This is a genomic window from Haliea sp., assembly GCF_040221975.1.
Lineage (GTDB): Bacteria > Pseudomonadota > Gammaproteobacteria > Pseudomonadales > Halieaceae > Haliea.
In genome coordinates this window covers 115,344-171,370 of sequence record NZ_JAVJWR010000033.1, presented here as the reverse complement: position 1 = coordinate 171,370, position 56,027 = coordinate 115,344, and the positions used below count along the sequence as shown (strand labels likewise).

Annotated in this window: 52 protein-coding genes and 1 tRNA gene (2 of these 53 cut by a window edge); 18 read left to right on the top strand and 35 right to left on the bottom strand. The window is 64.1% G+C overall.

Annotated features, from left to right (window positions below):
* On the bottom strand, positions 1-889 hold the 5' portion of the coding sequence (locus tag RLO07_RS15855) for an MFS transporter (RefSeq protein WP_462293117.1). Its footprint begins 326 nt before the window's first position; only the first 889 of its 1,215 coding nucleotides appear in the window; it begins with the start codon at positions 887-889; its stop codon lies beyond the left edge, outside the window.
* 48 nt (positions 890-937) lie between these two features.
* On the bottom strand, positions 938-1,627 hold the full coding sequence (locus tag RLO07_RS15850; protein WP_462293116.1) for a murein L,D-transpeptidase catalytic domain family protein: 690 nt from the start codon (positions 1,625-1,627) through the stop codon (positions 938-940).
* A 26-nt stretch (positions 1,628-1,653) separates the two neighbouring features.
* Here RLO07_RS15850 and RLO07_RS15845 point away from each other — a divergent pair, with 26 nt between their 5' ends.
* On the top strand, positions 1,654-3,318 hold the full coding sequence (locus RLO07_RS15845) for a L,D-transpeptidase family protein (protein ID WP_462293115.1): 1,665 nt from the start codon (positions 1,654-1,656) through the stop codon (positions 3,316-3,318).
* 10 nt (positions 3,319-3,328) lie between these two features.
* On the opposite strand, the gene RLO07_RS15840 is transcribed toward RLO07_RS15845, so the two are convergent.
* A complete protein-coding gene (locus tag RLO07_RS15840; RefSeq protein ID WP_462293114.1) occupies positions 3,329-3,820 on the bottom strand; it encodes a L,D-transpeptidase family protein in 492 nt (163 codons plus the stop codon).
* A gap of 140 nt (positions 3,821-3,960) precedes the next feature.
* Here RLO07_RS15840 and RLO07_RS15835 point away from each other — a divergent pair, with 140 nt between their 5' ends.
* Positions 3,961-4,221, top strand: coding sequence for an Lpp/OprI family alanine-zipper lipoprotein (locus RLO07_RS15835; protein ID WP_462293113.1), 261 nt, complete (start codon positions 3,961-3,963; stop codon positions 4,219-4,221).
* A gap of 63 nt (positions 4,222-4,284) precedes the next feature.
* Here RLO07_RS15835 and RLO07_RS15830 read toward each other — a convergent pair whose 3' ends face one another.
* The 3 genes from RLO07_RS15830 to RLO07_RS15820 form a co-directional block, all read right to left on the bottom strand.
* On the bottom strand, positions 4,285-5,307 hold the full coding sequence (locus RLO07_RS15830; protein WP_462293112.1) for a L,D-transpeptidase family protein: 1,023 nt from the start codon (positions 5,305-5,307) through the stop codon (positions 4,285-4,287).
* 79 nt (positions 5,308-5,386) lie between these two features.
* The gene (locus RLO07_RS15825; protein WP_462293111.1) at positions 5,387-7,534 is read right to left on the bottom strand and encodes a 3-hydroxyacyl-CoA dehydrogenase NAD-binding domain-containing protein; all 2,148 of its coding nucleotides are present in this window, start codon (positions 7,532-7,534) and stop codon (positions 5,387-5,389) included.
* Positions 7,535-7,549: 15 nt separating this feature from the next.
* Positions 7,550-8,758 (bottom strand): acetyl-CoA C-acetyltransferase, encoded by a 1,209-nt coding sequence (locus RLO07_RS15820; protein WP_462293110.1) that lies wholly within the window; start codon positions 8,756-8,758, stop codon positions 7,550-7,552.
* A 125-nt stretch (positions 8,759-8,883) separates the two neighbouring features.
* On the opposite strand from RLO07_RS15820, the gene ltaE reads away from it, so the two are divergent.
* Positions 8,884-9,906, top strand: coding sequence for a low-specificity L-threonine aldolase (gene ltaE, locus RLO07_RS15815; protein WP_462293109.1), 1,023 nt, complete (start codon positions 8,884-8,886; stop codon positions 9,904-9,906).
* Here ltaE and RLO07_RS15810 read toward each other — a convergent pair.
* The 10 genes from RLO07_RS15810 to RLO07_RS15765 form a co-directional block, all read right to left on the bottom strand.
* Positions 9,890-11,161, bottom strand: a complete 1,272-nt coding sequence (locus RLO07_RS15810; protein WP_462293108.1) for an acyl-CoA dehydrogenase family protein — start codon at positions 11,159-11,161, stop codon at positions 9,890-9,892. The two genes, ltaE and RLO07_RS15810, sit on opposite strands and share 17 nt — an antisense overlap.
* Positions 11,158-11,571, bottom strand: coding sequence for a DUF6285 domain-containing protein (locus RLO07_RS15805; RefSeq protein ID WP_462293107.1), 414 nt, complete (start codon positions 11,569-11,571; stop codon positions 11,158-11,160). Before RLO07_RS15805 ends, RLO07_RS15810 begins: the two co-directional genes overlap by 4 nt.
* A gap of 3 nt (positions 11,572-11,574) precedes the next feature.
* Positions 11,575-12,606, bottom strand: a complete 1,032-nt coding sequence (locus RLO07_RS15800; protein ID WP_462293106.1) for a phosphotransferase family protein — start codon at positions 12,604-12,606, stop codon at positions 11,575-11,577.
* Positions 12,596-14,107 carry an acetyl-CoA acetyltransferase gene (locus RLO07_RS15795; protein ID WP_462293105.1) on the bottom strand — a complete coding sequence of 504 codons (1,512 nt, stop codon included), beginning with the start codon at positions 14,105-14,107 and terminating at the stop codon, positions 12,596-12,598. The genes RLO07_RS15800 and RLO07_RS15795 overlap by 11 nt, the downstream gene beginning before the upstream one ends.
* A gap of 35 nt (positions 14,108-14,142) precedes the next feature.
* Positions 14,143-14,775: a maleylacetoacetate isomerase gene (gene maiA / locus RLO07_RS15790; RefSeq protein ID WP_462293104.1), complete on the bottom strand. Its 633-nt coding sequence runs from the start codon at positions 14,773-14,775 to the stop codon at positions 14,143-14,145.
* Positions 14,775-15,494, bottom strand: coding sequence for a dienelactone hydrolase family protein (locus RLO07_RS15785; RefSeq protein ID WP_462293103.1), 720 nt, complete (start codon positions 15,492-15,494; stop codon positions 14,775-14,777). Before RLO07_RS15785 ends, maiA begins: the two co-directional genes overlap by 1 nt.
* Before the next feature lie 33 nt (positions 15,495-15,527).
* Positions 15,528-16,712 (bottom strand): acetyl-CoA C-acetyltransferase, encoded by a 1,185-nt coding sequence (locus RLO07_RS15780; protein ID WP_462293102.1) that lies wholly within the window; start codon positions 16,710-16,712, stop codon positions 15,528-15,530.
* A 78-nt stretch (positions 16,713-16,790) separates the two neighbouring features.
* Positions 16,791-18,707 carry an aminotransferase class I/II-fold pyridoxal phosphate-dependent enzyme gene (locus tag RLO07_RS15775; protein WP_462293101.1) on the bottom strand — a complete coding sequence of 639 codons (1,917 nt, stop codon included), beginning with the start codon at positions 18,705-18,707 and terminating at the stop codon, positions 16,791-16,793.
* Positions 18,700-19,443, bottom strand: a complete 744-nt coding sequence (locus RLO07_RS15770; RefSeq protein ID WP_462293100.1) for a lysophospholipid acyltransferase family protein — start codon at positions 19,441-19,443, stop codon at positions 18,700-18,702. The genes RLO07_RS15775 and RLO07_RS15770 overlap by 8 nt, the downstream gene beginning before the upstream one ends.
* The gene (locus tag RLO07_RS15765; protein WP_462293099.1) at positions 19,440-20,513 is read right to left on the bottom strand and encodes an alpha/beta hydrolase; all 1,074 of its coding nucleotides are present in this window, start codon (positions 20,511-20,513) and stop codon (positions 19,440-19,442) included. The genes RLO07_RS15770 and RLO07_RS15765 overlap by 4 nt, the downstream gene beginning before the upstream one ends.
* A gap of 173 nt (positions 20,514-20,686) precedes the next feature.
* Here RLO07_RS15765 and RLO07_RS15760 point away from each other — a divergent pair, with 173 nt between their 5' ends.
* Positions 20,687-21,022, top strand: a complete 336-nt coding sequence (locus tag RLO07_RS15760) for a hypothetical protein (protein ID WP_462293098.1) — start codon at positions 20,687-20,689, stop codon at positions 21,020-21,022.
* Positions 21,023-21,024: 2 nt separating this feature from the next.
* Here the strand turns inward: RLO07_RS15760 and RLO07_RS15755 are convergent, their stop codons facing one another.
* Positions 21,025-21,510: a hypothetical protein gene (locus tag RLO07_RS15755; protein ID WP_462293097.1), complete on the bottom strand. Its 486-nt coding sequence runs from the start codon at positions 21,508-21,510 to the stop codon at positions 21,025-21,027.
* A 197-nt stretch (positions 21,511-21,707) separates the two neighbouring features.
* On the opposite strand from RLO07_RS15755, the gene RLO07_RS15750 reads away from it, so the two are divergent.
* The 3 genes from RLO07_RS15750 to RLO07_RS15740 all read left to right on the top strand — a co-directional run bounded on the left by RLO07_RS15750 (position 21,708) and on the right by RLO07_RS15740 (position 25,117).
* Positions 21,708-23,177, top strand: coding sequence for an SDR family NAD(P)-dependent oxidoreductase (locus tag RLO07_RS15750; protein ID WP_462293096.1), 1,470 nt, complete (start codon positions 21,708-21,710; stop codon positions 23,175-23,177).
* Between the two features lie 84 nt (positions 23,178-23,261).
* Positions 23,262-24,413, top strand: coding sequence for an epoxide hydrolase family protein (locus RLO07_RS15745; protein WP_462293095.1), 1,152 nt, complete (start codon positions 23,262-23,264; stop codon positions 24,411-24,413).
* Between the two features lie 26 nt (positions 24,414-24,439).
* Complete coding sequence (locus RLO07_RS15740) at positions 24,440-25,117, top strand: PaaI family thioesterase (protein WP_462293094.1); 678 nt, start codon at positions 24,440-24,442, stop codon at positions 25,115-25,117.
* Between the two features lie 24 nt (positions 25,118-25,141).
* On the opposite strand, the gene RLO07_RS15735 is transcribed toward RLO07_RS15740, so the two are convergent.
* The 5 genes from RLO07_RS15735 to RLO07_RS15715 form a co-directional block, all read right to left on the bottom strand.
* Positions 25,142-26,332 carry a hypothetical protein gene (locus RLO07_RS15735; protein WP_462293093.1) on the bottom strand — a complete coding sequence of 397 codons (1,191 nt, stop codon included), beginning with the start codon at positions 26,330-26,332 and terminating at the stop codon, positions 25,142-25,144.
* Between the two features lie 103 nt (positions 26,333-26,435).
* Positions 26,436-28,145: an amidohydrolase gene (locus tag RLO07_RS15730; protein WP_462293092.1), complete on the bottom strand. Its 1,710-nt coding sequence runs from the start codon at positions 28,143-28,145 to the stop codon at positions 26,436-26,438.
* Complete coding sequence (locus RLO07_RS15725) at positions 28,142-29,269, bottom strand: acyl-CoA dehydrogenase family protein (RefSeq protein ID WP_462293091.1); 1,128 nt, start codon at positions 29,267-29,269, stop codon at positions 28,142-28,144. The genes RLO07_RS15730 and RLO07_RS15725 overlap by 4 nt, the downstream gene beginning before the upstream one ends.
* Positions 29,270-29,298: 29 nt before the next feature.
* Positions 29,299-30,537 carry an acyl-CoA dehydrogenase family protein gene (locus RLO07_RS15720; RefSeq protein WP_462293090.1) on the bottom strand — a complete coding sequence of 413 codons (1,239 nt, stop codon included), beginning with the start codon at positions 30,535-30,537 and terminating at the stop codon, positions 29,299-29,301.
* Between the two features lie 10 nt (positions 30,538-30,547).
* Positions 30,548-30,772 carry a SlyX family protein gene (locus RLO07_RS15715; RefSeq protein WP_462293089.1) on the bottom strand — a complete coding sequence of 75 codons (225 nt, stop codon included), beginning with the start codon at positions 30,770-30,772 and terminating at the stop codon, positions 30,548-30,550.
* Between the two features lie 84 nt (positions 30,773-30,856).
* On the opposite strand from RLO07_RS15715, the gene RLO07_RS15710 reads away from it, so the two are divergent.
* Both RLO07_RS15710 and RLO07_RS15705 read left to right on the top strand, forming a co-directional pair.
* On the top strand, positions 30,857-31,222 hold the full coding sequence (locus RLO07_RS15710) for a translation initiation factor Sui1 (RefSeq protein ID WP_462293088.1): 366 nt from the start codon (positions 30,857-30,859) through the stop codon (positions 31,220-31,222).
* Between the two features lie 277 nt (positions 31,223-31,499).
* Entirely contained in the window at positions 31,500-31,895 is a 396-nt protein-coding gene (locus tag RLO07_RS15705; RefSeq protein WP_462293087.1) for a hypothetical protein, read from the top strand.
* On the opposite strand, the gene RLO07_RS15700 is transcribed toward RLO07_RS15705, so the two are convergent.
* The 4 genes from RLO07_RS15700 to RLO07_RS15685 all read right to left on the bottom strand — a co-directional run bounded on the left by RLO07_RS15700 (position 31,885) and on the right by RLO07_RS15685 (position 36,602).
* The gene (locus tag RLO07_RS15700; RefSeq protein ID WP_462293086.1) at positions 31,885-32,523 is read right to left on the bottom strand and encodes a TIGR04282 family arsenosugar biosynthesis glycosyltransferase; all 639 of its coding nucleotides are present in this window, start codon (positions 32,521-32,523) and stop codon (positions 31,885-31,887) included. The two genes, RLO07_RS15705 and RLO07_RS15700, sit on opposite strands and share 11 nt — an antisense overlap.
* Entirely contained in the window at positions 32,507-33,193 is a 687-nt protein-coding gene (locus tag RLO07_RS15695) for a TIGR04283 family arsenosugar biosynthesis glycosyltransferase (protein ID WP_462293085.1), read from the bottom strand. Before RLO07_RS15695 ends, RLO07_RS15700 begins: the two co-directional genes overlap by 17 nt.
* Before the next feature lie 7 nt (positions 33,194-33,200).
* On the bottom strand, positions 33,201-35,075 hold the full coding sequence (locus tag RLO07_RS15690; RefSeq protein WP_462293084.1) for a transglycosylase SLT domain-containing protein: 1,875 nt from the start codon (positions 35,073-35,075) through the stop codon (positions 33,201-33,203).
* A 168-nt stretch (positions 35,076-35,243) separates the two neighbouring features.
* The gene (locus RLO07_RS15685; protein WP_462293083.1) at positions 35,244-36,602 is read right to left on the bottom strand and encodes a cytochrome P450; all 1,359 of its coding nucleotides are present in this window, start codon (positions 36,600-36,602) and stop codon (positions 35,244-35,246) included.
* Positions 36,603-36,729: 127 nt separating this feature from the next.
* Between RLO07_RS15685 and RLO07_RS15680 the strand changes: the two genes are divergently transcribed.
* The gene (locus RLO07_RS15680; RefSeq protein WP_462293082.1) at positions 36,730-37,692 is read left to right on the top strand and encodes a ChaN family lipoprotein; all 963 of its coding nucleotides are present in this window, start codon (positions 36,730-36,732) and stop codon (positions 37,690-37,692) included.
* A 43-nt stretch (positions 37,693-37,735) separates the two neighbouring features.
* On the opposite strand, the gene RLO07_RS15675 is transcribed toward RLO07_RS15680, so the two are convergent.
* Entirely contained in the window at positions 37,736-38,161 is a 426-nt protein-coding gene (locus RLO07_RS15675; protein WP_462293081.1) for an Hsp20/alpha crystallin family protein, read from the bottom strand.
* Between the two features lie 197 nt (positions 38,162-38,358).
* Here RLO07_RS15675 and RLO07_RS15670 point away from each other — a divergent pair, with 197 nt between their 5' ends.
* The 3 genes from RLO07_RS15670 to RLO07_RS15660 are packed head-to-tail and all read left to right on the top strand — an operon-like array spanning position 38,359 to position 41,686.
* Positions 38,359-39,609 carry a hypothetical protein gene (locus RLO07_RS15670; RefSeq protein ID WP_462293080.1) on the top strand — a complete coding sequence of 417 codons (1,251 nt, stop codon included), beginning with the start codon at positions 38,359-38,361 and terminating at the stop codon, positions 39,607-39,609.
* Positions 39,606-40,064: a hypothetical protein gene (locus RLO07_RS15665; protein WP_462293079.1), complete on the top strand. Its 459-nt coding sequence runs from the start codon at positions 39,606-39,608 to the stop codon at positions 40,062-40,064. The genes RLO07_RS15670 and RLO07_RS15665 overlap by 4 nt, the downstream gene beginning before the upstream one ends.
* The gene (locus RLO07_RS15660; RefSeq protein WP_462293078.1) at positions 40,061-41,686 is read left to right on the top strand and encodes a diguanylate cyclase domain-containing protein; all 1,626 of its coding nucleotides are present in this window, start codon (positions 40,061-40,063) and stop codon (positions 41,684-41,686) included. Before RLO07_RS15665 ends, RLO07_RS15660 begins: the two co-directional genes overlap by 4 nt.
* Before the next feature lie 29 nt (positions 41,687-41,715).
* Here RLO07_RS15660 and RLO07_RS15655 read toward each other — a convergent pair.
* The 5 genes from RLO07_RS15655 to RLO07_RS15635 all read right to left on the bottom strand — a co-directional run bounded on the left by RLO07_RS15655 (position 41,716) and on the right by RLO07_RS15635 (position 44,267).
* Positions 41,716-41,792, bottom strand: a tRNA-Arg gene (locus tag RLO07_RS15655).
* 18 nt (positions 41,793-41,810) lie between these two features.
* The gene (locus RLO07_RS15650; RefSeq protein WP_462293077.1) at positions 41,811-42,821 is read right to left on the bottom strand and encodes a zinc-dependent alcohol dehydrogenase family protein; all 1,011 of its coding nucleotides are present in this window, start codon (positions 42,819-42,821) and stop codon (positions 41,811-41,813) included.
* A gap of 39 nt (positions 42,822-42,860) precedes the next feature.
* On the bottom strand, positions 42,861-43,298 hold the full coding sequence (locus tag RLO07_RS15645) for a DUF3429 domain-containing protein (protein WP_462293076.1): 438 nt from the start codon (positions 43,296-43,298) through the stop codon (positions 42,861-42,863).
* A gap of 10 nt (positions 43,299-43,308) precedes the next feature.
* Positions 43,309-43,848 carry a DUF3833 domain-containing protein gene (locus tag RLO07_RS15640; RefSeq protein WP_462293075.1) on the bottom strand — a complete coding sequence of 180 codons (540 nt, stop codon included), beginning with the start codon at positions 43,846-43,848 and terminating at the stop codon, positions 43,309-43,311.
* Between the two features lie 74 nt (positions 43,849-43,922).
* A complete protein-coding gene (locus tag RLO07_RS15635) occupies positions 43,923-44,267 on the bottom strand; it encodes a hypothetical protein (RefSeq protein WP_462293074.1) in 345 nt (114 codons plus the stop codon).
* A gap of 106 nt (positions 44,268-44,373) precedes the next feature.
* Here RLO07_RS15635 and RLO07_RS15630 point away from each other — a divergent pair, with 106 nt between their 5' ends.
* Entirely contained in the window at positions 44,374-45,456 is a 1,083-nt protein-coding gene (locus RLO07_RS15630) for an NAD(P)H-dependent amine dehydrogenase family protein (protein WP_462293073.1), read from the top strand.
* A gap of 69 nt (positions 45,457-45,525) precedes the next feature.
* Here the strand turns inward: RLO07_RS15630 and RLO07_RS15625 are convergent, their stop codons facing one another.
* On the bottom strand, positions 45,526-46,953 hold the full coding sequence (locus tag RLO07_RS15625) for a hypothetical protein (RefSeq protein ID WP_462293072.1): 1,428 nt from the start codon (positions 46,951-46,953) through the stop codon (positions 45,526-45,528).
* Between the two features lie 61 nt (positions 46,954-47,014).
* A complete protein-coding gene (locus tag RLO07_RS15620) occupies positions 47,015-50,008 on the bottom strand; it encodes a TonB-dependent receptor (protein ID WP_462293071.1) in 2,994 nt (997 codons plus the stop codon).
* Between the two features lie 320 nt (positions 50,009-50,328).
* Between RLO07_RS15620 and RLO07_RS15615 the strand changes: the two genes are divergently transcribed.
* A complete protein-coding gene (locus RLO07_RS15615; protein WP_462293070.1) occupies positions 50,329-50,520 on the top strand; it encodes a hypothetical protein in 192 nt (63 codons plus the stop codon).
* Positions 50,521-50,547: 27 nt separating this feature from the next.
* The gene (olsF, locus tag RLO07_RS15610) at positions 50,548-52,296 is read left to right on the top strand and encodes a bifunctional ornithine lipid synthase OlsF (RefSeq protein WP_462293069.1); all 1,749 of its coding nucleotides are present in this window, start codon (positions 50,548-50,550) and stop codon (positions 52,294-52,296) included.
* On the opposite strand, the gene RLO07_RS15605 is transcribed toward olsF, so the two are convergent.
* The gene (locus RLO07_RS15605) at positions 52,245-53,663 is read right to left on the bottom strand and encodes a DsbA family protein (protein WP_462293068.1); all 1,419 of its coding nucleotides are present in this window, start codon (positions 53,661-53,663) and stop codon (positions 52,245-52,247) included. The two genes, olsF and RLO07_RS15605, sit on opposite strands and share 52 nt — an antisense overlap.
* A 62-nt stretch (positions 53,664-53,725) precedes the next feature.
* Here RLO07_RS15605 and RLO07_RS15600 point away from each other — a divergent pair, with 62 nt between their 5' ends.
* Both RLO07_RS15600 and glcE read left to right on the top strand, forming a co-directional pair.
* A complete protein-coding gene (locus tag RLO07_RS15600; RefSeq protein WP_462293067.1) occupies positions 53,726-55,201 on the top strand; it encodes an FAD-linked oxidase C-terminal domain-containing protein in 1,476 nt (491 codons plus the stop codon).
* Positions 55,194-56,027: the 5' portion of a glycolate oxidase subunit GlcE gene (gene glcE, locus RLO07_RS15595; RefSeq protein WP_462293066.1), read on the top strand. Its footprint extends 228 nt past the window's final position; the window shows 834 of its 1,062 coding nt (coding positions 1-834); it begins with the start codon at positions 55,194-55,196; its stop codon lies off the right edge, out of view. Before RLO07_RS15600 ends, glcE begins: the two co-directional genes overlap by 8 nt.

The following is a 56,027-nucleotide window of genomic DNA, read 5'->3' as shown; positions in this document are numbered from 1 at the left end:
CCATCGCCAACGCCAGGCGCACGTCCATGCGATCCGCCAGCCAGCCAAACACCAGGGTACCCGGGATTGCCATCAAGGCAATATTGGAAATCAGCAGTGCACCGAGGTCAGCGCTGACGCCTGCATCCAGGGCGAAAGGCACCAGGTTGCCGAGGGTGGCCGTAAAGGCGCCAAAGAGCACGCTGACGATAGCCGCGACAACCCAGAAGCTGCGGTTGCGAACAATGGCGTGGGTGGAGCTGAACACGAGATCTCCGGCCTCGCCCGCAGCTGCCGGCGGTATCCGCGCACCATCGGGATACAGGCCCCTGTCGCCGGGGCGGTCCACCGTCAGCAGCCACACCGGGAGCACCAGCGCAGCGATGACCAGGGCCAGCAGGCGGAATGCCAGGCGCCACTCCATGGCGTCGACCAGCCACTGGATCAGAGGGGGAAACAGGAATCCGCCAAAGGAGGTGCCCATGGCCGCTATCCCCAGCGCCAGCCCGCGGCGGCGCAGAAACCAGCGCGACACCAGAGTGGACGCCGCCAGTGGCCCCAGCAACACCAGGCCGAAGGACATGCACAGCAGGTAAATTGCCGGCATCTGCCAGATTGCGGTAGTCAGCGAGAGCAGCAGGAAACCGCTGGCAACCGCGAGAATCGCGCCCCCGAGCAACAGGCGCAGGGGCTTGCGGTCTATCGCCACGCCTAGCCAGGGTGACAGCAGGCCGCTGCCCAGGATCATGAAGGTCATACCCAGCATCAATGTCATGCGACTGGGCGCGAAGGTTTCGGCGAACGGCACCACAACCACGCTGTAGGCGTACATCAGGCTGCCGGAGCCGATGCCCTGGATCAGGAAGGCGACAAGCACCTGGGTCCAGCCCCAGACGAAACGATCACTCATGCTTGCGCTCCCGGGCACGGGCTGGGATCAGCGTCCAAGGGCCTGCGGCTACTGCAAGCTGGCGATGGAACGGGACTGGCAGTTCAGATAACTGGAACTGGCCAGCCACTCGGGATCGGGATACCAGGAAAACAGGAACTGGCCGTTCTTGAGCGTATCGACCACTTGCCCGGCGACTTCCTGGCGCACCGCCGGACAGCCCAGGCTGCGGCCGATGCGGCCCTGGCGGTCGATCCAGGCCGGGTCAACGTAATCCGCGCCGTGGATCACGATAGCGCGGTCGCGAGCGAGATCATTGACGCCTGGCTCCAGTCCGTCCATGCGCAGGGAATAGCCGTGGCGCCCGTAGTAACTCTCGCTGGTGCGAAACAGGCCGATGCTGGACTGGTGACTGCCGGAGACGTTGGAAAACTCCGATGCCAGGTTCTGGCCCGACCCCTGGCCGTGAGCAACCAGCTCATGCAGCAGCAAGGCCCTGCTCTCAAGGTCGAAAATCCACAGTCGCTGCTCGCTTGAAGGCAGCGAAAAGTCGATGATCGCCAGGCGCTCGGCATCATCCGCACCCTGATCCAGCGCGCACTCCATGGCCGCAACGGCACGCTGCAGGACCTTGCGATCAAGCGTCGGGGCCAGCTCGAGGAGTTCTCTTGCCAAGTTGGTGCTGGATGATGCAGTCGCAGGCAATGGCAGGGCGATTACTGCAATGGAGCAGAAAAGGGTCAGAAACAGGCGTGTCATGCTCCCGCGCATGTTATGCTTTCCGTATGGAAAACAACAGGTTAACCCATCGCCGCAAAAATGGCCAGCAGATCATTGCGGCCTGGGGGCTGTTGCTCTGGCTCGCCGCAGGCGTCAGTGGCGCAGCGTTCGCGGTCGCGTCACCCGCAGCAGACACGCTGCAGGCGCTACTGACCCCGGCGCTCCCGGCCAGCCAAGATGATCTCGCCAGCGGGCCGCTGACCCTGGCGGAGCTCGCTCGGTTTTATGCCGCCCGGGACTACCGTCCCCTCTGGTCCAGTACCAGTGCCGAACGGGCCTGGGAAGCAGCGCTTGCCAGCCTGGTCGACGACGGTCTCGACCCCGCCTGGTACCTGGAACAGGTGCCGGCTGCGGCGACGGCTGGCGATCCATGCCGCGAGCTGGCTCGCACTGCGGTCTGGCTGCAGGCGCAGCTGGACCTGCGCTTTGGCGCCCTGGACCGTGAGACGGTCGAGCCGCTGTGGCGCCTGCGTCCGGCGACCACAGCGGAACAGCGACAGACGCTGCTCGGCAGCGCCAATGCGTTGGCCGCCAATCCCGCAGCCGCCCTGGCAGCGGCGCGTCCTGACCTGCCGGTATACCGTGCCCTGAGAGAGGCACTCCGGGAACTGCTTGCCGAATTGACCGCAGAGCCCTGGCCAGAGGTGCCCCGAGGGGCGCTGCTCCGACCGGGCCAGAGCGACCCGCGGGTTCCCCTGCTCAGGGCGCGCCTGCAGGCCGGGTACTATCTGCCGGATGCCGCAACATCTGCGGTATCCCTCAACTACGACCCTCTGCTGGTGCAGGCCGTGGAATCCTTTCAGCGCCGGCATGCTCTGGCCGTGGACGGACTGGTCGGACCGGCCACGCTGGCGGCACTCAATGAGACCCGCGAACGGCGCAGCGCCCGGCTGCGCGCCAATCTGGAGCGCTGGCGCTGGCTGGGTCAGGAACAGCTGCCGCACCAGATCGTCGTCGATATCGCCGCCGCGGAAATCCGCTACTACCGTGACGACGAGCTGCGATGGGGCGCCCGCAGCACCGTGGGCCGGAGCCTGCGCCAGACCCCATCCCTGCGCTCCGCGGTCAGCCACTTCACCCTGAACCCGCACTGGACGGTGCCACCGACCATCCTGCGTCAGGACAAGCTGCCTGCGATCCGGGCCAATCCGGAATACCTTGCCCAGCAGAAGCTGCAAGTGCTGGACGCGCAGGGGCAAGAACTGGACCCGGCGACGGTGGACTGGCGTCGTCCCGGCGCCATCGTCCTGCGCCAGCAACCGGGCACCGACAATGCCCTGGGACAGGTCGCAATCCGCTTTCCCAACCCGTTCAGTGTTTATCTGCACGATACCCCCAGCAAACAACTGTTCGCCCGCGCCCAGCGTACCGACAGCTCGGGATGCGTGCGCGTGGAAGATGTGCTGACGTTGGTGGAACAACTGCTGCGCAGCAACAACCAGTTTGACCAGACCGCGTTCGCCGAGCGACTCGCGAGCGGCGCAACCAGCGACCTGGCGCTGCTGGCGCCGGTGCCCTTGCTGATGGATTACTGGACTGCGGACCTGGACAGCAGCGGGACACTGGTCTTGCGCCCCGACAGCTATGCCAGGGATGAGGTCCTGGCGGCCGCAATCAGTGCTCGCCCGCACCCCCCTTTGGCACTACCGCCAAACTGCCCCACTTTCTGAGCGGGACCTTTCAGGGCAAAATTTCGATCGGTGTTCCAACCGTCACCAGCTGCCAGATTTCATCCATGTGTTCGTTGCTCACGGCAATGCAGCCATCAGTCCAGTTGAACAGCTGGGCACCCTCCTCCGCGCCCTCGGGTTGGCCGTGGATCATGATATTGCCCCCGGGATCGACACCCAGCTGCTCGGCCCGCAGGCGGTCGCGAAGATTGGGGTAGGAGACGCGGATGGACTTGTAGAACCGGCTTTCCGAATTCTTGTAGTCCAGGATATAACGGCCCTCCGGTGTGCGCTCATCGCCCTCCTGCAGCTTGTGCCCCCACGGCACCGGACCCAGTGCCACCGGATAGCGGCGCAAGATCTCGCCGTTGGACTTGAGGTACAGCATCCGTTCGGACTTCACAACCAGCACCGTGTCGACCCGGGAGAAGGCCCAGGCCGCCTCTGGCACCGAAAAAATCAGGAAAAATGCACAAATCCATAAAATCGATGCTCTACTCACTGGTTTGCAATGCTCCGGCAATGGTAATTTAGACAGGTTCGACTCACAGGACCTGAGGTCGGGAGTTCGAAGTTTGCACGTGACCCGCCACTTTGTGGCTTCTTAGACTGACAGGCCAACCCTGCTCAAGGAGTAATACCATGAAATCCACGCTCATCAAGGCTGTAGCCATCACCGCATTCGCCGCTCTGGCAACCGGTTGTGCCAGCACTTCACAAATCGACGAAGTTCGCAGCATCGCCGAAGCAGCGCAGCGCTCTGCCGACGAAGCCAAGCAGACCGCGGCCAGTGCCGAACGCACCGCCAATGATGCCAAGCGCACCGCAGAGGAAGCCAAGCGCAGCGCCGAAGAAGCCAACAGCAAGATCGATCGCGCGTTCAAAACTTCAATGCAGAAGTAAGCCCAGTGGGTTGTCCGGCGGGCGGCCAGCCCCCCGCCGGGCTTCCCTCTCCCCAACCGGCTCTCAGCCTGCCGGGGTTGCAGTATCATCTACCTGCCCCAGCGCTTCATCCACCAGCCAGATCGGTCCTACCGGCACCGGCACACCGGTCGACTCCAGCACCGCTTCCCGTACTCTGTCCCAGTCCACGGTAAAGTCCGCCCGATCGCTCACTGTACGGGCAATGGCCGCGCGCAGCTGCTGCAGCCGGTCTTCCGGCGTCAGCTCCAACCCTTCAAGTGGGTCGTGCGACTCGACGTAGAGCACATCACCTGACCACCCGGCCTTGACCGGCTGGTGGACAATCTCGACCTTGCTGCCCACCGGAACCCGATCGTAGAGATATTCTATGTCTTCCGGATACATGCGCACACAGCCCGCGGTCACCGGCATGCCGATACCGAGCTCGCGATTGGTGCCGTGGATCAGGTAGGCCGGGAGGTTGAGGTACAGGGCGCGGGTTCCCAGGGGGTTGGCGGGACCGGGCGGCACCACCGCCGGTACCGGCTCGCCGCGCTCGGCGCGCTCCCTGCGGATGCTCTCGGTGGGATACCAGGTAGGATTTTCCGCCTTGCGGGTAACCCGGGCCGCACTGAGCGGTGTTTCGCGGCCATCGCGACCGATACTGATGGCATAGACTCCCACCCGCGCCGGTCGCTCCCCCTTGGCCCCCTCGAAATGGTACAGGCGCATTTCTGCCGTATTGATCACGATCCCTTCCCTGGGCGCTTCCGGCAGAATGTGCCAGGTCGGCAGCAAGACTTCTGTACCCTCGCGGGGCATCCAGGAATCCACCAGCGGATTGGCCGCGCGAATCGCGCCGTAGCCGGTCCGGAAACGGCGACCAATCAGAACCAGGGTATCCTCGTCCGAGGCTACCGTGGTTCGGGGCCGGCCAACCACATGCTCATCGGGATCCGGCAGCGGGTAAAAGCCGCTGGCAGCGCTCTCGGCAGGTGTCGTTTCTGCCTGCAGGGACATGGACCAGAGCAAAAGGCAGAACGCGGCCAGCAGGCCGCGCAGAGTGAACAAACGAAAATCGGGCATTGGGGGCAACAGTCTCGGAAATCCAGCGAGCATGATACCCGCTGCCGTGTTTCTCGGAAACAGTTGCCCCTGCGGGGAGCTATTCGAACAGTTCGCCAGCCGCCAGCTTCTGCCTGGCGATTGCCGGGGGCTCGAAACGTTCGCCGTAGCGGCTGGCCAGTTCCTCGCAGCGAGCGACGAAGCGGTCGACGCCGTAGGTATTGACGAACTGGATAAAACCACCGGTCCAGGGCGGTGCACCGATACCCATGACGGAACCGATGTTGCCGTCGTCGACCGTGCGCAGGACACCGGACTCCAGGCAACGCAGGGATTCGATCACCTGGCGGAACAGCAGGCGGTCACGAAGATCCTGTTCCGGCGCCGAAATGTCCGGCTGGTAGTACAGGTCCAGCAGGCCAGGCCAGATGGACTTGCCGCCATCAGCGGCGTACTCGTAAAAGCCGCCACCGTGGTGGCGACCACCGCGCCCGTGCTCATTGACCAGGGTATTGATCACGCCCCGCGTGACGCTGCCGTCGCTGAATTTGTCCAGCACGCCCATCTCTTCCCAAGTGGCCTGGGCCTTGATGGTCAACTCCAGGCTCACCTCATCGTAGACTGCCAGCGGACCTACGGGCATGCCCACGGCCTTGCCCATGTTTTCCACCAGCACCGGGTGCAGACCCTCTTTCACCATGCGCACCCCTTCGTCCAGATAGGTGCCGAACGTGCGGGAGGTGAAGAAACCGAGCGAGTCGTTGACCACGATCGGCGTCTTCCTGATCTGGCGCGCGTAGTCATAGGCCTTGGCCAGGGTCTCGTCGCTGGTCTTCTCGCCGCAGATGATTTCCACCAGCGGCATCTTGTCGACCGGGGAAAAGAAGTGAATGCCGATGAAGTTCGCCGGCGTGCTGCTGGCGTTGGCCAGTTCGGTGATCGGCAGGCTTGAGGTATTGGAGCCCCACACGCCCCCCGCGGCCAGCTGCCCTTCCAGTTCGCGGGTAATCTTGTGCTTGAGCGCCATGTTTTCGAACACGGCCTCGACGATAAGGTCACAACCGGCGAGATCGTCGTTGCTGGCAGTCGCCAGGATCAGGTCCAGCACCTGCTGCATTTTTTCCTCGCTCATCTTGCCGCGCTGCACCCGCTTGGCCAGCAGGCCCTCGCTGTAGGCCTTGCCCTTTTCCGCGGCCTCCACCGAGATATCCTTGAGCACCACCTGGATGCCGGCCATGGCGGAGACATAGGCAATTCCCTGGCCCATCATGCCGGCACCCAGTATGCCCACTTTGGTCACGCTCCGGGGCGGCACACCCTGGGGCCGGCTGCCACCGCGATTGATGCGGTTCATGGCGAAGAAAAAGGTGGAGATCATGTTCTTGGCGACCGGCGTCATGGCCAGCCAGGTCAGGCCGCGGGACTCAATCTTCAACGCGGTATCGAAGTCCAGCCGCGCCGCTTCCACCGCGCAGTCGAGAATGACTTCCGGCGCCGGCATCAGGCCTCGGGTCTTCTTCCGCAGCATGGCTGGCGCAACGGTAATGAGCTGGGCCACCTGCGGGCTGGAGGCATTGCCGCCGGGAAGTCGAAAACCCTTGCGGTCCCAGGGCTGGACTGCCGCATCGGCATTGCCCTGCTGCGCCTTGATCCAGGCCTTCGCGGCAGGTACCAGCGCGTCCTGCGACTCCACCAGCTCGTGCACCATGCCCGCCTCCAGAGCGGCCCCGGGCTCCAGCCGGGTGCCTTCGAGCAGATAGGGCAGCGCCTTTTCCAGGCCCAACAGGTTGACCATGCGCACCACGCCACCACCACCGGGCAACAGGCCCAGGCTCACTTCCGGCAAACCCAGTTGCACGCTGCGGTCGTTGTACGCGACCCGGTAATTACAGGCCAGGGCGATCTCGAAGCCGCCCCCCAGAGCGGCGCCGTTGATGGCAGCAACCACCGGCACCGGCAGTTTCTCCAGTCGCCGCAGGCCGGACTTTACCCGCTCGCCTGCGGCCATGAAGGCGGCCTCGTCACCGGGTTTGGCCGCGAGCAGATCGTTCAGGTCGCCACCGGCGAAGAACACTTTCTTGGCCGAAGCAAGGACGACACCGGCAAGGCCCTGCTCCGCTTCCAGACGGGCCAGGGTCTCGTCCATGGCCAGTCGGTATTCTTCATTCATGGCGTTGACCGGTCCGGTCATGTCCATGGTGACGGTCACGATACCGTCGGCGTCTTGCTCGTACTTGAATACACTCATTGTCACTTGATTCCTTTAAACGCGCTCGATGATTGTGGAGATGCCCATGCCGCCACCCACACACAGGGACAACATGGCGCGCTTGAGGCTGCGGCGCTCGAGTTCGTCCAGCATGATGCTGACCAGCATGCCGCCGGTGGCGCCCAGCGGATGCCCCATGGCGATAGCGCCGCCGTTGACGTTGGTTACGGCGTGCTCGATACCGAGATCCTTCATGTAGCGCAGCGCAACCGAGGCAAAGGCCTCATTGATTTCCCACAGGTCGATGTCGGAGGCCTGCAAACCGGCTTTCTGCAGGCATTTCTTCGCCGCCGGTCCGGGGCCGGTCAGCATGATGATGGGGTCGGTGGACAACACCGCGGTGGCAACGATACGGCCGCGCGGCGTCAGCCCCAGATCCTTGCCGGCCTTCTCGCTGCCGATCAGCACCGCGCTGCTGCCATCGACAATCCCCGAGGAGTTGCCAGGTGTATGCACGTGGTTGATCTTCTCCAGGGTGGTGTACTTGGCCAGGATCACGTCGTCGAAACCCATCTGTCCCGGCAGGACAAAAGAGGGCTTGAGGCCGGCCAGGCCCTCCAGGGTGGTATCGGGCTTGATGAAGTCATCGCGCTCGAGGATGGTCAGGCCGTTCCGATCCAGCACCGGAATGACCGAGCGGTCGAAGTAGCCACTGTCCCGGGCGTGGGCGGCGCGACGCTGGGATTCCAGGGCAAAGGCGTCCACATCTTCGCGGCTCCAGCCTTCGAGGGTGGCGATGGTATCGGCACCGATACCCTGGGGCACAAAGCCGCTCTTCAGGCTGAAAGCCGGGTCCCCGCCCATGGGTCCACCGTTGCTGCCCATGGGCACCCGCGACATGCATTCCACCCCGCCGGCGACCACCAGGTCTTCCCAGCCCGACGCCACCTTCTGGGCGGCAATGTTGACCGCCTCGAGGCCGGAGGCACAGAACCGGTCCAGCTGCACGCCGGCCACGGATTCGTCCCAGTCGGCGTTCTGTACAATCATCTTGGCGATGTCGGAGCCCTGCTCACCCACCGGGGTGACACAGCCCATGACCACGTCGTCGACATAGGATGTATCCAGGTCGTGCCGCGCCTGCAGTGCGCGCAGCAGGCCGGCGCCAAGGTCCACCGGCTTCACCTCGTAAAGGCTGCCGCCAGCCTTGCCCTTGCTGCGCGGGGTGCGTACAGCATCGTAAATATAGGCACTGTGTGTCATAGGGGTCCTCGTTACTGAGCGTGCTAAAAAAGGAGCCCGCATAGTGTAAGCTGCCATCGCCGAAGGCAATGATGCCAGCCGGCAAAAAAATTGACCGAAAGTGACAACCGAGCAAGGGAAACCCCATGGACAACCGCATAGACCTGCGCAGCGATACCGTGACCCGACCGACACAGGCCATGCGCGCGGTGATGGCGGCAGCGCCCGTGGGCGACGATGTCTTCGGCGATGACCCCAGTGTCAATGCCCTGGAGGCACGGATGGCTGCCCTGACCGGCAAGGAAGCGGCCCTGCTGTTGCCCACCGGCACCCAGAGCAACCTGGTGGCCCTGATGAGTCACTGTCAGCGCGGCGACGAGTACATTGTCGGCCAGCACTACCATACCTATTTCTACGAGGCCGGCGGCGCCGCGGTACTCGGCAGTATCCAGCCCCAGCCGCTGCCGGTACAGGCGGATGGCATCCTCGCGCTCAGTGACATCGAGGCTGCGATCAAGGCGGATGATGTCCACTTTGCGCGTTCCCGGCTGATAGCGCTGGAGAACACGCACGGCGGCCGCATGATGCCCGACGGTTACACCGGGCAGGTCCGTGCCCTGGCTGACCGCCACGGTCTGCGAGTGCATCTCGACGGTGCCCGCCTGTTCAATGCCGCCGTCGCCAGCGGCAGGACCCTGGCGGAGCTGGCCGCCGATGCCGACAGTGTCAGCCTGTGCTGCTCCAAGGGCCTGGGAGCGCCGATGGGCTCGGTACTGGTGGGGTCAGATGCCTTTATCCGCGATGCCAGGCGCTGGCGCAAGATGGTCGGTGGCGGCATGCGCCAGGCCGGCATTGTCGCCGCGGCCATTGACCACGCCCTGGACCACCACGTCGAGCGGCTGGCGGAAGACCACACCAACGCGGCGCGACTGTACGAAGGATTGCGTGAACTGCCGGGCATTACCAGCTGCGTGGTAAACACCAACATGGTACACATTGAACTGAGCTCGGCGCAGCAGGGGCTGGATTTGCAGTCGCAGTTGAACGCTGCCGGGATTCTTGTACCCGGGGGCCGGAAAATCCGCCTGGTCACGCACCTGGATGTATCCGCTGCTGCGATTGACCGCGTCATCGCGGCCATGGCGCGGGCACTTAACGCGGGCCGATAAACCCGAACAGATGACCGGCGATCTTGCGCAGCTGGATTTCGTCGGAGCCCTCGGTGATGCGGTAGCGTCGATGGTGGCGGTAATGGTGCTCGAACTGCTTGTAGCGTGAATAGCCCATGGCGCCGTGCACCTGGATAGCGGCGTCGGCGGCCTCGCAGGCCAGTTTGTTGGCCCGGTAGTTGCAGATCGCCACCTTGTCCGACAGCCGCTCCGCCACTTCCCGTTTCGACATCTGGTCCATTTCCCCCGCCACCTGAAAGGTCAGGGCCTTGACCAGTTCGTAGTCCGCATGCAGCTCGGCCAGGCTAAACTGTATCGCCTGGTTGCCGGCCAGCGGCTTGCCGAAGGTATGCCGTTCGCGGGCATAGGCGACGGACTCCGCAATGCAGTAGCGCGCCGTGCCCAGACTGGACGCCGCCTGGCGGATGCGGTTCTCGTGCACAAAGTGCTGCGCCACTGCCAGGCCGAGGCCGGGCTCGCCGAGAATGGCCGACTCCGGCACCCAGACGTTGTCCACCGCCACCCGGGGATGGTCGGTGGGCATGTTGAAGGTCCACAGCCACTCCTCGATACGCAGGCCGTCACTGGGATTGGGCACCACAAAACAGGTAATGCCACGGGCACTGCCCTGCTTGCCGTCGCTGCGGGCAAACACCAGCACATGGGTCGCATGGTGTATGCCGGTGGTCCACATCTTGGTGCCATTCAGGCACCAGCCGGCCACGCCGTCGCGGGATTCCGCAACCGCAGTGGTTTCCAGCCAGGTGGCATCGGAGCCGTGCTCGGGCTCGGTCAGGCCGAAGGCGACACCAATCGTGCCCTCGATACTGCCGGGAATAAACGCGTCGCGCTGCTGCTGGCTGCCAAAGTCGCGAAACGCCAGGGTGGTGGGAAAGTTGCCGACGATGCTGTGCTCGTTCTGCAGGTCGCAGTGCAGGCCGATACCCTTGGCCGCCAGGTGCTCCCGCACCACTGCCATGTCGAGGTTGCTGGCGTCGCCGCCGCCGTACTCAGCCGGCAGCGCGAAGCCGAGGAACCCCGCCTCCCGGGCGAGGACCCGGGCCTGCGCCAGCAGGGCCTCCCAATCGGCGTGGGGCAGGCCTTCCCGATCCCAGTCCGTGCGTGCATATTCGCGGCGGTGATCAAAGAAGCGCTGGTTGTCGCCGGCCGCTTCCAGGGGTTTCAACTCGGCCTCGATGAAGGCATCAAGGCGGGCGAGAAATTCGCGAATACGAGCGGGGACAAGGCTGCTCACTGATGCGGCTCCTGGCCGGCAATACCGGCGGCAGCCGCCAGCGCGGGCCAGCGCTCGCAGCCGAGACGAAAGCCGGAATAGCGCGGATTGTCGATCGCCATCTGTCGCAGGGTGCGTGTACGCAGATACGCCTGCAGGTCGGCGTCCGGCGCCAGGCTGCGCGCGCGCAGTGCCAGGCTGATATCCCGTGCCGGGTTGTCGCTGCTGTCGCCGCCGAGCCAGCGTGCGCCGGCGGCCGCGTCCAGTGCCGTGATCGCGTCGCGCCCGCGCAGCTCGCGGCTGACAATGGACAGGCTGTTGGCGGCCACGCGCGTGGTGTAGGCATCGAAGCCCTGCAGTTGCGGCAGTACCTGCTGGCGCAGGAATGCCTGCACTGCCGCCAGCAATTCAGTCGGGTCGGTCTGACTCACGGTTTACTCCTCCAGTAGCAGCAGCAGGTCCATTTCCGACTCCGAAACCCGGCGGCCAACTGCGGCGCGCTCCAGGGTCGGATCGGCACCGCTGCGATAAAGATCGATCATCGTCAGGCACACGAGGCCCCAGCCCAGGGCGCAGAACACCTCCCAGTAGCGCAGGGTTGCCATGTCCGGCGCCCAGCCCGCCACCGAGCGATAACCTTCCAGCAGATCCTCGTAATCGCCAAAACCGCCCACCGGCTTTTCGGAACGGCCGAAGCGCCAGACATTGCCGCACAGATAGCCCAGGTCCTCCGCCGGATCACCGCAGTGAGCCAGCTCCCAGTCCAGCACGGCCACCAGTCCCTGTTCGTCCACCAGCAGGTTGCCGTTGCGAAAGTCGCCGTGCAAGAGACAGTGGCGGCTGGGCTCTGGCGCATGGTCAGCAAGCCAGTTCAGCGCCAGCTGGTGTACCGGCGAACTGTTGCCGTAGCGATCCAGCAGGGCCTGCTGCAGTGCCAGTCGTTCCTGCAGGGTCTGGTTGGGAACTTCGGGCGGCAGCTGGGCCGGGCTGACCTGGTGAATCCGCGCCAGGGCTTCCCCGCACTGTCCGGCGAGGTGGCGGCGGGCGCTGCTGTAGCGGTCATCCGCGAGGATACGCCCCGGCAGGGCCTCGCCCCGCTCACGGCTCATGATGTATCCAGGCCCCAGTGGCTCCTCCGGCCCCAGCACCCGCAGCACCGTGGGTACCGGTACACCCTGCGCCGACACCAGCGGCAGCAGCGCGGCCTCTGCGGTCAGGGGCAGCTGCGACAGGGGAGAATCGGATTCCACGGCGGTGGATCCGAGCGGCGAGCGCCGCAGTATTAGCGGCCTGTCGGCACCGTCGGTCTCGAGATTGAAAGCCCAGGTTTCCATGTTGGCACCGCCGGAAAGACGCTTGAGTCCGGCGATACACTCGGCACCGCGGGCACCATTGACGCTGAGCGCCGCGGCCAGGCTGGCCGCGTTGACCACAGCTGCACTGCTATTCACTGGTTCAGAATTCAAAACTGTTCACCTTGTCACCTGGTGTTACCCGCCCCTGTTCGCCGACAGGGTCTGAAGCCAGCAGACGCTCAAGGGTGCCGACGTCGCCCTTGGGAGTGTTGGCGATGAAGCGGCGACCGTCGCCCATGCGGCCGAGGATAATCCCCCTGCTTGGCCCTTCCCTGTCGAAAGCGACAGCACAGGCATCAATTCTGCCCGCTCCGCTGGCAGCGGCATCAACCTGCAGCCGCGGCGCCGCGTCCAGCGTGGTTTGCAGCTCCGGGCGCGCCAACGGCCAGGGGCTGGCGCCCGCATCGCGGGAATAAATGCCTACCGCGTGCTTGGTCAGATAGTTGCCATTGGCGGTCACCATGCCGTGACGCCCCTTGTCCGCCTGCAGCTGCGCCACCATTTCCGCAATGGCGTGCAGCGAATAATTGTTACCGGGGCCGCCAAACAGGGTCAGGCCGCCGGTGACCGTGACACCGCGCGGATCATCGACGGCCAGCCCGATGGCGTCGCAGGCGACCTGAACCGCGGAGGGAAAGCAGCTGTAGAGGTCAAACCGGTCCAGCGCCTCCAGCGACAGGCCGGCCATCTCCAGGGCCGCTCCGGCACAGGCCGCCAGTGCCGGCGACTGATGCAGGACCGGTCGTTCACTGACATTCCAGATGTCGTTGGCTTCCGCACCACCGCGCAGATAGACCCAGCGCGCCGGGTCTATGCCCAGCCGCCGCGCCTCGCCGACGGTGGTCATGATCACCGCCGCCGCCATGTCCACTGCCAGAATCGCATTCATGACTTTGGTATAGGGCCAGGTAATCATGCGGTTGCCGGACGCCGTATCCAGGGCCTGTTCCGGGGTGACAAATTCGCCGCGCCAGGCGTGGGGATTCTGCGCCGCCACCGCACTCATGTCGCTTATCAGGCGCCCCAGACGCTGCAGGTGTGTAGCGCGGTCCCAGCCCCGGGCGTGTCGCAGGGCACTTTCAAACAGCGGGTAGGTATTGATCGGCTCGAACAGACCGTGGGCACGCTCCATCGCGCTACAGGGCTCCTTGGGCGAGCCCAGCTGGATGGCGGGCTCTTCGCCGCCCTGCTGCCAGTGGCTGATATCGTGACCGGAGGACAGCGCCGCAAACAGCGTTGCGAACAGCTCACCGCCGGTCAACAGCACCGTGCGCGAAGTACCGGCCACCAGCCGGTCGGCAAAAAAATTCACCAGCAGCTGCGGGGTATTGCCGCCGACATCGGTACTGAAGGTCTGCGCCTGCAATCCCAGGCGCTGGCACAGGGCAGCACCGGGATGGGGCGGCATCAGACCGGCGAGATCCGGCACCTGGGTTGCGAGGAACGGAATGGTGGCAACCGTGTCGATGCACTGCGCCAGGCCGGCACAGCCGGCATTGTCCACAGCAGTGCGTGACACTGCCTCCAGTGCATCCAGAGGACTGCGGGCGGCGTCGCGGTCGCGCCACGTATGCTGGGCATGGGCGATGAAAATGGGCTGGCTGTCTATCATTGAGCCTCACTTGCTGCAGGGAATCGGGTCGGTGTTCAGGCCGGGGCGACCGCCTCCGGGCTGGCGGCGGCAAAGGCCGGGAGCTGCTCCAGATGGGCAGTAATGGCACACAGACGCGGGAAGGGCTGCAAATCCTGCTCAAAGCGCCGGGCATTGAACATCTGCGGCAGCAGGCAGATATCAGCCAGGGTGGGACTGTCGCCATAACAGTAGCGATCACCGGCCACCTGCTGCTCCAGGGCGGCAAACCCCAGCGCGATCCAGTGGTGGTACCAGTCAAGCTTGGCCTCTTCGGATACACCCAGCTGGTCCACCAGGTAACGCTGTACCCGCAGGTTGTTCAATGGGTGAATATCACAGGCGACAGTCTGCACCATGGCCCGGACCCGCGCACGCCCCAGCGCGTCCGCGGGCAGCAGTGCCGGCTCTGGATACTCCTCCTCCAGCCATTCGAGAATGGCAACTGACTGGGTCAGCAGCTCGCCCTCTGAGGTGGCCAGTGCCGGCACCAGGCCGAGTGGATTGACCGCCAGGTAGTCGGCGTCGCGCTGCTCGTTGGCAACCAGGTTGACCGGCAAGGACGCGTACTCCAGCCCCTTGAGGTTAAGTGCAATCCGCAGCCGATAGGCCGCGGAAGAGCGGAAGTAGTCGTACAGCTGCACCGCCATCAGGCCAGTACTTCTTCGAGAAAGTTGTACAACGCCTGGCTGGAGCGGCGGTCTGCAGCGGCGCTGTAAACCGCACCAAAGCCCGGATCATTGGCGTCGGGATTGGTGAACGCATGCAGGGTATTGCCGTAGGCGTGCACCTGCCAGTCGGCGCCGGCGGTGGTCAGCTCCTGCGCCAGTGCCACCAGGTCGTCCGGCGTAGCCATCGGATCATCATAGCCATGCAGGCACAGAACGCTGGCCGTGATCTGCGTGCCGGCGGTATTGTCGGGCGCGTTGAACAGTCCATGGAAGCTGACCACGCCGCGCACTTCAGCGCCGGTGCGTGCCAGGTCCAGCACGGTCAGGCCGCCAAAGCAGTAGCCCATGGCGGCAACCCGTCCTGCATCCACCTCAGCCTGCTCGCTCATGACGCCCATGCCCAGCGTCACCAGATCCTGCAGCAGGACACGGTCCTCCAGCAGCGGTGCTATCAGGCCCTGGCACTGCTCGGTACCTTCGCCGCGCACGCCCTTGCCAAACATGTCCAGGGCGAAGCCGACATAGCCATGCTCGGCCAGCTCCACGGCCTTGCCCTCTTCGAACTCGGTGCGCCCGGCCCAGGTATGGGCCACCGCGACCCCCGGGCGCGGACCACTGGCGGCGTCATCCCAGGCCAGCAGGCCCTCATAGGTCAGTCCGGCGTGCTGGTAGGCAATCGTTCGTGTCTGAATAGCCATGGTATCTCCTTGTCACTAAGGGTAAACAACGTGTCAGGCGAGCCCGTTCACGCGCTCGATAATGGTGCCGTTGGCGGTGCCACCCCCCTCACAGATCGCCAGCAGGCCATAGCGCTTGCCGCTGCGGTGGAGTTCGTGCACCAGCGTGGTCATCAGCTTGGCGCCGGTGCCACCGAGGGGATGACCCAGTGCCTGGGCACCGCCGTTGACGTTGAGCTTGTCCATATCCGCGTCCAGAGCCCTGGCCCAGGCCAGGGGCACCGAACCGAAGGCCTCATTGACTTCGAACAGGTCGATGTCCGCCAGGCTCATGCCCGCCCGTTCCAGCACCTTGCGGGTAGCGGGGATCGGCCCTTCCAGCATGATCACCGGGTCCGAGCCAATGACGCTCATGGCCACGATCCGGGCCAGCGGCGTGAGACCCAGGCGCTCGCAGGCCTCACGGCTGGCGACCATGACCGCGGCGGCGCCGTCACAGATCTGGGAGGCGTTGGCGGCGGTCAGGGTGCCACCTTCGCGCAGGGGCTGCAGTCCGGCGATCGCATCCAGGGTGGCGTCCATGCGAATGCCTTCATCCTGGGTGTGCATTGCCCGGCTGCCGTCTTCCAGCTCCACCTCGATTGGCACGATTTCGCGCTGGAAACGTCCCTCCTCCACCGCCTGCCGGGCCTTCTGGTGACTGGCGAGGGCAAAACGGTTGAGCTCGTCACTGCTGATGCCGTATTTCCGTACCAGCATCTCGGCGCCATCAAACTGGTTGAACTGCACGCCCGGATAGCGCTCGCTGATACGGGCACCGTAGGGCGTACCATGGCCGGCCTTGGCGCCATCGACGATGCTGGCGCCAATCGGCACCTGACTCATGCTCTCCACGCCGCCCGCAATCACCAGGCCCTGGGTACCGGACATGACGCCCTGGGCGGCAAAATGGATCGCCTGCTGGCCGGAGCCACACTGGCGATCCACGGTGGTCCCGGGCACCACTTCACCGAGTACGGAGGAGAGGCAGACATTGCGACCAAGGTTGCTGGACTGGGCTCCGGTCTGGGACACGCAGCCAAAAACGAGATCGTCGATTTCGTCGACTGCGACCCCGACCCGCTCTACCAGGGCATCCACCACGGCCGCACCAAGATCAATCGGGTGCACTCTCGACAAGCGACCGTTCTTGCGACCGCCAGCGCTGCGTACAGCGCCGACAATATAGGCTTCAGGCATTGCATGATTCCTTCTCGGGATGCGCCGTACAGTCCTCTGGTGGCGCGAAAAGTGCATAGCCTAGACCATGCGCCGTTGTCAGGCCAGCCCCTCAACGATCCGCAGACAGGGCTCCTCTCCCTCCTCCAGCAGGCCGTGAATCTCAATCCCGGTATTGCCGTGGTACAGATCGTAGAGGAAGCGGGCGATAGCGCCGGTTATCACCTGGCCGGGCACCAGCACGGGTATCCCCGGTGGATAGGGTACGATCTGGTCGGCGCTGACCGCCCCCAGCAGGGCTTCATTGACTCCCCTATCGCTGGCATTCAGCGGCACCAGCCGGGAGGGGCCAAAATAGGCATCGCGAGGCAAACAGGCAAAGTCGCTCAGGGCCGGCAGCGGCGTCACGGTGCGGCGAGCCGTGACGGCACCCTTGCTGGCGGGCGCCTTCCGGGCCAGCTTGTCGAGGGCGTTGAGCAGGCGCAACACCTTGCTGTCAGTCGCCCCCAGGGTCACCAGAATACTGAGTGTATTGTGCGTGACCTTCTCGATCTGGATGCCGTGGTCCTCGAACAACGCCAGTTGCAGCTGCCGGGCGGAGTAGCCGGAAGCGGACACATCCACGCTGAGCTTGCAGGGGTCCAGGCGGATGCCGTCGTCCACCAGCTCTTCCGGCAGCATGTCCGCCAACTCCAGCACCCGAAACACGCCGCTGCGGTTGATCCCTGCCCGCAGCTGCGCGGCGATATCGAAGCAGGCCTCAAGGCGAGCAAAGCCCTCCATGCTCATTTGCTTGCGCGCCACATCGAGGCTGGCAATCATCGCGTACTGGGGGCTGGTCGAGGTGTGCATGTTAAGGTTTTCGCGAAACCGGTGTTCGTCAAAATCCGGGTCGGAGACGTGGATCATGCTGGCCTGGGAAAACGCCGACAGCATTTTGTGGGTACTCTGGGTGACATAGTCCGCGCCGCATTCCAGTGCGCAGGGTCGCAGCTGCGGGTGGAAGCGGCCGTGGGCGTACCAGGCCTCGTCCACCAGGACCTTGATGCCGGCGGCGTGGGCGCGGGCGATGATGGGTGCCAGATCGTAGCGGAAACCGTCGTAGGTACAGCTGGTAAGCACCAGCAGGCGGGCATCGGGATGGGCATCGATCGCCGCCAGCACACGCTGCCGGGGCACCGGGCCGTAGAAGCCGAAACGCGGGTTCAGCGATGCCGCCAGGTATACCGGTTCGGCACCAAACAACACCACCGCGTGATGTACCGACTTGTGGCAGGCCTGGTCGAGGATGACCTTGCCGCCAGCACCCAGCAGCTGCTGCATGATCACCTTGTTGGCGGTAGAGGTGCCATTGGTGACAAAAAAGGTATGCCGGGCGCCGAACGCCTGCGCGGCCAGCTCCTGTGCCTCCTGGATCACGCTGTGCGGCTCCAGCAGGGAATCCAGCGACTGCACTGAAACCGAAAGATCGGTATTGAAGATGTGTTCGCCCATCATCTGGTAGAAGTCGCTGACCCAGGGGCTGTCGCGCAAGCTGTCGCCGCCGGAGTGCCCGGGCGTGTGCCAGGCATCCTTGGCGCTGTAAACATAGTCGCGCAGCGTGTCCGCAAAGGGTGTCCGGGCACGGCGCTGGATCGCAGTGCGCAGCTGCCGGTAGAGATGTGCCGGCTTGCTGTCGAGCCGGTCCAGCAGCTCGACCTGCAATTGGCCGTAGTCGCTCCCCGCTTCCGGCATCAGGTACAGATCCAGTTCCGGGCGCAGCTGGGCCACGGCGGCAATGGCCTGCGCCGGTCCGCTCAGGGTTGACGCATCAAACACCAGCGCCTGCAGCAGTCCGTCCTCGCTCGCAAGTCGCAGCGCCTCCGCGCTGTCGCGGGCATGGACAAACTGCAGCTCACACTGCTGCTGGGGCACGCGCTGCTCGTCCGCAGCACAGCGATTGAGGTCGGCCACCAGGCCCGCGGCAAAGCCTGCGTCCGCGCTGACGATGGCGACGCGGGCGTAACGTTCACGCATGATAGGCATCGGGGTCCAGGCGGCGCATTTCGGCCTCTATCCAGCGTTCCACTTCGTCCATCAGCTCACCGGGTTGCCGGTCCACTGCCGACACCGGCGTGCCTATGGAAACATCTATCACCCCGGGCCGCAGGGCAAAGGAGCGCCGCGGCCAGCAACGTCCGGAAGTCACGGCTATCGGGATCACGCTGGCGCCGGTGGCAACCGCCAGCCGGGTCGCGCCGGATTTGTAGGTGCCCCGGGTGCCGCGCTCGGTGCGGGTCCCTTCGGGGAACATGATGATCCACTTGCCCCGATCCATCAGCACCCTGCCCTGGGCCGCCACCTTGCTCCAGGCTTCAGAGCGCTTGCTGCGGTCGATGTGGACCATCTTCAGGCGCGCCAGACACCAGCCAAAAATCGGGATATGCAGCAGTTCCTGCTTGAACACATAGGCCAGTGGGTGCGGGGTCATGCTGGGAAAGAAAAACGTCTCCCAGGTTGACTGGTGTTTGGGGCAGAGCACGATCCGGCGCATGTCCTCGGCCCTGGGCAGGTTTTCCGCGCCGTGAACCCGGTACTGCACCCCGCCCACAATTCTGGCAACAGCAATGACCCCGCGCAGCCAGGGCACGGCAAATATCCACCACAGACGGGTGTCCCGGACAAACAACGAGCAGATGATGAGACCAAAACCCATGGGGATGACACTCACCACCATCCACAGGAACACCAGAGCCGAGCGCAACCCGTTCACAGGTCACCGCCCTCGACCACGGGCACGCCGGCACTCTCGAGGAACTCGGCGATATTCGCGTAGGCCTCTTCGGCCTCGGGCAGGTCGGGGGTGAACATCTGCCAGACATGCACCATGTGCGGCCAGGTTTGCAACTCCACCGGCGAACCCGCCGCCTGGGCCCTGGCGACATAGCGGCGGGCGTCATCCAGCAGCATTTCCTGCTCACTGGCCTGGATCAGGACCGGCGGCAGGCCGGCAAGATCACCGCGCAGCGGCGACACATCCGGGTGCGAGGGCGAGATACGGTTGTTGAACCAGGTCAACCACAGCAACAGTATGGTTGGAACGCGCGCCAGCTTGCCGAACAGCGGGCCCAACATGTGGTCCGTCGCCAGATTGCTGCGCATGCTGGGGCCGCTCATGGTGACATCGGTGGACGGCGAGAAAGCGATAGCAGCGTCCGGCGCCCTCAGTCCCTCGTCGCGAATCCAGGCCAGCAGGCCCAGGGTCAGGCTGCCGCCGGCGGAATCCCCCGCAACCATGCCGTGGTCAAGCACTTCCGGGCCCTCGGGGCCATTTACCAGCAGCCAGCGCCAGGCATTGCGACAGTCCTCGATCCCGTCGCGGCGGCGGTGCTCCGGGATCAGCCGGTAATCGAGCGCAAATACCGCAGCGCCGGTGAGCCGTGCCAGACGATCGGTGATGGCACGGTGACTGCGCGGACTGCCGGCAAACCAGGCGCCGCCGTGAATGTAGAGCAGGCGCCGGCGTGGGTCATGACCCGGCGCCAGTACCCACTCGCCACGCAGCTGACCATCATTGACCGTTTCGAAGCGACAACCGAATTCGACCCCGTCGCTGAGAGAGTCCATCAACTCGCGGATTGCCCGCAGCCGACCCCGGCCCCGATGCGATTGTCCCGTTGCCGCGAATTCACCCAGGCGCGCGAGTACCGCGCTGTGCTCGGGGCTGGGCTTGCCCAGGGGAGCAGGCGGTGGCGGTGCATCGTAGCGGGACAGGTCTTCGCCGCGCAGGTACAACAGGCTGAAGGCGAAAAACACCAGAACCGCCAGGATAAACCAGACCATGGAAACACTCCGGAATGAAAGAGGCCTGCATTAAACCAGAATGCCGCCGCGCTGCACAACGCAGGCAGACGGCTTGATGCCGACGCCGACAACCACCCTATGATTCTGCGCGGGGGGCGCTATACTGAATCATTTTGGGCGGTTGGCAGGACTATCTGCAGGCACTCGATACGGTGAAGAAACTCCCGAGCAAGGAAGAACTGCGTGCAGCGCTGGAAAACGAGACCCAGCGCTTCCTGCAGAAGGGCGGAGAAGTGGAATCCGTGCCCCAGGGTATCAGCGGCAAGGACCCGCTGGCCGCACCGCTGTATCTGACCCGGCGCCTGTTCCTGGAACCGCGCGCTGAACGCACCCTGGTACCTGAAGTCGTGGCAGCCATCGAGCAGCGCCGCAAGGCCATGCTCAAGCGCACTGCCGGCCCCAAGCGCAGCCGCCGGCCGCAGCCCCGGCGCAAGACGCTGTACGACGACTTTGGCGAGCCCCTGCGCCGGGTGTGGGTAGAGGACTAGCCTCAGTCGTCGGTGGCGTTGGCGTTGGCGTCGCCCTGACTGGCATCGTGTTCAGCCAGGCCGGGGGCACCGTCCAGGGCCAGGGCAAACCGATCCTCTGGAATATAAACGGTCAAGCGCTGCCCGCCGACCAGTTCTCCGACCCGGTAATCCCTGCCGTCTATCCGCGCCCGCCAGTTCGGCCCCACCCGCACACTGGTCTGGTGTCCGCGACTGCCGTCGGTGTGCAGCGTACGCAGGGTCAGCCGGTTGCCGCTGACGCGCAACACCTCTACCTCGGCCCGGGCGTAGAGCACCCCGTCCTTCTGGTAGACACCCTGGCAGATTTCGTCGATGTCCGGATAGCTGCGATGCACCGCCCGGGACCAGTTCAGGGTGTCGCAGGTCGGCAGTCGGGTCTCAATGTCGTACTGGGCCATCGTCGCGGGCGCCACCAGCACCGCCACCAACAGCCCCGACTGCAGAATTTGCCTACCATACCTGAACATCGCGCGCTCCACTGGTTTGTCTCCCGGGGGACTGGCCCCCCGCTACGCCCCGATTCTATACCCTGAATGACTGCGACGCGAAGCCGCACAGGCAGCGCCGCGAATACAGCGTCTATACTGGTTGCAGCCCGTGTGGAAATCTGTAGCCGAGCCCCTCGCGTATACAGAGCCAACGCAGACTATGAGGCCAGAAGCACATGATCGTGCTGCATGAAAAAATAGATGTCCCGCGCCCGCTGCGAGAGGTCTTTGACTACATCAGGGATTTCCGCACCACTACCGAGTGGGATGCCACCGCCATCGCGGCACAGAAATTGAGCACCGGACCGATTGCGGTCGGCACCCGGTTCAACGTGACCTGCGAAATGCCCGTGGGGTCCGTCGACCTGCTCTACACCGTAACGCACCTGGAGCAGGACAAGGCGATTGAACTGCATGGCAGCTGCCGGCTGTTCGAGGTCAACGATGTGATTCACCTGTCCGAGACGGCCACGGGTACGCATATCGACTATCGCGCCAGCTTCGATGTCAAGATTCCGCTGGGTCCGGCCGCAGGCACCGTGCGCAGGGGCATGGAGACAATGGGCTACGCCTCGGTGCAGGGGATGAAGCGGGCGCTGGAGGACAACTATCCCGCTCCGAGCATTTCCAGCAGCAACGCTCGCGCCGATCGCTGGGTGCTCCCCGGGATGGCCCGTTTCAGCCGGCGCGGGTACCGTTTGGGGCGGCGACACTGGCACCCGATGTCCGCGTGGATGGGCGACAAGCACGTGGTCATCACCGGCGCCAGCTCCGGGCTGGGTCTGGCGACCGCCCGCGCCCTGGCCGAGCGCGGCGCCTCGCTGACCCTGGTGATTCGCAACGAAGCCAAGGCCACGGCGCTGGTCAATGAACTGCAACGTGAAACCGGCAACAGCTCAATTTTTGTCGAGATAGCAGATCTCAGCCTGATGACGGAAGTACAGCGTCTGGTCGAACGACTGCAGCGCAAGGGCAAGCCGGTTGATGTTCTGGTCAACAATGCCGGGGCGCTGTTCAACCCCCGCGGCGAGACTGCGGAGGGCTTGGAACAGAGCTTTGCTCTCTTGCTGCTGAGTCCCTACCGGCTTACCGAGGGGCTGCGACCGCTGCTGGCTGCGGCACCGCAGGGGCGAGTGATCAATGTGGTGTCCGGGGGCATGTATTCGCAGCCCCTGGCGGTGCGCAAGCTGGTCGCGCGCGAGCAAGGCTATTCCGGCAGCACCGCCTACGCCCGCTGCAAGCGGGCACTGATGGTACTGACCGAACAGTGGGCGCAGGAATGGGCTGGCGACGGCATCGTGGTCAATGCCATGCATCCGGGCTGGGCTGACACACCCGGGGTCGAGACCGCGCTCCCCGGCTTTCACAAAATCACCCGCCGCATCCTGCGCAGCCCCGAGGAAGGCGCTGATACCATCATCTGGCTGGCGGTCGCCACCGAGGCGGGAAAAGCCTCGGGCAAACTGTTCCTCGATCGCGAGCCTCGAACCACCCATCTGCTCGAGAAGACCAGGGACGACCCCGCCGAACGGAGAGCCCTGCAACCGTTTTTGCGCGAGTTCGAGATGCCAGCGGAGCAGTCCGGAAAGCGCGGCAGCCGAGGAAGAAAGGCAACGACAACTCCCGCGCCCGGACTGAGCAGCTGAACCGCCGCCGCTGATGGCGCTACACTCGCTTGCATCGGGAGGCGGCTGTGGCTACGGTTAGCGTCCAGAACGGGGACGCCAGCCATGACTGATAACATCTCACCGTATACCGTTGCCATACCGGACGCAGTCCTCGACGACCTGCGCCAACGCCTGGCACTGACCCGCTGGCCAGACCAGGAGACCTGTGATGACTGGAGCCAGGGCATGCCCCTGGCCTACGCCAGGGAACTGGCGGAGTACTGGGCCCGGGACTATGACTGGCGTCGCTGCGAGGCAGAATTGAACGCCCGCCCCCAGTTCAGCACCCGCATCCAGGGGCTCGATATTCACTTTCTTCACTGTCGCTCGCCGCACCCGGATGCGCTGCCACTGATCATCTCCCATGGCTGGCCGGGTTCCATTCTCGAATTCCGTCACATCATCGACGCCCTGGTGGACCCTGTGGCCCACGGTGGTGACCCGGTCGATGCGTTCCACCTGGTGATCCCCTCCCTGCCCGGCTACGGCTTTTCGGGCAAGCCCACCACCACCGGCACGTCGGTGGAGGTCATCGGCCGCATGTGGGGCGAGTTAATGGCGCGGCTGGGCTACGACCGCTACGTTGCCCAGGGTGGGGACTGGGGCAGCATGATCACCCAGAGCATGGGCCAGACCGAAACCACCCACTGTGCCGGCATCCACGTCAACATGCCGATTGTCGCCCCCGACCCGGACACCATGGACAAGCTCACCCCCCAGGAGCAGGGGGCGCTCGAGTCCATGGGCTACTATGCCGACTGGGACTCGGGGTACTCCAAGCAGCAGTCGACCCGGCCACAGACCCTGGGCTATGGACTCGCCGATTCACCGGTCGGGCAGATGGCCTGGATCATGGAGAAGTTTTACGCCTGGACTGACTGTGAGCGCGACGGCAGCAAGCACCCGGAGCATGTGATCGATCGCGATGAGTTGCTGGACAACGTCATGATCTATTGGCTCAACAATGCCGCTGCCAGCTCCGCCCGATTATACTGGGAAAGCTTTGGCAGCCCCAATTTCGATCCGATCACCATGCCCGTGGGCTGTTCCATTTTTCCCAGGGAGATTTTCCGCAGCAGCCGCCGCTGGGCGGAGAAGCGTTTCACTCAGCTCATCCACTGGAATGAACTTCCCGCAGGCGGCCATTTTGCCGCGCTGGAGCAGCCAGCATTGATGATTGGCGAGTTGCGGGACTGTTTCCGCAAGTTGCGCTGAACCCCAACACGAAACAGGATAACCCGATGTTTCCAGACGCCGACGGCAATGCTTCCGTCTTCAGCCCTTTTGCCTCCGAGGAAATCTCGCCGCCGTTCTCCCCGCACTGGAAGGCCAAGCGCCGCGCTGCGCAAGCGCTGCGCGAACTGATCGAGGCTCTGATCACCAGCGACGCCAGCACGGCTGAAATTGATGCCCTGGCCGACCTTGTCGAGACACAGGCCGCGACACTCGCGACGGGTCCCAGGCTACATGGCCTGCTGGCCTTTCTGCGCGATGGCAAGCACGGCGGTCACGGCGAAGTGAACCACGAGCTGAACGCGCTGGGAGGCTGGAGCAACCCGCTGTCGCCACAGCTGAACATGTGGCTGCAGGGAAACCGGGCTTTCGGTACCGTACGCTGTGGCTACGCCTACGAGGGCCCGCCCGGCTTCATTCACGGTGGCTTTATCGCCGCCATCTTTGACCAATTCCTGGGAATGGCGCAGCTGGCAGGCAGGAACCCGGGCATGACCGGCACCCTGACCGTGCGCTATCACCGCCCCACGCCACTGAACACGGATCTGGACCTGAGCGCGCAGGTACAGGAAAGCGTTGGTCGCAAAACCGTGGTGAGCGGGGAATTGCATGCGGGCGACGTCCTCACCGCCAGCTGTGAGTGCCTGTTTGTACGCCCGAAACAACCCCTGCTGCAGGCGACCTGACCGCGCTGCCGCAGTTCGGCGCGATCAATCGTCCAGGGCATCCCGGGTATTGAGGCTGGCGGAAAATGGCACCGCGGTAAAGCGGTCAGCGCTGTCATCATCACGGTCCACGGCCGTGCCGGCCACGCCCGGAGAAGACCGCGTCGGTGCCTGGGGCTCGACCGCAGCCGGGGCGCGAGAACCAAAGCTGAAGCCCGGCGGATTCAGGGGGTGCGAGTCGCCGGACCGGGAATTCCGCCCTGCCGCGGGTTCAGGATCACCGAGTGCGGGAGGCGGCGGCCTGCGCCTGCGGCGCTCCACCGCCGGCTCCGGGGCAGCCCGGTGTGAAGCGCTGCCAATAAAGGACAGGTCCTCCAGCGCCACACCGGCAGAGGTTTGTGCCCGGTCCAGATCATAGGCCGCAGCACCGGCGCCGGCGCGCACCGATGTTGCCAACGCCTGCAGCGGCTGCGTTTGCGGGAGCTCTGCCGGCTCCGGAGCCGGCTGGCTTACCGCCTCCGGTACTGGCTCAGCGGCGGTGTCTGGATGCAGAGCGCGCTGTTTCAACACCTCGTTGGCACAGTCGGACCAGCGCCCGAAGTGTGCCGAGAGGGAGGGATCGGGCATCTTGTGCTTGCGAAAATTGCGCTGCGCTTCCATGAACCGCTGCTTCACCGCCCGGTAGTGGTAGATATGGTCCTCTGTCTGCAGCGGCAGCAAATCCGCCCCACCGCGAATAATCAGCATGCGTGGCGGCAGCACTCCCTGCAGACTGTGCAGCAGGTCGGCCAGGAAGCAAAGACGGAAGGCCGAGTGCAGGTTGGTCTTGCCCTGGGTATCACAGGGCACGTACAGAAAGTCCCCGAGTTCCGAATAACCGCTGGTTTTCATCAGCAGATTACTGGAGCCCGCCAGGGGCCCAACCGCCAGCCGACCATTGACAATGAAATCGGCACCTTCGCGCATCGCCGACAGGGTCGCACTACGGCGCAGGGGTTCGGATTCCTCCCAGTCCACCAGCACCACCTTGCGTCCTTCCGAGCGCAACATGGCGGCGACATCGTCCTGGCGCAGCATGTTGTTGCCCGGTGGCGTGCTGCCCGCGTCCGGCAGAATGCCGTGGCCCGGATTCTCCAGGGTCAGGCGCTCCATCCAGGCGGCAAACGGGGACTCCTTGAACAGAACCAGATCTTCGGAGGTATAGGTCATCGTGCTGTCGACACTGTAGCGATACATGCGGCGCGGCTTTCCTCCTGTGCGCTGCCCGGAGCGGGAAAACGCCCTGGCTACGCCTTTATAGCGGATCGGAACCGCGCTGTCCACGCGGTCCCGGGGTTGCTCAGCGCCGCCGGTAAATCCGCGCACCGCTGACCCAGGTGCCATCCACCGCCAGGTCGCGCATGGCGTGGGAATCGCGCAGCGGACTGCCGTTCAACAGCACCAGGTCGGCATACTTGCCCGGCTCCAGGGAACCGCGGTTGTCCTCCTGGAAGATCTGCCACGCGGCATCGATGGTCACCGCTCGCAGGGCAGTCATGACATCCACCCGCTGCTCCGGGCCCAAAACATCGCCGCCCACGGTTTCCCGGTAAACCATGCTCCAGGCCGCCTGCAGCGGTCGCATGGGCGTGACCGGCGTATCCATGTGGGAGCTGAAGCGCAAGCCCGCTTGCTGTGCCCAGGCAGCGGGGCTGATCTGTGCCGCCCGCTCAGGGCCAATGAAGATATCCCGGTGGCGATCCCCCCAGTACCAGGTGTGCGCGGAGAAAAAACTGGGGGTAACCCCCAGTTCCGCCATGCGTTCGATCTGGTCCCTGCGGGCCATCTGCGAGTGAATCAGGATAAAGCGCGGATCCGCCACCGGATGCTCGGCCTGGGCGGCAGCGAAAGCGTCGAGGATGTCGTCGATGGAGGCATCACCATTGCCATGCACCGCCAGCTGGTAACCATTGCGATGCAGCTCCAGCACCTGCGCGAACAGGTGCTCGCGCAGCACTGCGGGATAGCCGCGGTAGTCCGCGTTACCGTGGTAGGGCGTGTGATAGGGCCGGGTCAGGTAACCGGTGAAGCCCTGGATGCTGCCGTCGGCGATGATCTTGACCGCCCCCATCTGCAGCCGCTCCCGCTCATAAGCTGCGGGGTCGTAGTCACCGGTGGCAATCAGGTCGCGAAAATCCTCTTCCATGGGGAACAATTGCAGGCGCAGGGGAATCACCCCGAGCCGACTGGCGAGCGAGAGGCCTCGGGCCATGTCAGGGGGGACACCGCCCGCCTGGGCAGTGGTCACGCCATACCGGGCGTATTCCCGTACTGCAGCCCGGATCATGCCGAGAAAATCCAGGGCACCGAGATCCAGCATCTTGGCCGCTACCGGCAAACGCGCGGTCTCTTCCAGCAGGCCGTTGGGCTCCCTGGAGCCGGCCCGGCGGGCGATGATCCCGCCTTCGGGATCCGCCGTGTCGGCGCCGATATCCACTGCCGCCAGCGCGGCGCTGTTGGCGACCACCATGTGCCCGGAGATGTGCAGGATCGCCACCGGATGCTCCGTAGAGACCGTGTCCAGCTCCGCACGGGTGGGGTGCCGTCCCTCCGCCAGCAGGGTGTCATCGTAGCCGAACCCGGTGACCCACTCGCCCTCTGGTACTACTGCCGCCCGCTCACGCAGTGCCGCCAGCAAGCCCTCGATATCGGTGATCACGCCCAGTGGCGGGCTGTTCAGGTCCGCGGCAACCGTGTCCAGCGCGGAAGCCGGAAAGTGGCCGTGAGCGTCAATGAATCCTGGCAGCAGGGTGCGTCCGCCGAGATCGATGATCTCGGTGCGATCGGTGACCAGCGCCATGATCTCCTCGTTGCTGCCCAGCGCCTCAATGCGATCGGAGCGCACGGACAGGGCCTGCACCACCCGGTTGTCCGCGTCCATCGTCAACACCTCGCCGTTGACGAACACCTGGTGCTCCGGCGCGGCCGGCACACGCGTGGCGATCGAGAACAGCGTGGCCAGGCCGACAACCAGCGCCACCGTCACCGCGAGCCAGGTTTTCCAGCTCATGCCGCAACGCCAATGACAATATCCGCCAGTCTTGCGCGGTGCCAGCCGGCGTCACCCCACAACATCTGCGAGTGCTTCTGGCGCTTGAAGTACAGGTGCACGTAGCACTCCCAGGTAAAGCCGATACCGCCGTGGCTCTGCACCGACCGGCTGCTGGCATAGGCCGCCATGTCGCTGGCTGCCGCCTTTGCCATGTGGGCAAACTGGGCGGCCTTTTCTGCTTCGGTATCGCAGGCACAGGCCGCGTTGTAGACCAGGGACTTGGCGGCATCAATTTGCACCATGACCTCTACCAGCGGATGCTTGATCGCCTGGAAGAATCCCAGCGGCCGATCGAACTGTTTGCGGGTGCCGACGTACTCCACGGTGGTTTGCAGCTGCCACTCGGCCGCGCCCACCATGTCTGCTGCCAGCAGGGTCCAGATTGCGGGGAGGGCTGTATTCAGTGCCGCCAGGGCGTTGCCGCTGACCTGCGTAGCCGCCGCCCCGTCAAAGCATACGTGGGCCTGGTCCCGGGTCAGATCGACAATGGCATCACCTTCCAGGGTCACACCCTGGGCGTCGCTGGGCAGCCAGAACAGGCCCAGGCCACTCGCGGTGCTGGCACAGACCAGGAGCTTGTCGCACTTGGCGGCATCCTGCACGAACCAGGCAGTGCCGTGCAGCGCGCCGTCACGATACGCCACCTCGGTTGCGGCCGGGTTCCAATCCCCGTGGCGGTTGGTCAGGGCCAGGGTGGCAGCCTCACCGGCGGCAATATCGGCCAGGGCCGCGGTGCCCTCAGCGCCACAGGCCACCAGCACATAGGTTGCGTTCAAAGTTCCCAGCAGCGGGCAGGGAAAGGCCGCGCGGCCCAGCTCTTCCACCAGGCCCGCCACGGCGGCGACCGGCATGCCGACGCCCCCGGCGGACTCCGGCACCGCCAGCATGGTCCAGCCAAGGTCCACCAGCTGTTGCCAGAGTTCGCGATCCCACTGACAGACCGGCGGACGATCGGGGTTATGATCAGCAGCGACCAGGGCGTGCAGTTTGTCGGTAGGGAAATGTTCCCGGAAAAACTTGGCTGCGGACTCCTTGAGCAGGGCCGCCTCTTCGCCGAAGCCGTAATTGTTGGGTTGTGCCATGATTTTTCTCCTGTTGCGCGGGCGTCAGCTTATTTGGATTTCGGCAGGCCGAGCACACGCTCGCCGAGGATATTACGCTGCACTTCGCTGGTGCCGGCGGCAATCGTCATGCCATAGGAATTCATGTAGGCCATTGGCCACTGGCCACGGGCGGGCGCATTCGGGTCCGCCAGGTACAGCGAAGAGCTCATGCCCTCCACTTCCAGCGCCAGCGAACCCAGGGACTGGGCGATCTCGCTGGCCAGCAGCTTGTTCTGCAGCAGCAAGCGCATGGGGTGATCCAACAGAGCCTGTACCCGGGAACGGCGCTGGTTCTGTTTCAGGCCCTCCTCCCGGATCAACTGCTGCATCATTTTGTCGCGCAGGATCGGGTCGTCCGCCGCGGTGCCTTCGCCGCGGCGGGTATTTTTCGCCAGTTCGATGACCGCACTCGAGGAGATGGTATGACTGGACTTGTTCTTCATGCCACCGGCCCGGGGGGTCTGTAATTCGCCGGCACCGCGTTCGTGCAACAGCGTGGTCATGGCAACCTGCCAGCCCTTGCCCAGCTCATCGAGGCGGTAGCGGTCGTCGACTTCGAGATTGTCGAAGATCACTTCGTTGAAACCGGTTTCACCGGTAATCTTGATCAGCGGCCGCACGGTGACGCCCTTGCCCAATGCAGCGCGGATGGGAACAACGAAGTAGGACAGACCGTCGTACTTGTGGGACTTGTCCGTGCGCAGCAGGATGATCATCCACTCGGCGAAGTGCGCCAGCGACGTCCATACCTTGTGACCGTTGACCACCCACGTGTCGCCCCTGCGCTCGGCGAAGGTCTGCACGCTGGCGAGATCGGAACCGGCTCCCGGTTCGCTGAAACCCTGGCACCAGATGTCCTCACCGGAAAACAGGCGCGGCAACAGTTCGGCCTTGACCTCCTCCCTGGCATGGTAAAACACGGTCGGCGCGGCCATGCCGAGGCCGATCACATTGGGCAGGAACGGGGTGCGCGCCGCCAGCATCTCTTCATTGGCGATTTTCTGGCAGTCCTTGCGCCCCCCGCCGCCGACCTCGACCGGGTAGTCACAGCCGACCAGTCCGGCGTCGTAGGCCGATTTTTGCCAGGCCTGCAAATAGCCCAGTTGCTCGGTGGTCATGATTTCCAGCGGCGATTGTGGCAGGCGCACCGGCGGCTCGCCCGGTTTGTTGGCCTGCAGCCACTCCCGGCAGTAAGTGCGAAATTCGGCCTGTTCCGGCGTGTCCTTGCGGGCGGTGTCATCTGACATCGTAGGTTCCTCAATAATGGGGTGGTACTTCGTGGGAAGGTTCTGCCGCGCCCTCCTCCGCTTGCTGCGCCTGCTCGTCCTGCCGCTGCTTGAGCAGAGTGAGCTGGCGTCGCAGGGTCAGCAGGTCCTGCTGCTGGAGCGCCAGCGCGGACTGCAGCGCCTGCAATGCGTCTTCCTGGAATGCCGCCTGGCTTTGCAGATATTCCAGCTGTTTTTGCAGTTCTTTTTTCTTCATCCGGAATCCTGGGCTGTCAGGCGATTCAAAAGCAGGCGGGAGGCTAATATACTCCGCGGGATCGCTCAATCCTCAGGAACACTCATGGCCAAAAGTGACCGCACAAACTCTCGCCTGGTTTACTCCACTGACGGCGGTCGTCTCTGCCCCCAGTGCCAGCGCCCTGAGGCAGCCTGCGTCTGCGGCAAGGCCCGACCGGCCGCCGTGGGGGACGGTACTGTACGCTTGCACCGGGAAACCAAGGGTCGCGGCGGCAAGGCGGTGACCATCGTCCGGGGCTTGCCGCTGGCGGGCGCCGAATTGAAGGCACTGGCGACCGCATTGAAGCAAAAATGCGGGGTCGGCGGCTCGGTAAAGGGCGACGACATCGAAATCCAGGGCGATCAGCGGCAAGCTCTCCAACCTGAGCTGGAACGCCGCGGCTATCGGGTAAAAGTAGCCGGAGGCTAGATATGTCAGATTTTAACCGCATTTGACGGCACGATGCCCGCACAATAGCCGCAAATCAACAGCGAACCACCTGCTTCACGCGACTCCAAATACGCCATTTACAGCCGCCTTTCAAAATTTTTGTAAATAGTACGCTGCAAGCTATTATTTTTATTGGCTTTATTGATTTCCTGTGCTAAAAATGACGTGCGAGTGAGGAAACTGCCGGTACCGGGAGCAATAGCCGGGTGCAGACAAGAACAACCCCCGCCGCGCGGATCATCAGGAGAGACGGCCTATGTATGTCACCGCGGACCATCTGAGGGAGCAGGTCATCCGACCGACCCTCAAGTACCTGGGTGTCTGGACCCCCGCCAGTGAGGATTTCCTGCTGCAGTCAGCGGTCTCCGCACCGGAACTGGGGCTGTTCTCGGCCCGCAACACGGGCCTCGGCCTGTTTCATATCACCGCCGCACAGCATCGGGACATCTGGGACCGCTATCTGGCGTTCCGGCCAGACATGGCCAGCCGGGTGCGGGGGCTGGCCAGCCAGCGCGCTTTCCTCAGCGACCCGGACAGCGAGCTGCAGACCAACCTGAGCTACTGCACCGCGATCGCCTGGCTGCTGTATCAGCGCTCACGTGTCGACACAGACACTCCGGCACAGGAAGCAGTCGCCAGCGCTACCGCCTGACCCGGCCCTGCTGCCGCAGCGCCTGCCAGTGTGGCAGGTCCCCCGGCCGATCAATATCCTGCAGCGGCTGCAACCGGGTCACGGCAAGGCGCTCCGCCTGTGCCCGCGCCAGTGTTTCCGCCAGCACCCTTGAGCTGCCCCAGTCAACACCGTCAAAGACCGCATCCACCGGCCTTTTCGCGCCGATCAGCACATAGCCGCCATCCAGCGCGGGACCGAGCACCAGGTCTGCCGCGTCCAGGGCTGCGAGTGCCTGCTGCAAATAACGGCCACCGAGTCCCGGGCAGTCGCTGCCGACCAGCAGCACCCGGTCGGCGCGGGCGAGGCCGTCGTTAAGGGCGTGGCGCATGCGCTCACCCAAATCAGCCCCGGCTTGCTGCCGCAACACAAGCTGCCCCAGGGACGTGCAGTCCCGAAACAACGCGTGACCGGCATCGCCCGCAACCCACAGTTCTACCGCACCGAGAGCGGACTCGAACAGGGTTTCGCAGGTCCAGAGCACCAGTTCCGAGTGCAGGGCACAGGCCTCGGCGGCGGAGAGCTGTGACAGCATGCGGGTCTTCACCCGACCCGGCTCGGGAGCCTTGGCAAACTGCTGCAGGACGACGCGCTCAGCCACGGGGTCCATAGTAGATCCGCCACAGTCGTTCCGGGGTCACGCCGAGGGTGTAGGCCAGGCGCAGGCCCCACATCTGCAGCACCGTGCGCAGCACTCCCCGCTGCTCCCAGCGTCGGGCCGAGGTCTCCACCTCCAGCTCCGGCACCAGCGGCCACACCTGACGGCGCAGGCGCTTGCTGAGTTCCACGTCTTCCATCAGGGGGATGGAGGCAAAGCCCCCACAGGCCAGAAACAGGTCTCGACGCAGGAACAGCATCTGGTCACCGGTACCGATGCCACTGCAGCGTGAGCGCCGATTGATCGCCCACTCAAGCACCCGGAACACCGCCCTGTGGCCGTCCAGCCGCAGCGGGAAAAAGCCCCAGCGAGGCGCCAGCCGCAGCACTCGCCCCAGGGCATCGGCGGCAAACAGCGGCTGGCTGTCGGCATGCAGGAACAGCAGATAATCCCCACTGGCGACGCGAGCGCCCAGGTTCATCTGCGCCGCCCGGCCCGCTTCCCCCAGCAACAGCTGGGTAGCACCCGCCATGGCTGCGGTCACCGTGTCATCGCTGCTGCCACCATCGACCACGATACGCTGGGCGGCGGGAAAATCCCGTTCCAGTGCCGCCAGCAAGGGGCCGATGCGCAACACTTCGTTCAGCACCGGGATGACAAAGCTCAGGCTGGGACCGGTCATCGCATGCTCAGTAGGTCAGCCTGCGCTCCTGCTCGGTCAGGAGAGTGCCCTCCTCCCCGAGCAGATACTTGAACACCAGGTTATAGGCGAGCACGGCCTTGACATAGTTGCGGGTCTCGCGAAACGGGATGGTCTCGATCCAGACATCCACCGGCACGGTCTGCTCCGGTTTGTTGCGCCAACGGTCGACCCGGTGCGGCCCGGCGTTATAGGCCGCCATCGCCAGCACCCGGTTGCCACCGTAGCGATCCAGCAGCTGCCGGTAATAGGCACTGCCCAGCAGCACATTGTGTTCGACATCGTACAGCGCCTGGTCGCTGTGGCTGGTCTTGAGCTGGGCCGCCACCTGCTTGCCGGTAGCCGGCATGATCTGCATCAGGCCGCGGGCACCCACCGGCGAGCGAGCGCCGGCATAGAAAGCGCTCTCGCGGCGGGCGATGGCCATCAGCTCGGTAACCGGCACCTGGCGCTGGCTGGCGTGACGACTGAAGGTATCCTGGTAGGGCGTGGGAAAGCGCAGGTCCAGGGCATCCCAGGCCTGGGCCTTGTTGGCGGCGTCGATGGCCATGCGGTGCCAGCCGAGATTGGAAGCCAGCGTCGCCAGTTCCTGCTGCTCCGCCGGCGTCGTGACTTGCAGTACCTGGTACCATTCCGAGTGCGCCAGATTCTCCTCGTCGTGATGGTACAGCTCCTGTATGCGCCGCACTACCGGAAGCTGTCGCAGCGGCTCCGCCCGCTCCGGTGCCAGCACAGTGACCTGATGGTTGAACGCAGGCGGCTGCCCCAGCCGCTCCGCAGCCAGAAATCCGTAGTAATCGCGTTCCCTGGCCACATCCCGCAACAAGGCCTGCGCCAGCTCACGTTCGCCGGCGCGCTCGTGCACCACGGCCTGCCAGTAACGCCAGCCAGGATCCCCACGGGCCTCCAGCGAAAGCTTCTGCAGATTGGCCGCGAGCGCCGTCCAGTCCTGCTCCTGCAGGGCCCAGCGCAGGCGAATTTCCACCAGGCTGTCATCGCCGAGGCGAGCCAGTGCCTGCTCCACCCAGGGCAGGTTGTCCTCGGACCTGGCGAACAGGCTGCGCAGCACCAGGGCTTTCTCCGCCAGAGCCCGCTGCGGCTCGCTGAAGTGCATTTGTCCCGCGTAGTGCAGCCACTGCTGCAGGGCCGGGACCGGCTTGTAGCGGGCGAAGTAGGCACTGCCGTAGGCGACGATATCCGCGGCACGGGGGTCGTCCACCGCCGGGACCAGGCCGCGCATTCGATCGGGGCTGCTGTACACCTCCAGCAAGCGCTCTGACCAGGGACGCAGACTGTCGCTACCCTTGCGGGCAACATAGTTCATCAGCGAGCGCTGGCGCGCCTCGAAGGCCTTGAGCAGGCGCGCCCAGACAATGTCGTCACTGAGTTGCCCCGCTCTCTGCCAGGCCGCAAACAGTGGATCACAGGCCTTGGGTCGCGACTCGCCATGCACCCACAGACGCTCGGCACCCTCCCAGGCCGCCAGCGGATCGCCCTCGGCCAGGCGGGCGCGGAAATAGTAGCACTTCAGGTCAATACTGTTGGGCTCGGTGGGCATCACCGCGAGAAAATCGCGCCAGCGACCGTCCCTGCCTGCCTGCGACAGGTAGCCGTCGAGAAAGCGGTTGGGCAGCGGCGAGCCCTGGCTACGCTGCAGAAACAGATTGGCGTCACCCGGGCGCACCTGCCGGGTTTTGCGACTGAGTTCGAAGTAGTCGAGATAGATGGCCAGCGGATACTCTTCCAGCCCCGGACGCAGCTGCTGGTATTCCGTCCACTGGCCGCGATCAATGGCGCGGATCGCGCTGCTATAGCCCTCGCGGGCCAGGGGCAACTCTGCCGCCTGCAGGGACAAGGCCGGCATTACAGCGTGAGCCAACAGGAGCAAACAGACTACCCGAAACCGCACAGGGCAAACCTCACTGACTGTGACCCCAGGGCGACCGCCGCGGCACGCGGCAGCCATTCACAGAGCGCTAGGGTGATACGCTGCGGCGCAATTTGCAAGCCCGGCGGCTTGTCCTGCCGGCCTCTACAAGCGGCGCAGCCGCAGGGGCAGGTCATCCCGCAGCTTTGGCAGGGGTACCGACTGGAAGCTGGCCCGATGTCCCGGCGGCAGGCTGATTTCATAACGCTGCAGGAACAGGTGGCTGAACAACCGCGCCTGCATGTTGCCAAAGTGCATGCCGATGCACTTGTGGGCACCGCCGCCGAACGGCATGAAGGCGAAGGGATGCCCCTTCTGCTCCTGCCGCGGCGGCAGGAACCGATCGGGGTCGAAGCTGTCCGGATCGCGCCAGTACTCCTCCATACGGTTGGTGAACATGGGGAACTGGAACACGAGAGTATTGGCCAGGATGTCGACATCACCCAGCTTGCAGTCGCGGATCGTGCGCCTGGCCATCACGCCTACCGAGGGATGCAGGCGCTGCGACTCGAAGAACGCCGCCTCCAGCAGTGGCAGCGCCGGCAGATCGTCGTAGCCCAGCGGGCCGCTGGCATTGACCGCGCGGCCCTCCTCGCGAATACGCTGTTGCCACTCGGGATACCGCGCCAGGTAGTACATCATGTGGGTCAGGGTACTGGTGGTCGTATCGTGGGCCGCGAACAGGAGGAAGTTGGCGTGGTCCAGCAATTCCCGGTCCGAGAACAGTTCGCCATCGGGCCTGGTTTCCTTGGCCATGTAGGCGAGCATGTCCCGGCGCTCCTCCTGCCGGGCCGCGGGTAACAGGTCAGACAGGTAGGCCTCGATCAGGCGCTTGCCACGCTGGCCGCGACGGAAGCGGAACCCGGGCAGGTCGACATGGAACAGACCCAGCATGCCCTCGGTGATGTCGGTGAACGCCCGCGAAAGCTCCCCCGCCACCGCGCTGCCGCCGTCTACGCCGTAGAATACCTTGAGCGCCATCGCCAGCAGCAGCTCCTTGATCCGCGGAAAGAAGCGAAACTCCGGCAACTGGTCCCACTGCGCCATGCCCTGTTCCAGAATGGGGTTCATCAGCTCCACATAGCCACGCATGGCAGCCGTTTTGAACCCGGTCTGCATGATCCGGCGCTGGAACTTGTGCTCGTCGAAATCGTTCCCCAACAGATAGTGGTCGCCAAAAAAGGGCGTGAGAGACCACTGGTAGCCCATCTTGGCGGAAAAGTTCTGGTCCTTGTCCAGCAGGATGGTCTGGGCGTGATCCGGGCCCAGCGCCAGCACCCCGCGCTGGCGCGCCATCTGGATACGCGACACGGGGCCGTACTGGCGATAAAAGCGCCGCGCCAGACCCAACTGGTCGCGCAGCAGTTCCGGCGTTATTCCCAGCAGGGGCCAGCCGAACTCCCCCGGCAGGTGCGCCAGCTCCGTGCAGTCGGGGGCGAGAGTGTAAGCAGTGTCTGTGGCCATAAACTAATACTCGTTAGCTTGCAACCATTCTGCCACATCGCCGTGACTGCTGGCTACTACAGCGCGCCTGGGGGAGCCGCCCGGGATTGGTTACAATACCGACGCCGCCCTCGGGACTCGACGCCACATGACTGCATTGCTCCGCCCCGCCACCCTCTGGCTACTCCTCCTGAGCTGCCTGGTGGCTGGCTGCGTGGACCCGCAACAGAGGAGCGCAGTGGAAGCCCCCGCACACCCCTTGCTGAACCAGGTGTGGTCCACCGGGGCGCAGCGCTTTATCGGCATCGACGAGTTGCAGCAGGCGCTGGCGGAGGCTGACTTTGTGCTCCTCGGCGAGAACCACGACAACCCCTCGCATCATCAACTGCAGGCAAGAATTATCGCCTCACTGCCCTGGCAGGGCACTGCGGTGGCGGGCTTCGAACAGATAAACAGCGATCAGGCAGCGGCACTGGAAGCCTGGCTGCAGGCGGCGCCCGAGGGGACCTCGGGACTGGCTGCAGCGCTGGACTGGGAGCAGTGGGGCTGGCCGGACTGGGCACTGTACCAACCGGTGTTCGCCGCAGTGCTGGCCCGCGGCTGGCGTCCGCTGGACCTGATGTTTCCCGCCGCCACCGTGCGCGCCGTGCTCAGCGGCGGCCTGGAGGCGGCCCTCGGCGCCGACGTGATCGAACAATTGCAGGCTGACACCCCGTTCAGCCGTGAACAGCGGTTGGAGATGCAGGCACTGATGGCCGATTCGCACTGTGGCCGCATGCCCCCAGAGCACCTGGCTGCCATGGTGGACGTGCAGATTGCCCGCGATGCCTACATGGCCTGGCGACTCGCCAGCAGCGGCCGGCGTGCGGTGGTCATTACCGGCAATGGCCATGCGCGGCACGACTGGGGCGTGCCGCTGTTTCTGCGGAGACTGAAGCCAGAGGCGAAGGTCGTGTCCATCGCCATGACCGAAGTCGCCGCCGACCGGCTGCAGCCTGCGGCCTATGCCACTGCGCAGCCCGCCTGGAGTGACTACTCGATATTCACCCCCGCCCACGACCGGGGCGACCCCTGCGCCGGCATCCAGCCGGGGCCAGGTCTCGCCCCGTAACGTTTCGCGAATGTTGGCGGGCGAGACCGGCCCCCGATTACCCCTACTGGATCTCGATGCGCCGGGGCTGGGGCTCCTCCTGTTTCACCTTCGGTGCTGTCAGCGTCAACACGCCGTCCTTGAAGGCGGCATTGATATCGTCGTCGTGGACATCGCCCCCAAGGTCAAAGCTCCTCAGGTAACGGCCGTAGCGCCGCTCCTGGCGGATCACCCTGCCCTCTTTTTCCTCCTGCTGGGTCTGGCTCGATTCCGCTTCCAGGGTCAGCACGCCGTCCTTGACGTGAACGTGAATATCCTCCTTGTTCACACCGGGCAGCTCAGCGGTGATTTCATAGTGGTCGTCCTTGTCGCGGATATCCACCCGCGGGGCAAAGAACGAGCCCATTTCGTTGTTGCTGCTGGGCGGCGCGAGGAAATTATCAAAAAACCGATCCAGATCAAACGGGTTGTTGCGTTGAATCAGAGACATCCGACACCTCCTTTGCAATTGCGGTTAGTCCCAATGCATCTGTATATAGGGTATTCCCGAACAAATTCAAGCCCGGACCAGCCGCGCCATAAACGCGCTTGCAACTGGCCATATCGATTCGTTTATGCAATGCTCTCGCCACCCGCAGAAGCTCAACACAGACCAGGCCGACAGACATCCGCAAGAGGGCACTGAAAGTGATTTTGAGGACATGGTCCCCTGGAATTCACTTCCGCTCGACAGTTTTCGGACTGGTGGTAGCGGCACTGCCCTGCGCCCCGGTGGTGGGCGCAGGCGGCACACCCGGCGGCTGGCTGCCGGAGCACGTGTCGGTAGCCGCCTTTGGTACCCTGAGCCTTGCCTACAATGATAATCGTGACGTCGAGTTCGTGCGCAACCTGTCACAACCGGACGGCGCCCGCGGCGGCTTCAGCGCGTTGCCCGACACCATACTCGGTGCCCAGGTCAGTTACCGGCCCTCCTCGCGCTGGGAGCTGGTGCTGCAGGCCATCAGCAAGTACGACTATCGCGAGGAGGCCACCCCGACCATCAGCTGGGCCTACATCGGTTACGCCCCCGGCCCCCACAGCAGCCTGCGGCTCGGCCGCATCGGTGTCGACAGCTACCTGGATTCAGATACTCGCAATGTCGGCTTCACCTACCTGCCGGCGCGACGTCCCATTGAGCACTACGGGCTACTGGAGCTCACCTGGATCGAGGGCGCCGACTTCACCACCAATACCGAGGCCGCAGGAGGCATTCTGACCGCCAAGGCCTATGCGGGGTTAGCCGGGGAAAAAATAGCAGACCGCGATCAGCAGCGTTACTCACTCAAGGATTCCAGGGTAGTCGGAGGCTACCTGCAACAACAGTGGGGCGAGCTGCGCCTTCGCAGCGGGGTGTCCGCCATCCGCCTGCAGCGGGAAGCGGGCGCTCTGGAGCCGCTGCTGGCCGGTCTCTCGGGGCTGGGCATGCCGGAGGCGGACAGGCTCGCCGCAGACCTCGCACTGGAAGGTACCTGGATCCGCAACTGGAGCACCTCGCTGGCCTGGACCCAGGGGCCGCTGCAGACCGAGCTCCACTACAACCGGCGCCAGGCAGAAAGCCTGGGTCTCGCTGACGGCTATTCCGTGTACGCCCTCGCGGGCTACCGTTTCGGCGCGATCACCCCGTTTATCGGCTATGTCACTGCCGACAGTAAATCCAGCCGTCGGGACCATGGCCTGGAACTCCCTGAGCCGGTGGAGTTCCTTTTCCGCAGCGCTCTCTACGAACAGCGCAGCTGGCAGCTCGGCGCCCGCTACGACTTTGCCAACAAGGCTGCACTGACACTGCAGGTCGACCGGGTCGACGCCCCGGTCCCGGAAGGCGCCCTGCTGCGCCAGAGTCACCCAGGCTGGAATGGCGAAGCGACGGTGATCAGCCTGACCCTGGACTTCGTCCTTTGAATCGCGCTATCGGCAGTAGGCACTGGGCGGGCGCAACAAGCTTCTGGCTGTGCCTGTGTTTGTTCCTGGGCTCGGGATTGCTGGCTGCCAGCGTACGCGCCGAGCTGGTGGTGATCATGCACCCCGACAGCGCCCTGCCCAGCCTCAGCCGGCAAGCCATCGTCAACATTTTCATGGGGAGACATTTCAGGCTGCCCGGCGGCGGCGCTGTCGTACCGGTAGACAATCAGTGCTGTCGCGAGCAATTCTACCGGGATCTGGTCGACAAGACCCTGCCGGAAATCAATTCCTATTGGGCGCGCCTGGTCTTCTCTGGCCGCGGTTCGCCACCGCAGAAAATTTCCACTGACGCCGAGATGCTCGACCTGGTCAGCCAGAACCCGGGCGTTATCGGCTATGTGGAACGCTCGGTGGTCGATGCCCGGGTCACAGTGGTCTATGCTTTATCCCCGTGAACCATAACAACAAAGGAAAAATCCGGCGGCGTGTACCGCAAATTCGCCTGACCCTGCGTAGCGCGGCACTGATTCTCGCCGTTCTTGTCGGCCTCGGCCTGATGTTTCTGGGTGTCGGGATCGTGCTGCTGGCCGACAATGAACGCGATCGCCAGTCGGACTCAATCCAGGGGCTTATCAGCACGGTGGAGCGCACGGCAGAGATTGCCGTCTTTCTTCAGGACGGCGAGCTGGCACAGGAAGTGGTGGCCGGGCTGGAGCAGAATAGCAGCGTGCAAGCAGTGACCCTTCGCGATGACCAGGGCCAGGTGATCGCCCGCAGCGCGCCTGGAAACCGGGGCCAGGCCGTTTCGGCCGGGACCGTGCGGCGACCAATCGGCTCCCCCTTCACGCCGGGCCAAATAATTGGCAGCATTGAGCTGACTCCGGATCGAGACCAACTGGAACGGCAGGTCATCCTCCGTATCCGCCCGGCAATCCTGTTCTTCCTGATATTCCTTGCGGTCACAGGCGCCACTCTGCTGGTGGTGCTGTACTGGCAGATCACCCGGCCGATTCAGACCATTTCCCGGCGTCTGCACCGCATGGATGCGGCCAGCGGCGAGCGTATCGACACTCCTCGCTCCCACGAAAACAATGAAATCGGCACCCTGGTTGGCGACGTCAATCGCATTATCGACCGCATGGCGGCACTGGTGGCCACGGAGCGTAGCCTGCGCCTGCAGCGGGAACTGGAAGAAACCCGCTTCCGGGCCATTTTCGACAATGCGGGGTCACCCATATTCCTGGTGAACCCCAACGGTGTGCTCAAGTCCTTCAACCTGGCTTTCTCGCGCACTCTGGCCGCGGATGCGAGCGCTGAAGCCGGTGGACAGCAGGGCTTATCCCTGTACAGCCTGCTCGGGGACTCGGGAGAGGCGATGCGGGATCTCATTGGCGAGGCTGCCAGTAGCGGGCGGCCACAGACCGCGGAACTGGAAGTCGACCTGCCGATGGGGAAGCGCTGGTACCAGATGGTGGTGAACCCGGTCAGCGACGATGAGGTTCAGGGCATCGCCAATGACATCACCGAGCACAAGGTTGCGCAGAAAGATGCTGAGGAGCAGGCCACAACCGACAGCCTGACCGGCATCGGCAACCGCCTGGGCTTTGACCGCCATCTTGCCACGGTGTTCGAATCCTGCCGCCGCCGCAGCGACCGCCACATCGCCCTGATGATGCTGGACCTGGACCACTTCAAGGAGCTCAACGACAGCCACGGCCACCAGGCCGGAGACCAGGCCCTGGCAAAGGTCGCGGAGCGCCTGCAGCATGTATTGCGCGGCGGGGACTATCTGGCAAGGCTGGGTGGCGATGAGTTCGCGATTATTCTGGACGGCCCGCTCGACGACCAGGCCCTGGAAGTCATCGCCGACAAGATCATTGCCAGCCTGAACCAGCCGCTGCAGTTGCCCGATGGCGCCCAGGGGCACGTGGGCGTCAGTATCGGCATAGCCATTCACGATCGGCGGGAAGAGGCAGCGAACGCCCTGATAAAGCGCGCGGATACCGCCATGTACGCGGCCAAGGCCGCCGGTCGCAATACCTGGCGCCGGGCACCCGAGGAAGCCGCCGCAGGGTGATCCTCGCGGGCGAGGTCTCGCAGCGTGTATGGTACCCCCGGCAGGACTCAAACCTGCGGCCTACCCCTTAGGAGGGGGTCGCTCTATTCAACTGAGCTACGGGGGCGTTGCGGGCGGCAGTATATCAGCCGTCGATATCCACGCAAATCTTGCCGAAGTGCTGCTGCGACTCCTGGTGGCGGAAGGCGTCGGCGAGCTGGTCGAGGGGGTAGCGACTGTCGATCACCGGCCTGATGCCGCCGGCCTCGACCGCGGCGATCATGTCCAGCTGCTGGGCACGGCTGCCGACAGTGATGCCGCTGATGCGGGCGTTCTTCTGGAACAGCTCGGCGGTCGGTACCTCGCCCGAAAGACCGGTGAGGACGCCGATCATGCTGATACAGCCGTCAAACGCAACCGCCTTGACAGACTGGGCCACGGTACCGGAGCCGCCCACTTCCACCACCAGGTCGGCGCCGCGGCCGCCGGTCAGTTCCAGCACTCGCCTGCCCCACTCCGGTGTGTTGCGGTAGTTGATCAGCTGCTCTGCGCCCAGCGCGGCCAGGCGTTCCAGCTTGGCGTCAGAGGACGAGGTGGCAATTACCCGGCAGCCCATCTGGCGGGCGAACTGCAGCGCAAAGATCGAGACCCCGCCGCTGCCCTGCACCAATACCCAGTCGCCGGGCTTGAGCGTGGTCTCAACCACCAGCGCGCGCCAGGCGGTGAGGCCGGCGCAGGTCAGGGTGGCGGCTTCGTGAAAGTCCATGCCCGTCGGCATGCGGGTGAAGCCCCGGGCCGGCATGGTGACCGTTTCCGCCGCGAAGCCGTCGACGTTGTCCCCGGGGACTCCCAGCAGCTTCTCGTGGGCGGGGCGACCGTCGAGCCAGTTGGGGAAGAAGCAGCTCAGCACCCTGTCGCCCACGGCAAAATTGTCAACGCCCTCGCCCACCGCGGTGACCACGCCGGCGCCGTCGGACATGGGAATGCGACCGTCATCGGTAGGGAGCAGGCCGGTCACTACCACGTAGTCATGGAAGTTCAGTGAGCTGGCCTTGACCGCCACCTGGATTTCACCGTGGCCAGGAGCGCGGGGCTCAACCTCGATCTGTGCCAGCTGGTCCAGTCCGGCGTGCCTGGGTACCGATATTGCGCGCATGCATGCTCTCCTTTTAATGTCGGGTGTTGTACGCCCTTTTCAGGCTGTGCCGCGAGCGATGAGGCCTGCAATGTAAGCAATGTGCAGCGCAACCACAAGCAGCGTCAGCTGCAGACGCAGCGAAGCGTACCAGCCGCTGCGGCTACCACTGCTCCGTTCGTACCACAAAGTCGCCAGATAGCCCAATGCCAGCAGTCCGGCGGCGATCACCGCCTGCGCAGTCAAAACACTGAGGGCAGCGAAGATGACGATGCCGTTGCTGACCACCAGCCGCAGTAGTTTGTCGGCGCCCCGCCGCTGCATGGCAGTGCCCCACAGGCTGCCGGCGAGAAAGCAGAGAATGGCCAGCGAGTAGATGACGAATCCCTGCTGGGAAAGAGCCCGCGGATAGTCGCGCAAAAACCAGATACCCAGGACAAAAAGCAGGAAGGGCACAACGCCGCCAAAGCCCAGCCCCCTGATGGTCAGTACCACCATGGCGCCGCTGTCAGTCGCCGCGTTTCTCGATCACCAGCAGGATCTCTCCTACCCGGATCCCGAACTTCGTCATGGTCGATTCGTTGATCAAGGTGGTGGGATTGACCAGATACATGCGATCGTCGATGCGCAGGTCGAGGGTGTCATCGTTGTAGGGAATGCGCAGTACGTAATCGAGAAACATGCTGTTGCCGGCGAGGGTAATCCGGCCATCGCCGACGACGTCGCCGGCGGTACCGATATAGCTGCCATCGTCCTGCGGGGTCAGCGTCCACACCCGCCGCTCGGGCTCGCCATCGTCAAAGACAAAGTCCTCTTCCAGGGTGCCGATGCCGTCTTCCCACCAGGCCTTGATGTCGGCGTTGAAGTAGCGGATAACCTTGCCGCCGCGGTTCTTGATCACCCCGTGGGCAGTCAACTGCCCCTGGAAGAACTCCTCGGGTACCAGGCGCGGCCGGTTGTCGGCATAGTCCTGTACGGTCACGGGGCTACAGCCGGCCAGACCGAGAGTCAGGGCCAGCAACAGGGAAACAGCGGATAAAAGGCGCATGCACGTTCTCGCAGACTGTGTGGGTTAACACAGACTACGCAGCAGAGCCGGTACGGGATCACCGGCGCGGTGGACTACAGGGTAAAACTCACCCCCACGACCTGGCTGCAGGCCTGGCTGTCGACAAAACTGCGCAGGCGCGCCTGTATGCCGGACACATCCTGCTCCGGGATGCCGAACATGAGACCGTCGAAGTATCCCAGGGCCTTGGCGAAAATCACATCGCCATCGGCTGCATCGTATTCATCCAGCACATCATCGGTCAGCGCCGCGTAGTCGTCTTCATTGAGATAGCCGAGGGAGTCCTGGGCCAGCACGCAGCTGAGGCGCTTGGCAGCGGCAAATTCTTCCGGGCCCAGTGCCAGGGCATGGACCTGACCTGTGGCAATCAGCAGCAGTGCAGCAATAAGTAAACGCATGGTACTCTGTTCGTTCCTGATTCGGGGTGTCTATGGGCGGCGATATTAGTGCGCTTTTGTGACACTGATATGACAGCAACATGAATTTTCAGGGGAGCAGCCGTCTATGAGCCTGCGCGTCATTGTCTGGGGCACCGGCAACGTCGGCCGCCCCGCCATCCGGGCCGTTCTCACCCACGCCGACCTTGAGCTTGCCGGCGTTGTGGTCGCCAACCCGGACAAGGTCGGGGTCGATGTTGGCGTGCTGGCGGGTCTGGCGCCCATCGGCCTTGCGGCCACCGATGACTGGCCTGCCCTTCTGGCCACGGGCGCGGATGCGGTCGTCTATGCGGCGACCGCGGACACCCGCCCGGAGGCTGCCATGAGCGACCTGCTGGCCTGCCTCAATGCCGGCTGCGACGTGGTCGCCAGCGGCCTCTATGCGTTTCTGCACCCACAGACAACCCTGCCCGACCTGTTCGCGCCGGTCCAGGCGGCCTGCAACCGGGGCAACAGCTCCCTGTTCGTGTCCGGAATCGACCCGGGCTGGGCCATGGACATGCTGCCGGCACTGGTCAGCGGCACCAGCTCTGCCATCACCGAGATCCGCTGCCGGGAAATCTTCAACTACGCACTCTACGACCAGCCCAGGGTCGTACGCGAGGTCATCGGCTTTGGTGGCTCCATGGATACCCTGCCGATCATGCTCCACGACTTCGCCATCGAGATGGTCTGGGGACCCATGGTGAGACTGGTGGGCGACGCCCTGAGCTGTCCGGTCACCGCCCTGGAGGTTGCTGTTGAACGGCAAGCACTGCAACGGGACATCAGGATACCCACCATGGGTTTGTTTGAGGCCGGTACCCAGGGTGCCTTCCGCTTCGAAGTAGCCGGCATTACTGCCGGCGCGATACGCTTTGTGCTTGAGCATATCACCCGCATTGATGAGAGCTGCGCCCCGGACTGGCCCTACCCGCCCGAGGGCCAGGGCTGCCACCAGGTCCTCGTTCGCGGTAATCCCAATATCACCCTGAGCCTGCATGCCGAGGATGAGTACGAGGTCGGTGCCGGCGGCGGTGGCAACGCCTCGGCGGCCTGCTGGCTGGTCAATGCCATCCCGGCTGTATGCGGCGCCAGGGCCGGCATCCTGAGTGTGCTGGACCTGTCTCGGGTCGATGGCAGCCGACAACTGGGCAACCAGCTGCCCTGAACGCCACAAAAAAACGCCGGCACAGGGCCGGCGTTCAAGCGGGGGTATTACTGTTCTGTCAAAGTGCCATTACAGCGACCCGGGAATGGTCCAGCCTTCATACCACAAGCTGCTGGCGTTCGGGTCCACGGCGCCGGCGTAGTCTGTGACGTCGAAGAAGTCGGGGTCGGCAACGCTTACCGGGTAGGTTGCGTTGATGTTTTCGATATCCAGAGCGCCAACTGCAGACGACTCCGACGCCTGGGATGCGTAGTTCTCATCCAGTTGCACATCGGACACCAGTGAGGGCAGCAGGACCACGTCGCCGCTGATGTCGCAGTCCGCCACCACATTGGTGTAGACCAGCTCGGTCCCTACCTGGGCGGCGCGGGAAGCGTCAACGCAGGTGGTCTCGCCTTGGATGGCGTCGTCGAAGGTAAACACGGAGTGGTGGATAAAGCCGCCGGAGGTGGCCTTGAATACCGCTCCGGTGGTCTTGGCGCCATTACCGATAAAGGTGGCGTTGGCGATGGTCGGGATGGACAGGAAGTCCAGGGTGCCCTCGGTGTCCGCCTCAATCACGTTACCGCTGGTATCGGGGCTCTGCCGTACCAGCATGTGCTGGACGTTACCATTCCAGCCTTCGTCCCAGTCAATGGAGTCGTCCTGGTTGCCGGTGAGCACCAGGTAGCGGGTGCTGACGGTGCCGCCGTAGTACTCGATGCCGTCATCGGCGTTGTTGTGGATCTGGATATATTCCATCTCGGTGCCGGCGCCGACCCCGATCAGGGAGATCCCGTTGATCTCGTTGCCGGTGGCGAATTCGAAACCGCCCTCGGTCACCACGACATAACGCAGTACGCCGCTGCTGTCGTCCGGGGAATAGCCGCCGCCAAAGCCGGATTCACCTTCGGAGTCGACGTTACAGGCCACCGCACCCATGTCCGCCGTCAAACACTCGTTGTGTGGCGCGTAGCCGTGCAGGATCAGGCCGCCCCAGTCACCCACGCCGTCAAAGCCCGGGTCGTCGGCACTGAAGATGATCGGTGCATCGGCAGTCCCCTCGGCCATGATCTTGGAACCGCGGGTGATGATCATGTTGGCGAAGCTGCCGGTCTGACCCTTGATCTGGGTGCCGGGCTGGATGCTGATGGTGGCGTCGACCACCGTGTCACCGTTGGCAAGGATACCCTCGTCAATCGACATTTCCTGGTTGCCGTTGCCCACGGTAACCCGCGACTCCATGTACCAGACCTTGTCGCTGGTCAGGGTGCGGTCAACCAGAATAGTAGCCGGCAGTTGGCAGACGTCATTGCCGTCAGCGTCCTTGGGCCGGGCGGAAGACCAGTCCGGGCAGATGGAAGTGGTGCCGGTGTCGCCACCGCCAGTCGGCGGCGGGTTGGTCACGGTAGTAGGCGCGTCGATATTGATGTTGGCCTCGTCGCCTTCGGAGCATCCGTAAAGGCCACCGAGAGAGCTGAGCACCGCCGTAGCGATTGCCAATTTCTTCAGTTTCATAACTTCTCCTGGGTTTTCTCTGGTAGGTTTAATTTACTGCTGCCCCACGGCGAGCTTCCGATCAGAACTGCCAATCGAATCCTGCTTTCACTTCAAAGCCACGTTTGTATTTCTGGAATACATTGCCGCCCTGTGTGAACTCCACTTCCGAATCCAGAATGTTTTCCAGCTTGGCGCGGAAGGTGAAATTTTCTGAAATGCTGTAGCGGTACACCAGGTTCACATCCAGGCGCGGCTCCAGAATCACGTCAGGCTGGCCCGATACGCCGACGTCGACAATGGTGTTGCCAACCTGGTTGACCAACAGCGTCAGCTCGTGGCCGCGGGCGATATCGTCATAGCCGAATATCAGGTTGGCCGTGTACTCCGGCGCACCCTGCAATTCGCGCTTGCTGGCGTTAAGCAGGGTTACTTCCGAGTCGATATAACTGGCGTTGGTCGCCACAAAGAAACTGCGGGTGAAGGATTCATCGAGGGGAAAGTCCTTGCGACCGTCGATCTCGACGCCCAGGATCTCACCTGACTCTGCGTTCTGGAAGGTACGCGAGTTACCCGCAGTGCCCGAGGCGGGCTGCACCACGCGTTCGATGGGGTCTTTCATATCCTTGTAGAACAGCGCCACGCTGAGCGACTCCTGGTCCGACCAGTACTTTTCCCAGCGCAGGTCATAGTTCGTCACGTCCGACACGCCGAGGTTGGGGTTACCGCGGACCCGGAAATTGAACTCCTTGTCGTAGAAGGTCGCGTTGGAGGTCTCTTTGAAGTCCGGGCGTGCCACGGTCTTCGACACAGCGAAACGCAGCTGCTGGTCATCGGTAATGAACCAGTTGAAGCTGAGGGTCGGGAGCACCGAATTTTCCTCCAGCACAGACTGCTGGGGCCCCTGCGCCCCGGAGAGACCGAAGGTATCGGTAACCTGTTCGTACTCCTCATAGCGCACGCCGAGCACCACCTGATACTTCAGGTTCCACAACGCATCGTAGGAGAGGTACACACTGTTGAGGTCCAGCTCCGCTTCGTAGCTGTCGCTGGGCAGGGTCTTGTCCTGAAAGGTGAAACCCGTGCTGGGCACGCCGGTGATGGTATCGTCGTTGATGACGTCCGAGACCTCCAGATTGGGCGCGCTGTCATCCACCGCCAACAGGCCACCACCAAAACCGTAGGTATCAGAATCCGAGTCCCGCTCGCGGGTAATGCCGTTGATGCCAAACTCAAGCGTGGACTCCAGATTGCCGTTTGAGAACAGATACTCAAAATCCACTGACGCATCGAGGTTGTCATCCACCAGGTCGTCGTAGCGGCGAGTCAGCTCGGGAACCTGCAGATTGTAGATACCGTCGTTGCCCTGCAGGTCGAAGCGGACGTCGCGGCGATCGGGAGCGTAGCGCTCGGCGCGGCTGGCAGTTGCCTGCCAGTTCAGGGTCCAGGCCTCATCGGCGCCGAGAATATGCTCTCCGGCGAGCTGCTGCGACAGGAACTGGCGTTCTTCCCATTCAATGGACCAGCCGAGCGACGGATTGAGCTCGTCACCGTCAAAGCCGTCTTCTACCCGCACGGACTCGCTGGTAACGCGGGAAGCGATGGTATTGGAGGTATAGCTGCTTTGACCGAGATTGAGACCGATGGACAGCAAGCCGCTGGCGTCAATGTCATTATCGAACTGCTCAAAGGTGAAATCGTCCAGCACGCGTGAGGCGTTGACCCCGCCATAGGTCCTGCGTACACCGTCCTTTCTAACACCACGCTCGTTCTTGTAGTTGCCCGCGATGAAGTAGCCCAGTTCGGAGCCGCCAAACAGGTCCAGATCAAACACGTCACCATAACTGAGGCCCAGAGAGACGTCCGGGGCCGCGGTCTCGGTGTCATACTGCAGGTTGTCGGTCAGGGCGTTGGCGCCCAGCTTGCCCAGTTCGCGCTCAACTGCCGGGTTCAGGAAATCGGAAAACTCAAAGATCTGGGCAACAGCGTAGGCAATGGCCGGCCGCTGGCGCTCGCCATCGTCCCAGCCAATGATGTCAAAATCGCCGCTGCTGGGGTCGACGAAGGCATCATCGCCGGTAGTACCATCGACGTAGCCTATCTGGAACGTAGCCTTGCCGGAGCGCTCATTGGGGAACGTCCGGGTATTGATCTGCAGGTTACCGCCGGTGCTCTCCCCCGGCATGGACGCCAGGAAGCTCTTGCGGATGTCCAACTGCTCCACCATGCTGCTGGGAAACAGGTCCAGCGGCACGCTGCGCTTGGTCGGGTTGGTGCTGGGCAGGGTGGCGTTGTTCAGGGTGCTGCTGACGTAGCGGTCGCCGAGCCCGCGAATGAACACGAACTGGCCGTCCTGCACCGTTACGCTGGGCACGCGAATCACCGAGGCGGCAACGTCGGTATCGCCAAAGCGTGCCAGCTGCTCAACGTCCAGAGTATTGACGACGTTGGTGGAATAGCGCTCGCTCTCCTGCAGGCCACCCGTGGGCATGCTGGCGATTACCGTTACTTCCTCGAGCTGCGGCATGCTGATGCCAATGCTGCGCTGTCGCGGACTGCGCAGATTGAAATCGGACCCTTTGGCCGCGTTGGCTATCACACGGTAATCCTCAACACTCTGACTGCCGAGTTCCGGGTGAGTAATGGTCAGCGTATACAGGCCGCGGGGAGCTTCCAGCGCGTATCTGCCATCGGCACCCGTGATTACCGAGCGGGAGATCGCGCCGGAAAGCTCCACCGTGGCACCGGCAACCGCTTCGCCGGCAGAGGTGATTCGACCCTGCACGGTCCCGGTCGCTGCGCGTGCACGCTGTGCCGCCGTCTCCGAGGTAAAATAGGAGTCGACAGAGGCAACCGGCGATTGGCCCTCGTCGAGGCGGATGAATACGTCGGCGAGCTGGCCCTCGGCGACATCAAAGCGGAAACTGTGCAGGACCTGCTCGCCGTCCAGCACCTGAATACTGTGGGCACCCGAGGTCAGGTCGAAATACACTGCGCCGCTCTCGTCGATTGGCTTGCGTACGCTGCCATCGAGGACAATGGTCAGGCCCGGCGCAACAACGCCGTCCCTGCTCACCTGGACAACCAATTCATCCGCAGCCTGGACTGACAGGGCCGAACAAAGCAGAACTGCTGTGGCGCTCAAGCGAGAAAACAGTGGTTTCATTCTGGGGTCCCAATAGTCCGGTTGAAAACGGTCGCGGCGCTGTGGCTTGTGCTTGTGCCCTCGGCTCGCGGTTGGGACAATCCTAGTGACACTTGATGACACTAATGTGATCGCAATGTGACGTTTTTGTTGCAGGCGGGCAGTCAAGAAAACTTCATCCAGATGTCGCTTTGCTGCAACATCTGCGTTTCAGAATGCGCCCTGTTCCCTTGATGGACAGGAGCACTACCATGCAGCGCACCAGCCACAGCAACGAACTGAACCAGAAGGAACGGACCCGGCGGGAAATCGAGCGCCAGGTCGAGGACTTTCTCAACAAGGGCGGCCGGATCTCAGTGGTTGACACCCGGCGTCAGCAATTCGTGGCTCTGCTGGGCACTGCCTGGCGCGACTACGATGAGGCTGTCGAACTGCTCAACTAGCCCCCAACGCGCCGGAGCACGACGATCATGCTTGACATTCGCCAGGTTCTGGAAACCCGCTATCCCAGCCTGTTCCAGCGCCATCGGCGCATCGCCACCACCCTGGTGCGATTTCTGGGCTATCTCTTCTACCAGTCGCGGTTTCGTCAGTTCGCCCAGGACTATCCGCATCTGCGGGGCTTTGATTTTGTCGAAGAAACCCTGCGCTACTTCGACTTCACCCTGCGTCTCCGCGACAACGAGCGGTCCCGGATTCCTGCCAGCGGTCGCGTGGTGATCGCCGCCAATCACCCGCTAGGATCCCTCGATGGCCTGGCGCTGCTGAGTCTGGTACGTCAGGTCCGGCCCGATGTAAAGGTGGTTGCCAATGACCTGCTGACCGCGGTGGGTCCACTCGAGCCCGTCCTGCTGCCGGTGACCAACATGGGGGGCAGCACACCGCGGAAGAACCTCCGGCGTATTCGCGATCATCTGGAGCAGGACGGCGCCCTGATCATCTTTCCCGCCGGGGAAGTCTCCCGTTTCGGGGTCAAGGGCGTGAAGGATGGCGAATGGCAAGCGGGCTTCGTCAGGATTGCCGCTGCGACAAAGTCGCCGATCCTGCCGATTTATATGGCCGGGCGCAATTCGCTGTTCTTCTACAGCCTCTCGTTCCTGGCCAGGCCACTGTCTACCATCTGGCTGGTACGGGAGATGTTCAAGCAGAGCCACAACGCGGTGGATGCGCGGGTCGGGCGGTCGGTGCCCTGGGAACACTACAGTGCCCTGGACGTATCCAGTGGGCAGCTGGCGCGGCTGTTTCGCAAGCATGTCTACCGGATCGCCCGCGACCGACGGCCCGTATTCCAGAGCATTGAAACCGTGGCCGCACCGGAAAACCGGTTGCTGTTGCGACAGGAAATCAGCGCCAGTGAATCACTGGGGCTCACTCCCGACGGCAAGCACATCCACCTGTGTCGCATGACCGATGCGCCCTGCGTGATGCGCGAGATCGGGCGCCTGCGCGAAATGACCTTCCGCACCGTAGGCGAGGGTTCGGGGCTGCCCCGTGACATCGACCGCTTCGACAGGGATTACCTGCAGCTCGTGCTCTGGGACCCGCAGGAGCTGGAAATTGCCGGCGCCTATCGGCTGGGCGACGCCCGCGCGCTGGTGGACCAGAGGGGGATGGCGGCGCTGTATACCGACACGCTGTTTGCCTTCGGGCCGGGCATGCAGCCGTACCTGCAGCAGGGACTGGAACTGGGACGCAGCTTTGTCCAGCCCCGCTACCAGACCCGGCACAGCCTGGACTACCTGTGGCTGGGCATCGGTGCCTTCCTGCGCCGGTACCCGTGCTACCGCTACCTGTTCGGGCCCGCCTCCATCAGCCGCTTGTACGGCGACGAGGCCATCGCCCACCTGGCCAGCTACTACCGGGCCCATTATTCACAGCTAGCGCTGGATATCGAGCCGCGCAACCCGTTCACGTCGCCCGCCGGGCTTCAACCCCTGTTTGCCATGGGCCGCGGGCCTGCGGACGCCGAGCGCGACTTCAAGGTTCTGCAGGAGACGCTGGCAGCAAGTGGCCTGCGCGTGCCCACCCTGTTCAAGCACTATGCCCAGGTAGCGCAGCCGGCAGGGGTCGCCATCACGGCCTTCAATGTGGACAGGGAATTCGGCAGCTGCGTTGACGGCTTTGTGCTGGTGGACCTGGAGCAACTGAAGCCGCGCAAGCGCAGGCGCTACCTGGAATGCGGGAACGGGGGCGGCAACTCCGTACTGGAGCCGGACTGATCCCGCGCCGACAGCGTCTGTTGCACCACCTCGGCGATCAGCCAGAGGCGATCCTGGCCCCAGGCCGTGGCGAGGGTGCTGCCGTCCTCGTCCACCAGCCTGAAGCCAGGCACGCCCCAACAGTTGAAGGCATACATGGCCTCGCGGTTGGCCTCAAGCAACGCCTCCCATCCCGGCTTCCCCAACTGCGCCGAGGCCTCGCGCCAGGACAGGCCGGCACGCTCCACTACCTTGCGCAAAACCCGCTTGTGCAGGGTATTGCGCCCCTCGACAAAAGCCGCCTGCAGGAAACTGCCCAGCAACTCCACCCTCTTGCCCTCGGCATCCGCCAGCGGCAGTAAAGAGTAGCAGCGCCGCACCGGTTCGCCGATGGGGTCGTAGAAAGACCCCAGCGGGACCCCCAGGGCGCGCGCCTCGCGGCCGGCATCACTGAAGATGTACACGCCCTTGTCGCGGGTGGCCGCCACCCCGCGCATGACCATTGGCAGGACCGGGCGCAGATCCAGCTTCACCCCGACTGCCTGCGCCCAGTGCACCACGGTATCGAAGATCAGCGCGGTATAGGGACTGCGCAGGGAGGCATAGAACTCCAGGGTCAGGGAGCCGTTGTCCCGGTGCGGCGCATTGCGCAACGGAGACCGGGGGTAGAGGCAGCCCGCGAGCGGGCGTCGCTGGGTTTTCAGGGCCTGCAGACGCTGCTCCAGGTGATACAGTCGGTCCACTCCCCAGTACCATATTCCTCCGTAGTGGAACATCGCCCCCGAGTAATGGTGCAGCGCCTTGCGTCGCGCTGCGCCCGCCTGTAGCAGTGCCTCGGCGTCCGCCGCGCTGGCTTCACCATGACGCCGGGCCAGATCCTCCAGCAGGGCTGCATCGCCGGTCAATACAGCACTGCTCAGTGCCTCCCCTGCTTCTACCCGCAATCTGTCCCGCGTGGCAGTAAAAATACGCTGCGCGCGCTGCAGCAGGGCTGTATCCGGCGCCACCAGCGGTGGGCAGAGCAAATCGTAGAAAGGCGCCACTGCTGCGGCATCCGACCGCGCCAGAGCCGGCAGCAGCTCGGGTTCGGGCAGGTTGGCACCACTGGGCCCGGGCACAAGATGCCAGCGCACATCGATATCGTAGTGGGCCAGCAGTGGGCCGATGCACTGTGCGGCCAACAGACTGTAGGGGTCGTCAAGCTGGTGAAAATAGTCCACTACGTGGCGGTCACCGCTGCGCGCCCGCTCCTGTTCCGCCTCTGTCGCCAGCTTGCGCTCGCGCTCCGGATCCAGCAGTTGCGTGAGCATGCGGGAGGTCACCCAACGCCGCAGAGGGGAAGGGTCCATGGTGGCGGCTCCACCCTGCTCGCGAAAAGTCTGCGTCATGAATCCACTCCCTGGGCGAATAGGTTATGCTTTGCCTTTCGCAGGCGAGGATAGCACGCAGCATGCATGGGTCACAGGCGAGCACTGCAGCACCACTGCCCCCGATTGACCGGGAACGGCTGCTGGCGGAATTGCGCGCGGCCGCACCCGGACTCGACCTCATTACCGAAGCGGAATCACAGCGCCCCTACGAGTGCGATGCCTTGTCGCTGTACCGTCAAATGCCACTGATTACCGCGCTGCCGGCCACTGTAGATGAAGTACAGAACGTATTGCGCGTCTGCCACGGGTTGGGGGTGCCGGTTGTCGCCCGCGGAGCCGGCACCGGGCTCTGCGCCGGTGCCATGCCCCACCCGGAAGGCGTTCTTCTGGTCCTCAGCAAACTGGACCGGATCCTCGCCATCGACCCTGACGCGCGCAGCGCCCGGGTCCAGCCCGGCGTCGCCAACCTCGCCATTTCCCGGGCCGCGGCGGCTCACGGGCTGTACTACGCCCCGGACCCCTCCTCCCAGATTGCCTGCACCATCGGCGGCAACGTGGCCGAGAACTCCGGGGGCGTTCATTGCCTGAAATACGGACTGACGACCCATAACCTGCTGGCGCTCACCGTGCTGACCGTTGCTGGGGAAACCATCACGCTTGGCGGTACCGGGCTTGACGGCCCCGGCCTTGACCTGATGGCCCTGCTGACAGGCTCCGAGGGTCTCCTCGGCGTGGTCGTGGAAATCACGGTAAAACTGCTGCCGCAACCGGAACTGGCGCAGGTCATCATGGCCGGCTTTGCCAGTGTCCGCGAGGCGGGGGCTGCGGTGGGAGGGATCATCAGTGCCGGTATCATACCCGCAGGGCTGGAAATGATGGATCAGCTCGCGATCCGCGCTGCAGAGGACTTCGCCGCTGCCGGTTACCCCAGGGACGCCCAGGCCCTGCTGTTGTGTGAACTGGACGGTACCCGCGAAGAAGTAGCGGCGCAGATCGTGCAAGTGCAGGCACTGTTGCAGCAGCTCGGCGCCACCTCCCTGCGGGTGTCCGCCAACGAGCGGGAACGCGCGCTGCTGTGGGCCGGCCGCAAATCGGCCTTTCCCGCCGTCGGGCGGCTGGCGCCTGACTACTACTGTATGGACGGCACCATACCCCGTGGCCAGGTGGCCCCGGTGCTGGAAGAAATCAGCCGGTTGGCGGAGAACTACGGGCTCGCGGTTGCCAATGTCTTTCACGCTGGAGACGGCAACCTGCACCCGCTGATATTGTTCGATGCCGCCGACCCCCGACAGATCCACAACGCCGAGGCGCTGGGGGCCGATATCCTGGAACTCAGCGTGCGGGTCGGCGGCTGTATTACCGGCGAACACGGCGTCGGCCTGGAGAAACTGCGACAGATGCCGAGCCAGTTCAGCACCGCCGAGCTGCACCAGCTGGAGGACATCAAGGCAGCCTTTGATCCCGCCCTGACCTTAAACCCCGGCAAGGGAATTCCCATCCTCAAGCGCTGCCAGGAATACCGCGCCCTGCCGGCACGGGAGGCTACAGTTGACTGACCTGATTGAGTCCCTCTGCGACCGTGTGCGCAGCGCACGGGCAGCAGGCAACCCGCTGCGTATTCGAGGCGGCGACAGTAAACGCCTGTGGCTGGGCCGCCCCTGCACGGCGGAAGACACCCTCGACCTGGCACAACACCGCGGAGTGGTCGCCTATGAACCCGGGGAACTGGTACTGGTTGCCCGGGCCGGCACACCGGTCAGCGAAGTCACAGAGCTTCTGGCCACGGAGGGCCAGGTGCTGGCCTTCGAGCCCCCCGCCTGCGGCGGTCGGGCAACATTGGGGGGTACCCTGGCGAGCAACTGCTCAGGGCCCGCGCGCCCCTGGAGTGGCGCAGTACGCGACGCAGTTCTGGGGGTAAAGCTGCTCACCGGTCGCGGCGAGTGTTTGAATTTTGGTGGCCGGGTGGTGAAAAACGTTGCCGGGTATGACGTATCCCGGCTGCAGGCCGGTGCCCTGGGCAGCCTCGGGGTGATCACCGAGGTGAGCCTGAAAGTCATGCCCGCAGTGGGGGCCACGCAGACCCTGGCGCTGGAAATGAGTGTGGAGACAGCACTGGCGCAGATGATCCGCTACGCCAGGGAGCCCGCGCCGCTGACCGGCGCTTGTTGGCTGCAGGGGCGGCTGTTCCTGCGCCTTGCTGGTGCCGCTGCTGCCGTCGAGGCCAGTGTCCGCCGCTGGGGCGGCGAAACTGCGGCACCCAGGGATACACCCTGGGATTCGCTGCGAGAGTTCTCCGCTGGCGCCCAGGCCGCCGGCAACCCTTTGTGGCGGGTCTCCCTCGCCGGCAACGCACCGCTGCCGCCCGGGACAACACCCCTGCTC

What these genes read in the sequence shown, in the direction of transcription:
- RLO07_RS15850 (WP_462293116.1), bottom strand. Translation starts at nt 1,627, where the DNA reads ATGACACGCCTGTTTCTGACCCTTTTCTGCTCCATTGCAGTAATCGCC.
- RLO07_RS15845 (WP_462293115.1), top strand. Translation starts at nt 1,654, where the DNA reads ATGGAAAACAACAGGTTAACCCATCGCCGCAAAAATGGCCAGCAGATC.
- RLO07_RS15835 (WP_462293113.1), top strand. Translation starts at nt 3,961, where the DNA reads ATGAAATCCACGCTCATCAAGGCTGTAGCCATCACCGCATTCGCCGCT.
- RLO07_RS15830 (WP_462293112.1), bottom strand. Translation starts at nt 5,307, where the DNA reads ATGCCCGATTTTCGTTTGTTCACTCTGCGCGGCCTGCTGGCCGCGTTC.
- RLO07_RS15825 (WP_462293111.1), bottom strand. Translation starts at nt 7,534, where the DNA reads ATGAGTGTATTCAAGTACGAGCAAGACGCCGACGGTATCGTGACCGTC.
- RLO07_RS15820 (WP_462293110.1), bottom strand. Translation starts at nt 8,758, where the DNA reads ATGACACACAGTGCCTATATTTACGATGCTGTACGCACCCCGCGCAGC.
- ltaE (WP_462293109.1), top strand. Translation starts at nt 8,884, where the DNA reads ATGGACAACCGCATAGACCTGCGCAGCGATACCGTGACCCGACCGACA.
- RLO07_RS15795 (WP_462293105.1), bottom strand. Translation starts at nt 14,107, where the DNA reads ATGATAGACAGCCAGCCCATTTTCATCGCCCATGCCCAGCATACGTGG.
- maiA (WP_462293104.1), bottom strand. Translation starts at nt 14,775, where the DNA reads ATGGCGGTGCAGCTGTACGACTACTTCCGCTCTTCCGCGGCCTATCGG.
- RLO07_RS15785 (WP_462293103.1), bottom strand. Translation starts at nt 15,494, where the DNA reads ATGGCTATTCAGACACGAACGATTGCCTACCAGCACGCCGGACTGACC.
- RLO07_RS15780 (WP_462293102.1), bottom strand. Translation starts at nt 16,712, where the DNA reads ATGCCTGAAGCCTATATTGTCGGCGCTGTACGCAGCGCTGGCGGTCGC.
- RLO07_RS15775 (WP_462293101.1), bottom strand. Translation starts at nt 18,707, where the DNA reads ATGCGTGAACGTTACGCCCGCGTCGCCATCGTCAGCGCGGACGCAGGC.
- RLO07_RS15765 (WP_462293099.1), bottom strand. Translation starts at nt 20,513, where the DNA reads ATGGTCTGGTTTATCCTGGCGGTTCTGGTGTTTTTCGCCTTCAGCCTG.
- RLO07_RS15755 (WP_462293097.1), bottom strand. Translation starts at nt 21,510, where the DNA reads ATGTTCAGGTATGGTAGGCAAATTCTGCAGTCGGGGCTGTTGGTGGCG.
- RLO07_RS15750 (WP_462293096.1), top strand. Translation starts at nt 21,708, where the DNA reads ATGATCGTGCTGCATGAAAAAATAGATGTCCCGCGCCCGCTGCGAGAG.
- RLO07_RS15745 (WP_462293095.1), top strand. Translation starts at nt 23,262, where the DNA reads ATGACTGATAACATCTCACCGTATACCGTTGCCATACCGGACGCAGTC.
- RLO07_RS15740 (WP_462293094.1), top strand. Translation starts at nt 24,440, where the DNA reads ATGTTTCCAGACGCCGACGGCAATGCTTCCGTCTTCAGCCCTTTTGCC.
- RLO07_RS15735 (WP_462293093.1), bottom strand. Translation starts at nt 26,332, where the DNA reads ATGTATCGCTACAGTGTCGACAGCACGATGACCTATACCTCCGAAGAT.
- RLO07_RS15730 (WP_462293092.1), bottom strand. Translation starts at nt 28,145, where the DNA reads ATGAGCTGGAAAACCTGGCTCGCGGTGACGGTGGCGCTGGTTGTCGGC.
- RLO07_RS15725 (WP_462293091.1), bottom strand. Translation starts at nt 29,269, where the DNA reads ATGGCACAACCCAACAATTACGGCTTCGGCGAAGAGGCGGCCCTGCTC.
- RLO07_RS15720 (WP_462293090.1), bottom strand. Translation starts at nt 30,537, where the DNA reads ATGTCAGATGACACCGCCCGCAAGGACACGCCGGAACAGGCCGAATTT.
- RLO07_RS15715 (WP_462293089.1), bottom strand. Translation starts at nt 30,772, where the DNA reads ATGAAGAAAAAAGAACTGCAAAAACAGCTGGAATATCTGCAAAGCCAG.
- RLO07_RS15710 (WP_462293088.1), top strand. Translation starts at nt 30,857, where the DNA reads ATGGCCAAAAGTGACCGCACAAACTCTCGCCTGGTTTACTCCACTGAC.
- RLO07_RS15705 (WP_462293087.1), top strand. Translation starts at nt 31,500, where the DNA reads ATGTATGTCACCGCGGACCATCTGAGGGAGCAGGTCATCCGACCGACC.
- RLO07_RS15700 (WP_462293086.1), bottom strand. Translation starts at nt 32,523, where the DNA reads ATGGACCCCGTGGCTGAGCGCGTCGTCCTGCAGCAGTTTGCCAAGGCT.
- RLO07_RS15695 (WP_462293085.1), bottom strand. Translation starts at nt 33,193, where the DNA reads ATGACCGGTCCCAGCCTGAGCTTTGTCATCCCGGTGCTGAACGAAGTG.
- RLO07_RS15690 (WP_462293084.1), bottom strand. Translation starts at nt 35,075, where the DNA reads ATGCCGGCCTTGTCCCTGCAGGCGGCAGAGTTGCCCCTGGCCCGCGAG.
- RLO07_RS15685 (WP_462293083.1), bottom strand. Translation starts at nt 36,602, where the DNA reads ATGGCCACAGACACTGCTTACACTCTCGCCCCCGACTGCACGGAGCTG.
- RLO07_RS15680 (WP_462293082.1), top strand. Translation starts at nt 36,730, where the DNA reads ATGACTGCATTGCTCCGCCCCGCCACCCTCTGGCTACTCCTCCTGAGC.
- RLO07_RS15675 (WP_462293081.1), bottom strand. Translation starts at nt 38,161, where the DNA reads ATGTCTCTGATTCAACGCAACAACCCGTTTGATCTGGATCGGTTTTTT.
- RLO07_RS15650 (WP_462293077.1), bottom strand. Translation starts at nt 42,821, where the DNA reads ATGCGCGCAATATCGGTACCCAGGCACGCCGGACTGGACCAGCTGGCA.
- RLO07_RS15645 (WP_462293076.1), bottom strand. Translation starts at nt 43,298, where the DNA reads ATGGTGGTACTGACCATCAGGGGGCTGGGCTTTGGCGGCGTTGTGCCC.
- RLO07_RS15640 (WP_462293075.1), bottom strand. Translation starts at nt 43,848, where the DNA reads ATGCGCCTTTTATCCGCTGTTTCCCTGTTGCTGGCCCTGACTCTCGGT.
- RLO07_RS15635 (WP_462293074.1), bottom strand. Translation starts at nt 44,267, where the DNA reads ATGCGTTTACTTATTGCTGCACTGCTGCTGATTGCCACAGGTCAGGTC.
- RLO07_RS15630 (WP_462293073.1), top strand. Translation starts at nt 44,374, where the DNA reads ATGAGCCTGCGCGTCATTGTCTGGGGCACCGGCAACGTCGGCCGCCCC.
- RLO07_RS15625 (WP_462293072.1), bottom strand. Translation starts at nt 46,953, where the DNA reads ATGAAACTGAAGAAATTGGCAATCGCTACGGCGGTGCTCAGCTCTCTC.
- RLO07_RS15615 (WP_462293070.1), top strand. Translation starts at nt 50,329, where the DNA reads ATGCAGCGCACCAGCCACAGCAACGAACTGAACCAGAAGGAACGGACC.
- olsF (WP_462293069.1), top strand. Translation starts at nt 50,548, where the DNA reads ATGCTTGACATTCGCCAGGTTCTGGAAACCCGCTATCCCAGCCTGTTC.
- RLO07_RS15605 (WP_462293068.1), bottom strand. Translation starts at nt 53,663, where the DNA reads ATGACGCAGACTTTTCGCGAGCAGGGTGGAGCCGCCACCATGGACCCT.
- RLO07_RS15600 (WP_462293067.1), top strand. Translation starts at nt 53,726, where the DNA reads ATGCATGGGTCACAGGCGAGCACTGCAGCACCACTGCCCCCGATTGAC.